The 49,340-nt window shown below is 64.6% G+C and carries 59 protein-coding genes, 1 pseudogene and 1 riboswitch; of the genes and pseudogenes, 24 read left to right on the top strand and 36 right to left on the bottom strand.

Annotated features, from left to right (window positions below; translation table 11 throughout):
- Positions 1 to 549 precede the first annotated feature (549 nt).
- The gene (locus IVA79_RS35645; RefSeq protein WP_027560729.1) at positions 550 to 1,392 is read right to left on the bottom strand and encodes a MoxR family ATPase; all 843 of its coding nucleotides are present in this window, start codon (positions 1,390 to 1,392) and stop codon (positions 550 to 552) included.
- A 96-nt stretch (positions 1,393 to 1,488) separates the two neighbouring features.
- Positions 1,489 to 1,734: a GlsB/YeaQ/YmgE family stress response membrane protein gene (locus tag IVA79_RS35640; protein ID WP_008559660.1), complete on the bottom strand. Its 246-nt coding sequence runs from the start codon at positions 1,732 to 1,734 to the stop codon at positions 1,489 to 1,491.
- Positions 1,735 to 1,857: 123 nt separating this feature from the next.
- Here IVA79_RS35640 and IVA79_RS35635 point away from each other — a divergent pair, with 123 nt between their 5' ends.
- From IVA79_RS35635 to sseA, 3 genes are all read left to right on the top strand, one after another.
- Complete coding sequence (locus IVA79_RS35635) at positions 1,858 to 3,033, top strand: VWA domain-containing protein (RefSeq protein WP_247561868.1); 1,176 nt, start codon at positions 1,858 to 1,860, stop codon at positions 3,031 to 3,033.
- Between the two features lie 218 nt (positions 3,034 to 3,251).
- A complete protein-coding gene (locus IVA79_RS35630; protein WP_247561867.1) occupies positions 3,252 to 3,665 on the top strand; it encodes a rhodanese-like domain-containing protein in 414 nt (137 codons plus the stop codon).
- A gap of 191 nt (positions 3,666 to 3,856) precedes the next feature.
- A complete protein-coding gene (gene sseA, locus IVA79_RS35625; protein WP_247561866.1) occupies positions 3,857 to 4,711 on the top strand; it encodes a 3-mercaptopyruvate sulfurtransferase in 855 nt (284 codons plus the stop codon).
- Between the two features lies 1 nt (position 4,712).
- Here the strand turns inward: sseA and IVA79_RS35620 are convergent, their stop codons facing one another.
- Positions 4,713 to 5,471, bottom strand: coding sequence for a hypothetical protein (locus IVA79_RS35620; protein WP_247561865.1), 759 nt, complete (start codon positions 5,469 to 5,471; stop codon positions 4,713 to 4,715).
- Between the two features lie 367 nt (positions 5,472 to 5,838).
- Between IVA79_RS35620 and IVA79_RS35615 the strand changes: the two genes are divergently transcribed.
- Positions 5,839 to 7,032 carry a L,D-transpeptidase gene (locus tag IVA79_RS35615; RefSeq protein WP_247561873.1) on the top strand — a complete coding sequence of 398 codons (1,194 nt, stop codon included), beginning with the start codon at positions 5,839 to 5,841 and terminating at the stop codon, positions 7,030 to 7,032.
- A 57-nt stretch (positions 7,033 to 7,089) separates the two neighbouring features.
- Here the strand turns inward: IVA79_RS35615 and IVA79_RS35610 are convergent, their stop codons facing one another.
- Together IVA79_RS35610 and IVA79_RS35605 are read right to left on the bottom strand one after the other, a co-directional pair.
- Positions 7,090 to 8,052: a D-2-hydroxyacid dehydrogenase family protein gene (locus IVA79_RS35610; protein ID WP_247561863.1), complete on the bottom strand. Its 963-nt coding sequence runs from the start codon at positions 8,050 to 8,052 to the stop codon at positions 7,090 to 7,092.
- A gap of 129 nt (positions 8,053 to 8,181) precedes the next feature.
- Positions 8,182 to 8,397 carry a hypothetical protein gene (locus IVA79_RS35605; protein WP_247561857.1) on the bottom strand — a complete coding sequence of 72 codons (216 nt, stop codon included), beginning with the start codon at positions 8,395 to 8,397 and terminating at the stop codon, positions 8,182 to 8,184.
- A 234-nt stretch (positions 8,398 to 8,631) separates the two neighbouring features.
- Between IVA79_RS35605 and ettA the strand changes: the two genes are divergently transcribed.
- From ettA to IVA79_RS35590, 3 genes are all read left to right on the top strand, one after another.
- A complete protein-coding gene (ettA, locus tag IVA79_RS35600; RefSeq protein ID WP_247561855.1) occupies positions 8,632 to 10,281 on the top strand; it encodes an energy-dependent translational throttle protein EttA in 1,650 nt (549 codons plus the stop codon).
- 75 nt (positions 10,282 to 10,356) lie between these two features.
- A complete protein-coding gene (locus IVA79_RS35595) occupies positions 10,357 to 10,557 on the top strand; it encodes a hypothetical protein (protein WP_247561853.1) in 201 nt (66 codons plus the stop codon).
- Positions 10,558 to 10,589: 32 nt separating this feature from the next.
- A complete protein-coding gene (locus IVA79_RS35590) occupies positions 10,590 to 11,798 on the top strand; it encodes a lytic murein transglycosylase (protein ID WP_247561852.1) in 1,209 nt (402 codons plus the stop codon).
- Positions 11,799 to 11,878: 80 nt separating this feature from the next.
- Here the strand turns inward: IVA79_RS35590 and IVA79_RS35585 are convergent, their stop codons facing one another.
- Positions 11,879 to 12,163 carry a hypothetical protein gene (locus tag IVA79_RS35585; RefSeq protein ID WP_235544215.1) on the bottom strand — a complete coding sequence of 95 codons (285 nt, stop codon included), beginning with the start codon at positions 12,161 to 12,163 and terminating at the stop codon, positions 11,879 to 11,881.
- A 225-nt stretch (positions 12,164 to 12,388) separates the two neighbouring features.
- Positions 12,389 to 12,712, bottom strand: a complete 324-nt coding sequence (locus tag IVA79_RS35580) for a hypothetical protein (RefSeq protein WP_247561851.1) — start codon at positions 12,710 to 12,712, stop codon at positions 12,389 to 12,391.
- A 134-nt stretch (positions 12,713 to 12,846) separates the two neighbouring features.
- On the opposite strand from IVA79_RS35580, the gene IVA79_RS35575 reads away from it, so the two are divergent.
- The 3 genes from IVA79_RS35575 to bfr all read left to right on the top strand — a co-directional run bounded on the left by IVA79_RS35575 (position 12,847) and on the right by bfr (position 14,206).
- Entirely contained in the window at positions 12,847 to 13,152 is a 306-nt protein-coding gene (locus IVA79_RS35575) for a hypothetical protein (protein ID WP_247561849.1), read from the top strand.
- Between the two features lie 160 nt (positions 13,153 to 13,312).
- The gene (locus tag IVA79_RS35570; RefSeq protein ID WP_247561848.1) at positions 13,313 to 13,585 is read left to right on the top strand and encodes a (2Fe-2S)-binding protein; all 273 of its coding nucleotides are present in this window, start codon (positions 13,313 to 13,315) and stop codon (positions 13,583 to 13,585) included.
- Between the two features lie 132 nt (positions 13,586 to 13,717).
- Positions 13,718 to 14,206: a bacterioferritin gene (bfr, locus tag IVA79_RS35565; RefSeq protein ID WP_008556076.1), complete on the top strand. Its 489-nt coding sequence runs from the start codon at positions 13,718 to 13,720 to the stop codon at positions 14,204 to 14,206.
- 134 nt (positions 14,207 to 14,340) lie between these two features.
- Here the strand turns inward: bfr and IVA79_RS35560 are convergent, their stop codons facing one another.
- From IVA79_RS35560 to IVA79_RS35550, 3 genes are all read right to left on the bottom strand, one after another.
- Positions 14,341 to 14,943 (bottom strand): MSMEG_1061 family FMN-dependent PPOX-type flavoprotein, encoded by a 603-nt coding sequence (locus IVA79_RS35560; protein ID WP_247561847.1) that lies wholly within the window; start codon positions 14,941 to 14,943, stop codon positions 14,341 to 14,343.
- Between the two features lie 77 nt (positions 14,944 to 15,020).
- Positions 15,021 to 15,374: a hypothetical protein gene (locus tag IVA79_RS35555; RefSeq protein ID WP_247561846.1), complete on the bottom strand. Its 354-nt coding sequence runs from the start codon at positions 15,372 to 15,374 to the stop codon at positions 15,021 to 15,023.
- Positions 15,375 to 15,542: 168 nt separating this feature from the next.
- On the bottom strand, positions 15,543 to 16,604 hold the full coding sequence (locus IVA79_RS35550; protein WP_247561845.1) for an alpha/beta fold hydrolase: 1,062 nt from the start codon (positions 16,602 to 16,604) through the stop codon (positions 15,543 to 15,545).
- 128 nt (positions 16,605 to 16,732) lie between these two features.
- Here IVA79_RS35550 and IVA79_RS35545 point away from each other — a divergent pair, with 128 nt between their 5' ends.
- Positions 16,733 to 16,999: a DUF2277 domain-containing protein gene (locus tag IVA79_RS35545; RefSeq protein WP_247561843.1), complete on the top strand. Its 267-nt coding sequence runs from the start codon at positions 16,733 to 16,735 to the stop codon at positions 16,997 to 16,999.
- Positions 17,000 to 17,095: 96 nt separating this feature from the next.
- Entirely contained in the window at positions 17,096 to 17,311 is a 216-nt protein-coding gene (locus IVA79_RS35540) for a hypothetical protein (protein ID WP_247561841.1), read from the top strand.
- A gap of 8 nt (positions 17,312 to 17,319) precedes the next feature.
- On the opposite strand, the gene IVA79_RS35535 is transcribed toward IVA79_RS35540, so the two are convergent.
- From IVA79_RS35535 to IVA79_RS35525, 3 genes are all read right to left on the bottom strand, one after another.
- Entirely contained in the window at positions 17,320 to 17,838 is a 519-nt protein-coding gene (locus IVA79_RS35535; protein ID WP_247561839.1) for a collagen-like protein, read from the bottom strand.
- Between the two features lie 112 nt (positions 17,839 to 17,950).
- Positions 17,951 to 18,199, bottom strand: coding sequence for a helix-turn-helix domain-containing protein (locus IVA79_RS35530; RefSeq protein ID WP_247561838.1), 249 nt, complete (start codon positions 18,197 to 18,199; stop codon positions 17,951 to 17,953).
- 185 nt (positions 18,200 to 18,384) lie between these two features.
- Positions 18,385 to 19,152 carry an SDR family oxidoreductase gene (locus IVA79_RS35525; protein WP_247561836.1) on the bottom strand — a complete coding sequence of 256 codons (768 nt, stop codon included), beginning with the start codon at positions 19,150 to 19,152 and terminating at the stop codon, positions 18,385 to 18,387.
- A gap of 111 nt (positions 19,153 to 19,263) precedes the next feature.
- Here IVA79_RS35525 and IVA79_RS35520 point away from each other — a divergent pair, with 111 nt between their 5' ends.
- Both IVA79_RS35520 and IVA79_RS35515 read left to right on the top strand, forming a co-directional pair.
- Positions 19,264 to 19,749 (top strand): J domain-containing protein, encoded by a 486-nt coding sequence (locus tag IVA79_RS35520; protein WP_247561834.1) that lies wholly within the window; start codon positions 19,264 to 19,266, stop codon positions 19,747 to 19,749.
- A 61-nt stretch (positions 19,750 to 19,810) separates the two neighbouring features.
- A complete protein-coding gene (locus IVA79_RS35515; protein WP_247561833.1) occupies positions 19,811 to 20,353 on the top strand; it encodes a transposase in 543 nt (180 codons plus the stop codon).
- A gap of 121 nt (positions 20,354 to 20,474) precedes the next feature.
- Here the strand turns inward: IVA79_RS35515 and IVA79_RS35510 are convergent, their stop codons facing one another.
- The 3 genes from IVA79_RS35510 to IVA79_RS35500 all read right to left on the bottom strand — a co-directional run bounded on the left by IVA79_RS35510 (position 20,475) and on the right by IVA79_RS35500 (position 21,756).
- Positions 20,475 to 20,726 carry a hypothetical protein gene (locus IVA79_RS35510; RefSeq protein WP_247561832.1) on the bottom strand — a complete coding sequence of 84 codons (252 nt, stop codon included), beginning with the start codon at positions 20,724 to 20,726 and terminating at the stop codon, positions 20,475 to 20,477.
- Positions 20,727 to 20,964: 238 nt separating this feature from the next.
- Positions 20,965 to 21,225: a hypothetical protein gene (locus IVA79_RS35505; RefSeq protein WP_247561825.1), complete on the bottom strand. Its 261-nt coding sequence runs from the start codon at positions 21,223 to 21,225 to the stop codon at positions 20,965 to 20,967.
- A gap of 147 nt (positions 21,226 to 21,372) precedes the next feature.
- Positions 21,373 to 21,756 carry a RidA family protein gene (locus IVA79_RS35500; RefSeq protein ID WP_247561824.1) on the bottom strand — a complete coding sequence of 128 codons (384 nt, stop codon included), beginning with the start codon at positions 21,754 to 21,756 and terminating at the stop codon, positions 21,373 to 21,375.
- Between the two features lie 249 nt (positions 21,757 to 22,005).
- On the opposite strand from IVA79_RS35500, the gene IVA79_RS35495 reads away from it, so the two are divergent.
- Entirely contained in the window at positions 22,006 to 22,440 is a 435-nt protein-coding gene (locus IVA79_RS35495; RefSeq protein ID WP_247561823.1) for a hypothetical protein, read from the top strand.
- Between the two features lie 130 nt (positions 22,441 to 22,570).
- Here the strand turns inward: IVA79_RS35495 and IVA79_RS35490 are convergent.
- From IVA79_RS35490 to IVA79_RS35450, 9 genes and pseudogenes are all read right to left on the bottom strand, one after another.
- A pseudogene (locus IVA79_RS35490) lies at positions 22,571 to 23,217 on the bottom strand (glutathione S-transferase family protein).
- A 356-nt stretch (positions 23,218 to 23,573) separates the two neighbouring features.
- The gene (locus tag IVA79_RS35485) at positions 23,574 to 24,086 is read right to left on the bottom strand and encodes a mismatch-specific DNA-glycosylase (protein ID WP_247561822.1); all 513 of its coding nucleotides are present in this window, start codon (positions 24,084 to 24,086) and stop codon (positions 23,574 to 23,576) included.
- Positions 24,087 to 24,183: 97 nt separating this feature from the next.
- The gene (locus tag IVA79_RS35480; RefSeq protein ID WP_247561820.1) at positions 24,184 to 24,753 is read right to left on the bottom strand and encodes a hypothetical protein; all 570 of its coding nucleotides are present in this window, start codon (positions 24,751 to 24,753) and stop codon (positions 24,184 to 24,186) included.
- Between the two features lie 26 nt (positions 24,754 to 24,779).
- Positions 24,780 to 26,678, bottom strand: coding sequence for a phosphomethylpyrimidine synthase ThiC (thiC, locus tag IVA79_RS35475; protein WP_247561819.1), 1,899 nt, complete (start codon positions 26,676 to 26,678; stop codon positions 24,780 to 24,782).
- A 161-nt stretch (positions 26,679 to 26,839) separates the two neighbouring features.
- Positions 26,840 to 27,448, bottom strand: coding sequence for a thiamine phosphate synthase (locus IVA79_RS35470; protein ID WP_247561818.1), 609 nt, complete (start codon positions 27,446 to 27,448; stop codon positions 26,840 to 26,842).
- Entirely contained in the window at positions 27,435 to 28,217 is a 783-nt protein-coding gene (locus IVA79_RS35465) for a thiazole synthase (protein WP_247561815.1), read from the bottom strand. The genes IVA79_RS35470 and IVA79_RS35465 overlap by 14 nt, the downstream gene beginning before the upstream one ends.
- Before the next feature lie 163 nt (positions 28,218 to 28,380).
- Positions 28,381 to 28,578 (bottom strand): sulfur carrier protein ThiS, encoded by a 198-nt coding sequence (thiS, locus tag IVA79_RS35460; RefSeq protein WP_247561814.1) that lies wholly within the window; start codon positions 28,576 to 28,578, stop codon positions 28,381 to 28,383.
- Complete coding sequence (locus IVA79_RS35455; protein WP_247561813.1) at positions 28,569 to 29,591, bottom strand: FAD-dependent oxidoreductase; 1,023 nt, start codon at positions 29,589 to 29,591, stop codon at positions 28,569 to 28,571. Before IVA79_RS35455 ends, thiS begins: the two co-directional genes overlap by 10 nt.
- A riboswitch (TPP riboswitch) is annotated at positions 29,579 to 29,707 on the bottom strand. It overlaps the preceding gene by 13 nt.
- A 64-nt stretch (positions 29,708 to 29,771) precedes the next feature.
- Complete coding sequence (locus IVA79_RS35450; protein ID WP_247561811.1) at positions 29,772 to 30,350, bottom strand: lytic transglycosylase domain-containing protein; 579 nt, start codon at positions 30,348 to 30,350, stop codon at positions 29,772 to 29,774.
- 251 nt (positions 30,351 to 30,601) lie between these two features.
- Between IVA79_RS35450 and IVA79_RS35445 the strand changes: the two genes are divergently transcribed.
- Both IVA79_RS35445 and IVA79_RS35440 read left to right on the top strand, forming a co-directional pair.
- On the top strand, positions 30,602 to 30,820 hold the full coding sequence (locus tag IVA79_RS35445) for a hypothetical protein (protein ID WP_247561810.1): 219 nt from the start codon (positions 30,602 to 30,604) through the stop codon (positions 30,818 to 30,820).
- Between the two features lie 181 nt (positions 30,821 to 31,001).
- Positions 31,002 to 31,523: a PRC-barrel domain-containing protein gene (locus IVA79_RS35440; protein WP_247561809.1), complete on the top strand. Its 522-nt coding sequence runs from the start codon at positions 31,002 to 31,004 to the stop codon at positions 31,521 to 31,523.
- A gap of 108 nt (positions 31,524 to 31,631) precedes the next feature.
- Here IVA79_RS35440 and IVA79_RS35435 read toward each other — a convergent pair whose 3' ends face one another.
- The 7 genes from IVA79_RS35435 to IVA79_RS35405 form a co-directional block, all read right to left on the bottom strand.
- A complete protein-coding gene (locus tag IVA79_RS35435) occupies positions 31,632 to 32,459 on the bottom strand; it encodes an ABC transporter permease (protein WP_247561808.1) in 828 nt (275 codons plus the stop codon).
- Positions 32,456 to 33,718, bottom strand: coding sequence for an ABC transporter permease (locus IVA79_RS35430; RefSeq protein WP_247561807.1), 1,263 nt, complete (start codon positions 33,716 to 33,718; stop codon positions 32,456 to 32,458). The genes IVA79_RS35435 and IVA79_RS35430 overlap by 4 nt, the downstream gene beginning before the upstream one ends.
- A gap of 22 nt (positions 33,719 to 33,740) precedes the next feature.
- The gene (locus tag IVA79_RS35425; protein WP_247561806.1) at positions 33,741 to 34,799 is read right to left on the bottom strand and encodes an ABC transporter substrate-binding protein; all 1,059 of its coding nucleotides are present in this window, start codon (positions 34,797 to 34,799) and stop codon (positions 33,741 to 33,743) included.
- Between the two features lie 66 nt (positions 34,800 to 34,865).
- Positions 34,866 to 35,975, bottom strand: coding sequence for an ABC transporter ATP-binding protein (locus IVA79_RS35420; protein WP_247561805.1), 1,110 nt, complete (start codon positions 35,973 to 35,975; stop codon positions 34,866 to 34,868).
- A 127-nt stretch (positions 35,976 to 36,102) separates the two neighbouring features.
- Positions 36,103 to 37,665, bottom strand: coding sequence for a DUF4403 family protein (locus IVA79_RS35415; RefSeq protein WP_247561804.1), 1,563 nt, complete (start codon positions 37,663 to 37,665; stop codon positions 36,103 to 36,105).
- A 286-nt stretch (positions 37,666 to 37,951) separates the two neighbouring features.
- Entirely contained in the window at positions 37,952 to 38,590 is a 639-nt protein-coding gene (locus tag IVA79_RS35410; RefSeq protein ID WP_247561802.1) for a glutaminyl-peptide cyclotransferase, read from the bottom strand.
- Between the two features lie 28 nt (positions 38,591 to 38,618).
- Positions 38,619 to 39,839, bottom strand: a complete 1,221-nt coding sequence (locus tag IVA79_RS35405; protein WP_247561801.1) for a helix-turn-helix domain-containing protein — start codon at positions 39,837 to 39,839, stop codon at positions 38,619 to 38,621.
- A gap of 144 nt (positions 39,840 to 39,983) precedes the next feature.
- On the opposite strand from IVA79_RS35405, the gene IVA79_RS35400 reads away from it, so the two are divergent.
- Together IVA79_RS35400 and IVA79_RS35395 are read left to right on the top strand one after the other, a co-directional pair.
- Positions 39,984 to 40,778, top strand: coding sequence for a DUF899 domain-containing protein (locus tag IVA79_RS35400; protein WP_247561799.1), 795 nt, complete (start codon positions 39,984 to 39,986; stop codon positions 40,776 to 40,778).
- A complete protein-coding gene (locus IVA79_RS35395; RefSeq protein WP_247561798.1) occupies positions 40,771 to 41,115 on the top strand; it encodes a hypothetical protein in 345 nt (114 codons plus the stop codon). The genes IVA79_RS35400 and IVA79_RS35395 overlap by 8 nt, the downstream gene beginning before the upstream one ends.
- Positions 41,116 to 41,157: 42 nt before the next feature.
- Here IVA79_RS35395 and IVA79_RS35390 read toward each other — a convergent pair whose 3' ends face one another.
- The 3 genes from IVA79_RS35390 to IVA79_RS35380 all read right to left on the bottom strand — a co-directional run bounded on the left by IVA79_RS35390 (position 41,158) and on the right by IVA79_RS35380 (position 42,968).
- Positions 41,158 to 41,496, bottom strand: a complete 339-nt coding sequence (locus tag IVA79_RS35390; RefSeq protein ID WP_247561796.1) for a GIY-YIG nuclease family protein — start codon at positions 41,494 to 41,496, stop codon at positions 41,158 to 41,160.
- Positions 41,497 to 41,716: 220 nt separating this feature from the next.
- Positions 41,717 to 42,133, bottom strand: coding sequence for a c-type cytochrome (locus IVA79_RS35385; protein ID WP_247561795.1), 417 nt, complete (start codon positions 42,131 to 42,133; stop codon positions 41,717 to 41,719).
- Positions 42,134 to 42,242: 109 nt separating this feature from the next.
- Positions 42,243 to 42,968 carry a L,D-transpeptidase gene (locus IVA79_RS35380; RefSeq protein WP_247561793.1) on the bottom strand — a complete coding sequence of 242 codons (726 nt, stop codon included), beginning with the start codon at positions 42,966 to 42,968 and terminating at the stop codon, positions 42,243 to 42,245.
- A gap of 274 nt (positions 42,969 to 43,242) precedes the next feature.
- On the opposite strand from IVA79_RS35380, the gene IVA79_RS35375 reads away from it, so the two are divergent.
- The 3 genes from IVA79_RS35375 (at position 43,243) to IVA79_RS35365 (ending at position 45,800) form a co-directional block, all read left to right on the top strand.
- A complete protein-coding gene (locus tag IVA79_RS35375) occupies positions 43,243 to 44,295 on the top strand; it encodes a glycosyltransferase family 1 protein (RefSeq protein WP_247561792.1) in 1,053 nt (350 codons plus the stop codon).
- A gap of 35 nt (positions 44,296 to 44,330) precedes the next feature.
- Positions 44,331 to 45,020, top strand: a complete 690-nt coding sequence (locus tag IVA79_RS35370; RefSeq protein ID WP_247561791.1) for a methyltransferase domain-containing protein — start codon at positions 44,331 to 44,333, stop codon at positions 45,018 to 45,020.
- A 120-nt stretch (positions 45,021 to 45,140) separates the two neighbouring features.
- Complete coding sequence (locus IVA79_RS35365) at positions 45,141 to 45,800, top strand: hypothetical protein (protein ID WP_247561790.1); 660 nt, start codon at positions 45,141 to 45,143, stop codon at positions 45,798 to 45,800.
- A gap of 146 nt (positions 45,801 to 45,946) precedes the next feature.
- Here IVA79_RS35365 and IVA79_RS35360 read toward each other — a convergent pair whose 3' ends face one another.
- A complete protein-coding gene (locus IVA79_RS35360) occupies positions 45,947 to 47,611 on the bottom strand; it encodes an aminotransferase class III-fold pyridoxal phosphate-dependent enzyme (protein WP_247561789.1) in 1,665 nt (554 codons plus the stop codon).
- Between the two features lie 35 nt (positions 47,612 to 47,646).
- On the opposite strand from IVA79_RS35360, the gene asd reads away from it, so the two are divergent.
- Positions 47,647 to 48,510 (top strand): archaetidylserine decarboxylase, encoded by an 864-nt coding sequence (gene asd, locus IVA79_RS35355; RefSeq protein ID WP_247561788.1) that lies wholly within the window; start codon positions 47,647 to 47,649, stop codon positions 48,508 to 48,510.
- Positions 48,511 to 48,576: 66 nt separating this feature from the next.
- Positions 48,577 to 49,140 carry an NUDIX hydrolase gene (locus IVA79_RS35350; protein ID WP_247561786.1) on the top strand — a complete coding sequence of 188 codons (564 nt, stop codon included), beginning with the start codon at positions 48,577 to 48,579 and terminating at the stop codon, positions 49,138 to 49,140.
- The last annotated feature ends 200 nt before the right edge of the window (positions 49,141 to 49,340 follow it).

Raw genomic sequence — 49,340 nt, 5'->3', positions numbered from 1 at the left:
AAGGAAAGTTCGGCTCCCGGGAGAGCACGGCATAAGCCGTCCGACCATCGCGCAGGGAAGGCCGAGTGATCGGCACCACCTGTATGCTGCTGTGCGGTTTTCCTGCGCGTGCATTTCGCGCAGCAGACCGCGGGTGCGAGGTCAGCACCCGGCCTTCCCTGCGCCCTCTTTGATTTGGGGGGTGGAATGACCAGGCAAAGCTCGGGCGAATCAAGCCGCGAGGCTGCGAAGCGTGTCTGCGCTCAGGATGTCAGTTGGAAGGCCGCGGCTACGCCGCCTGCGCCGTCATTGCGAGGAGCCCTTGCGACGAAGCAATCCAGGCTGTCACCGCGGAGGAATTCTGCATTGCTTCCGCCTTCGCCAAAAGGCTTCGGCGGACAAGTCGCTACGCTCGCAATGACGAGATCGGGGAGGGTGCTTGCGACATACTCGATATCGTAGGGTGGGCAAAGCGAAGCGTGCCCACCATCTTGCGCGTCGTTACCGAACGGTGGGCACGGCGCTTTGCGCCTTTGCCCACCCTACGGCACCGTGCGTTAAACGAACAGCCTACACTTCCCGTCGGCTCAAGAACGCCAGCCGCTCGAACAGATGCACGTCCTGCTCGTTCTTGAGCAGCGCGCCGTGCAGCGGCGGGATCAGCTTGCGCGGGTCGCGCTCGCGCAGCTGCTCGACGCTCATGTCCTCGTTGAGCAGCAGCTTGAGCCAGTCGAGCAGTTCGGACGTCGATGGCTTCTTCTTCAGGCCGGGCACCTCGCGCACCTCGAAGAAGATGCGCAAGGCTTCCTCGACCAGGCGCTTCTTGATGCCGGGGAAGTGGACGTCGACGATGCGGGCCATCGTGTCGGCGTCGGGAAACTTGATGTAGTGGAAGAAGCAGCGGCGCAGGAAGGCGTCCGGCAGCTCCTTCTCGTTGTTGGAGGTGATCATCATGATCGGGCGCTGCTTGGCCTTGATCGTCTCGCCGGTCTCGTAGACATGGAATTCCATGCGGTCGAGCTCGAGCAGCAAATCGTTCGGAAATTCGATGTCGGCCTTGTCGATCTCGTCGATCAGCAGCACCGGGCGCTGCTCGGCGGTGAAGGCTTCCCACAGCTTGCCGCGCTTGATGTAGTTCTTGATGTCCGACACGCGGGCATCGCCGAGCTGGCTGTCGCGCAGGCGCGACACCGCGTCGTATTCGTAGAGGCCCTGCTGCGCCTTGGTGGTGGACTTGATGTGCCAGGTCAAAAGCGGCGCGTTCAGCGCTTTGGCCACTTCCTCGGCCAGCACCGTCTTGCCGGTGCCGGGCTCGCCCTTGATGAGCAGCGGGCGCTCGAGCACGATCGAGGCATTGACGGCGACCTTGAGATCGTCGGTCGCAACATAGTCCTTGGTGCCGGTAAATTTCATCGCGTGTCCTTGAGGTCATCGTCGGCGAGAGGCGCTCGCCCCGTGGCGACAAGCGAACGGCCGCGCGCGGCGGCCGTTCCTGGTTCGGTCAGGCTTTCAGACCCGTTTTATCAGCGAAAGGATCACCAGCACAATCACCGCGCCGATGGTGGCGTCGACGATGGCGCCGATCGTGCCCGTTGCCAGCTGGATGTGGAGCTGCGGCAGAACCCAGCTCGCAACCAGCGCGCCGATGATGCCGACGACGATGTTGCCGACCAGCCCAAATCCCGCCCCGTGGACAATCTTGCCCGCAAGCCAGCCTGCAATCGCGCCGATGATCAGCGCTGCGAGAATTCCCATTGCAAACGTCCCCCAAACAACCCCGTGAGGACGCCAATTCTAGAGCAAAAAGCACCCGGGTCCAGCGCAGAGCGGTTGGCTCCGCCCCTTGACGTTCGTCCCCCGACGGGCAATCTGTCACCCATGTTCCTGCAATTCTTCACCTCTCTGCGCGACGCGCAGGTCCCCGTGACGCTGCGCGAATACCTCACGCTGATGGAGGCGCTCGACGCCGACCTCGCGGATTACACGGTCGAGAACTTCTATTACCTGTCGCGCGCCTCGCTGGTGAAGGACGAGCGCAACCTCGACAAGTTCGACCGCGTCTTCGGCAACGTGTTCAAGGGGCTGGAAAACCTGCTCGACGCCATGGAGAAGGCGGAGATCCCCGAGGAGTGGCTGAAGAAGCTCGCCGAGAAGTACCTGACGGACGAAGAGAAGAAGCAGATCGAGGCCATGGGCTGGGACAAGCTCATGGAGACCCTGAAGAAGCGCCTCGAGGAGCAGAAGGGCCGCCACCAAGGCGGCAACAAGTGGATCGGCACCGCCGGCACCTCGCCATTCGGCGCCCACGGCTACAATCCCGAGGGCATCCGCATCGGCCAGGAGAAGAACCGCAACAACCGCGCCGTGAAGGTGTGGGACAAGCGCGAGTTCAAGGACCTCGACGGCAATGTCGAGCTCGGCATCCGCAACATCAAGGTGGCGCTGCGCCGCCTGCGCAAATTCGCGCGCACCGGCGCGCCTGACGAGCTCGACCTCGACACCACCATCCGCGAGACCGCCAATCACGGCTATCTCGACGTGCACATGCGCCCCGAGCGGCGCAATGCGGTGAAGCTGCTGGTGTTCTTCGACATCGGCGGCTCGATGGACGCGCATATCGAGCAGGTCGAGGAGCTGTTCTCTGCGGCGAAGAGCGAGTTCAAGCACATGGAGTATTTCTACTTCCACAACTGTCTCTATGAAGGCGTGTGGAAGCAGAATAAGCGCCGCTTCACCGATCGCACGCCGACCTGGGACGTGCTGCACAAATACCCGCACGACTACAAGGTCGTGTTCGTCGGCGACGCCTCGATGTCGCCTTACGAGATCATGGTGCCCGGCGGCTCGGTCGAGCACGTCAACGAGGAGCCCGGCTCGGTCTGGCTCGACCGCATCATCCGCACCTATCCGCATGCGGTGTGGTTGAATCCGGTCGCCCAGAAGCATTGGGACTATTCGGAATCGACCACCATCATCAAACGCATCTTCGCCAACCGGATGTACCCGATCACGATCGAGGGGTTGGAAGGTGCGATGAAGGAATTGACGCACTGACCACTACGGGGCCGCGCTCTATCGGCAACGGAAGTGTGCTCCCTCTCCCGCTTGCGGGGGAGGGTTGGGGAGGGGGTCTCTCCACCCGCGACGCTCCCCAAGAGGAGAGAGCCCTCACCCGCGTCGCTCCGCTCCGCGACCTCTCCCGCAAGCGGGAGAGGTGATCTCCGCCTCCGGCAGTTCGCCCGGAACGACGACGAAAGAGAAGGGAAGACCCAATGCCCCAAAACATCACCCGCGGCATCAAGGCGCTGATCGACGAGGCCAATGCCGAGATCGAGACGCTCAACGCCAAGGACGCGATCGAGATCTCCAAGAACGGCGACGTCGTCATCGTCGACATCCGCGACCCCCGCGAGATCGAGCGCGACGGCCGCATCCCCGGCGCCTTCGCCTGCACCCGCGGTATGCTCGAATTCTGGATCGACCCGCAGAGCCCGTATGCCAAGCCGATCTTCCAGGAGGACAAGAAGTTCGTCTTCCACTGCGCCGGCGGCCTGCGCTCCGCGCTTGCGGCCAAGACCGCGCAGGACATGGGCCTCAAGCCCGTCGCCCACATCGCCGGCGGCTACGCCGCCTGGCGCGACGCCGGCGGGCCCGTCGAGAAGTGGGAGCCGAAGAAGAAGGGGTGAGGGTGCTCTACGACCACTCCGATCTCCGCTGTCATTGCCCGCGAAAGCGGGGAATCCGGTACGTCGCGGCCTCTCGGCTCAATCACAACCGCCTCTGGAATACTGGATCGCGATGACAGCAGAGCTTGACGCGGGCTGCTTCAATCTCATTCGCACTGTGCGTGCCCCGGAATGACTGCAAGGAAAAGCCAATGACCGCCACCGACCCCCTCGTCTCCACCGAATGGCTCGCCGCCCATATCAACGATCCGAACATCAGGGTGATCGACGCCAGCTTCAAGCTGCCGGGCGTGCTGCCGCTGCCGAAGGATGATTATCTCGCCGCGCATCTGCCGCGCGCTGTGTTCTTCGACGTCGACGCGGTGTCTGACCATTCCAACCCGCTGCCGCACATGTATCCGAGCGCCGAACAGTTCGGCCGCGACGTCGGCAATCTCGGAATCTCCAACGCCGATACCGTCGTGCTCTACGATGCCGGCGGCTGGGTCGCCGCGCCGCGCGCGTGGTGGATGTTCCTGGCCTTCGGCCACGGCAATGTGCGCATTCTCAACGGCGGCTTGAAGAAGTGGCGCGCCGAAGGGCGCACCGTCGAGAGCGGAGAGGTGAAGCCAAAGCCGGCAAGCTTCAAGGCGAGCTATGATGCAAAGCGCGTACGCAGCATGCAGCAGCTGATCGCCAACGTCGAAAGCCGGAAGGAGCAGGTGATCGACGCGCGCGCCGCCGAGCGCTTCGAGGGCCGCGCGCCCGAGCCGCGGCCCGGCATCCGCTCCGGTCACATCCCCGGCGCCCGCAACGTGCCCTACAATCTGCTGTTCGATGCCGCCACCGGCGAGATGAAGCCGCTCGACGATCTCCGCGCCGCCTTCACCGGCGCCGGCGTCAAGCTCGATGCGCCGATCGTGACGAGCTGCGGCTCGGGCGTGTCGGCCGGCGTGCTGACGCTCGCGCTCTATCGCTTAGGGATTACCGACACCGCGCTCTATGACGGATCATGGTCGGAGTGGGGCCAGGAGAAAGGCCCGGCCATCGCGACCGGGCCGGCGTAGGCTACTGGCGCGATCTCGTGGTCGTGGTTGCGAACGTCTGCGGTTGCCCGAACGGATCGAGCTGTTGCTGCAACTGCTGAGGCGGCGGACGCCGCACCACGCGAGGTCGCTTCTTCGCCTTCGCCTTGCGCTTGGCCGCCTTGTCGTCCGCCTTGCCATCCGCCTTGGCCTTCGCCGGCGGATCCTTCACGGCCGTCTTCGCCGGCTCGTTCAGTGCGGCCAGCTTGGCCGCGGCGACGTCGAGCGCCGAGGAGGCCAGGGCCGCACTGTCCGTTGGTGCCGGCTCGCCGGCGGCTGCGGCAGGCTGAAGGTCAGGTCTGGCTTCGGGAATCGAGGCCGTGGTGTCGGCGGGGGTGAGCGTGTCGGCGGGCGCCGGCGCAGCGGCTTCCGTGGTCGTCTCGGCCTTGGCCGGTTCGTCGGTCGCGGGTGCAGCGGCCTGCGTCGGTCCGTCAGCCTCGCTCGTCAGCGCGGCGACCTGCTCGGGCTCGGTTGCCGGAAGTCCGATGGTCGGCACCCGGTCGCGCAAGGACGGCTCGGGCTCGGCCGTCACGTCCGGCTCCACGCGGAGGACTGCGAGCACCGGCGGGGCAGGCTCGGACGCCGGCGCGAACCTCGGCTCCTGCGGGCCGTTCCGCCAGGAGGGGTTGTTGGCATATTGCTCATGGCTCGCCCGCAGCAGCGCGGCGGTGCCCAGGCCGAACACCAGGATGGACGTTGACAGCAGGATCGCGGCAAACAGGAAGCGAAAGCCGGGAAGCATCGGACCGGTTACGAATTTCCGCCCCGGCGGCGACTAGCCAGGGCCTATGAGCCATCTGAACGCGGTGACGGTACTGGTTGCCGCGTTCGCCACGGGAGTTGAGAAGCTCAAATTGGCAGCGAATCAGGCTGATTCGAACATACCGCAACGATTCCGACCCATTCCGTAAAAAACGGGGCGCAAGACTCCGGCAAATCACCGCATGCGTTGATTTCCGACCCGTGATGCAACGGGGCAACGGTAGTCTTGCGGATCACAAATCGGCCAATCCGGCGCAAATAAGCTGATATGTCTTGAATGTGCCGCTATCTTCCGTCATCTGGCCGTTAACGGTCCGATCGGGCTTGGGGACTATACAAGAGCGATGATGATCAAACACTTTCTGACGATATGCGCTGCCGCGACAGTCGCTGCGGCGGGAACCTCACTCGCTCAGGCTCAGAGCTATCCGGTCCAGCAGGCGCCGAGCTATGGCGCCCCGGCTGAATATCGGCCCGGCGACCGCACACCGAATTTCGACGCGCTGGACGAAGACGACGACGCGATGCCGCAGGCCTCGCTGCCGCCGCCCGGCCCGGCCGACGATCCGCGCTACGGCCGCCCGATGGGCGCCCCCCCGGTCTATTCGGCCGCGCCGCCGCAGGGTCCGGTGATGTCGCCGGATGATCCACGTTATGGCCGCCCGGCTGGCGCGCCGGTCTATTCCGCCGCGCCGTCGCAGGGCCCGGTGATGTCGCCCGAGGATCCCCGCTACGGCCGCCCCGCCGGTCCGCCGCCGGTGATCTATGCCAATCGTCCAGGTCAGGGCCAGGCACCGGCCGATGACGGCCTCCGTCCGCCGGAAGCCGTCGGTGGTCCCGCCGCCACCGGAACGGTCCAGGCCGGGCAGCCGCCCGTCGGCGCCGATGGCCGGCCGATGACGATGGCCGCGCTGCCACCCGAGGAGCAGCCCGATGCTGCGCCGGTGCAGCTGCCGCAGAATCTGCGCCGCCAGGAAGTCGCGTTCCAGACCAAGGAGCCGGCCGGCACCCTCGTGGTCGATACGCCGAACACCTACCTCTATTACGTGCTCGGCAATGGCCGCGCGATCCGCTACGGCGTCCGCGTCGGCCGCGACGGTTTCACCTGGACCGGGGTGCAGAAGATCACCCGCAAGGCCGAATGGCCGGATTGGCATCCGCCGACCGAGATGATCGAGCGCCAGCCCTATCTGCCGCGCTTCATGGCCGGCGGCCCCGGCAATCCGCTCGGTGCCCGCGCGATGTATCTCGGCTCGACCGTCTACCGCATCCACGGCACCAACCAGCCCTCGACCATCGGCAAGTTCGTGTCGTCAGGCTGTATCGGCATGCTGAACGAGGACGTCTCCGACCTGTTCGATCGCGTCAAGGTCGGCACCCGCGTGGTGGTGATGCCGGGTGGCCCGTCGCCGGGAACTGCGACCGCTTCCGCTGCGCCCGCGCCCGCTGGTCCGGCTCCGATGTCTGCCCAGGCCGGTCCGGTCCCGGGCACGCAGCCGACCGTGGTGCCGCCGCTGCCTGCGCCGGTCACCGTGCGCTAATAGCGCCAAGAGATCTGACAGAGCGAAGGGCGTGCCATCGGCGCGCCCTTCATCGTTTCAGGCCAGCTTGCGCGGCAGCTCGCCGCCCTTGGTCCATGCGTCGATCGCCTCGACCATCTGGCCGTAATGGATGCCGAGACCGTCCCTGGTGGCGTAGCCGAGATGCGGCGTCAGTACGAGATTGTCGAGCTTGCGGAAGGGATGGTCGACCGGTAGCGGCTCGACCGCGAACACATCCAGGCCGGCGCCCGCGATTCTGCGCTGCTGCAACGCCTCGAACAGCGCCTGCTCGTCCACGATCGGCCCGCGCGCGGTGTTGACGAGGAACGCCGTCGGCTTCATCCGCGCGAGATCAGCGCGGCCGACGAGGCCACGCGAGCGCTCGCTCAGCACCACGTGGATGGTGACGATGTCGGACTTGGCGAACAGCTCCTCCTTGGTGGCGTAGCCGACGCCGGCTGCCGCACATTTCTCCGGCGTCAGGTTCGGGCTCCAGGCGATCACGCTCATGCCGAACGCCTTCGCAATCCCGGCCATCTTGCTGCCGAGCTTGCCGAGCCCGACGATGCCGAGCGTCATGCCCTCGATCTCGACGCCGGCAAAGCTCTGCCAGGGCTCGCCGGCATGCATGCGCGCATTCTCGCGGCCGATGCCGCGGGTCAGCTCCAGGATCAGGCCCATGGTCAGCGGTGCGGTGGGATCGCGGGAATATTGCGTGCCGCCGATGGCGATGCCGCGCGCCTTCGCGGCTTCCATGTCGATTGCGGCGTTGCGCATGCCCGACGTGAGCAGCAGCTTCAGCTTCGGCAAGCTCTCGAACAGGCTCTTCGGGAATGCGGTGCGCTCGCGCATCGCGCAGATGATCTCGAAATCGGCCAGCGCGCTGACTGCTGCCTGTTCGGAGGCGAAGGGATGGCCGAACACGGTGACGTCGAGGCGGTCGGACAGTTTCTGCCAGTCGGCGACGTCGAGCGCGAGGTTGAAATAATCGTCGAGAATTGCACAGCGCAGCCGGCTCATCAGCGTTATCCATGGCGAGAGGTGAGGGCGCGAGGCGAGCGCCGTCGTCGGAACCAGGCCATGGTTGCGCGCAATCAGGACGCGCGCAAGCCGCTTGCGTCTTCAAAAATCCGGCAGCTGAGCGGTCGCTTAGAGGTCGCGGGGCTTCAGGCGCAACGGCGCATCCATGCCGTGCTTGGCGCGCCAGGCGGGGCCGGGGCCGCGCATGTAGTGCAGTTCGGGCCGGTAGGGATTGAAGGCGGTGGCGAAGAAACGCTTCCAGAATCCCTTGATCTCCGAGGCGAAGCCGGAGACGTGGCCGGCTTCTGCCGGAACAGGAAGAGAATGGGTCTCGATCAGAGCCATGATGCGGCCTCGCTGTGCTCCCGTTCATTCTGAGCGGGTGGCGCTGTTTCCGCGCGAAACCGAGCTTTCTGCCTGATTTATTAAAAGATGGTTTCAATTGTCCGGATCGGTGTCCGGATGGTGTCCGTTCCGTATTCATCCGTGGTGAACGGACGGAAAACGTTGCCCTTTGGGGGCGGGATCGCTACATCGCAGGCGAAGCAAATTTCCTCAAATCGAAGGTTTTCGGGACCGATGGCGCGCCAGTTCATCTATTTCATGCAGGGCCTGACCAAGAGCTACCCGACCCGGAAGGTGCTCGATAACATCCACCTGTCGTTCTATCCGGACGCCAAGATCGGCGTGCTCGGCGTCAACGGCTCGGGCAAGTCGACGCTGCTCAAGATCATGGCCGGCCTCGACAAGGAATATACCGGCGAGGCCTGGGTCGCCGAGGGCGCGCGTGTCGGCTATCTCGAACAGGAGCCGCACCTCGATCCGAAGCTCTCCGTGCGCGAGAACGTGATGCAGGGCGTCGCCAAGCAGAAGGCGATCCTCGACCGCTACAACGAGCTCGCGGTCAACTATTCGGAGGAGACCGCCGACGAGATGACCAAGCTGCAGGACGAGATCGAGGCCCAGGGCCTGTGGGATCTCGACAGCAAGGTCGACCAAGCCATGGACGCGCTGCGCTGTCCGCCCGACGATGCCGATGTCACGAAACTCTCGGGCGGTGAGCGCCGCCGCGTCGCGCTGTGCCGCCTCTTGCTCGACCAGCCCGAGCTGCTGCTGCTGGACGAGCCGACCAACCATCTCGACGCCGAATCCGTGTCGTGGCTGGAAGGCCATTTGCGCAACTATCCCGGCGCGATCCTGATCGTCACCCACGACCGCTACTTCCTCGACAACGTCACCGGCTGGATCCTCGAGCTCGATCGCGGCCGCGGCATCCCCTACGAGGGCAATTACTCGTCCTGGCTGGTGCAGAAGCAGAAGCGGCTGGAGCAGGAGGGACGCGAGGACGCCGCGCACCAGAAGACGCTGGCCCGCGAGCAGGAATGGGTCGCCTCCTCGCCCAAGGCGCGTCAGGCCAAGTCGAAAGCGCGCTACCAGCGCTATGAGGAGCTGCTCAAGCAGGCGAGCGAGAAGCAGACCCAGACCGCGCAGATCATCATCCCCGTCGCCGAGCGGCTCGGCGCCAACGTGGTCGATTTCGAGGGTCTCAGCAAAGGCTTCGGCGATCGTCTGCTGATCGACGATCTCACCTTCAAGCTGCCGCCCGGCGGCATTGTCGGCGTGATCGGTGCCAACGGCGCCGGCAAGACCACGCTGTTCAAGATGATCACCAAGCAGGAAACACCGGACAAGGGGACGATCACGGTCGGCGAGACCGTGCATCTCGGCTATGTCGACCAGTCGCGCGACGCGCTCGACGGCAAGAAGACCGTGTGGGAGGAAATCTCCGGCGGCAACGAGCTGATCCTGCTCGGCAAGAAGGAAGTGAATTCGCGCGGCTACTGCTCGTCATTCAACTTCAAGGGCGCAGACCAGCAGAAGAAGGTCGGCGCGCTCTCGGGCGGTGAACGCAATCGCGTGCATCTGGCAAAGATGCTGAAGTCCGGCGCCAACGTGCTGCTGCTCGACGAGCCGACCAACGACCTCGACGTCGACACGCTGCGCGCGCTCGAAGAGGCGCTGGAGGACTTTGCCGGCTGCGCCGTCATCATCAGCCATGATCGCTGGTTCCTCGACCGTATCGCGACCCACATCCTGTCCTTCGAAGGCGACAGCCACGTCGAATGGTTCGAGGGCAACTTCCAGGATTACGAGAAGGACAAGATGCGCCGGCTCGGCCAGGACAGCATCATTCCGCACCGCGTGAAGTACAAGAAGCTGACGCGGTGATGGCGAGCACGCCTGCGGCTCGCAGGGGCGTTAGCCGGCATTTTCATCAGGTCAGGTCTGTGATAAAGTGGATCAATGGTTGAGCCTGACAACATGGTCCTCGAGCTCCTGCGCCACATCCGCGGCGCCGTCGATGACGTGCGGGACGATATCCGTGAAATGAAGCAGCGTATCGGCAATCTGGAAAGCCAATACGCCAACATGTCGAACCGGCTCGACCGTATGGATGTTCGCATCGAGAGAATAGAGCGACGTCTCGATCTGGCTGACGCGTGAACGGACTGAACCGATCGAGTTTGCGGGCCGTAATGTCCGCTCTGTTCCTCACGTTGCTCGTGCCCACTCCGGTTTATTCGGCCGATGCGGCCTTCACGCAGTTCATCGCCTCGCTCTGGCCGGAGGCACAGGCTGAAGGCGTCTCGCGCAAGACGTTCGACGAGCAGACGCGTGGGCTCGAGCCTGATTACAAGCTGCCCGACCTGATCCTGCCCGGACGGCCCGCAACCGGCGCGCCGTCGCAGGCCGAGTTCGTGCAGGTGCCGGCCGATTACGTCAAGGAAGCCTCGATCTCGCGGCTGGCGGGCGAGGGACAGCGGCTGCTGGAGAAATATCGCGCCGCGCTGAGCGAGATCGAGAAGAAGTCCGGCGTGCCGGCAACCGTGATGCTCGCGATCTGGGGCCGTGAGACAGACTATGGCCGCTACACGCTGCCTTACGATCTCGTCCGTGTGCTGGCGACGCAGGCCTATGTCGGGCGACGCAAGGACCAGTACCGCAACGAGTTCATCCTCGCCCTCAAGATCCTGGGCGAGGGCGTCGTGATGCGCAAGGACATGCGCTCGTCCTGGGCGGGCGCCACCGGGCTGACGCAGTTCCTGCCGTCGGAATATTACAAGCACGGCGTCGACTTCGACGGCGACGACCGCATCGACATCTGGCATTCCGTACCCGATGCGCTGGCTTCCGCCGCGCAGCAGCTCGTCAACAAGGGCTGGCAGAGCGGCGTGCGCTGGGCCTACGAGGTGCAGGCGCCGGCCAAGGTCGATTGCACGACGGGCGTACCGGAGGTGACGAAGCCGATCGGCCAGTGGCTGCGCGAGGGGTTTGTGCCGGTGCGCGGCCAACGCCTGAACGCCACGGAGCAGGCGCAGCCTGCTTCGCTGCTTCAGCCGGAAGGCATCTACGGCCCGTCGTTCCTGACCACGAAGAACTACTTCGTCATCAAGGAATACAATTTCTCCGACCTCTATGTGCTGTTCGTCGGCCATCTCAGCGACCGCATGACGAGCCCGCTTCCGTTCGCAACGCCCTGGACGGCCTCCAAGCAATTGCGCACCAGGGATGTCGAGACCATGCAGCGCGGTCTCACCCGCGTCGGGCTCTACAAGGACAAGATCGACGGCAAGGCCGGCATGCTGACGCGAGCGGCGCTCGGCGCCTATCAGAAATCGGCCGGCCTCAAGGTTGATTGCTGGCCCAGCGAAGAGGTGCTGCGCTCGATCCAGGCGGCGCGATAGCGCAGGGGCAAAAGAAAAAGCCCGGCCGATGGTCTCGGCCGGGCTTCGATCGCGGCGCTGACGAGCGCCGTGCGATCAGATCAGTAGCAGACGCGGACCGGGCGAACGACCCAGCCGTAGCCGTCCCAATAGCGCTGGCGCTGCCAGTAGCAGGGCGGGGGCGGCGGGCCGGGCTCGGCCACGTAAACCGGACCGCCGTAGGCGGGGCGGCTCGACGCGATGGCGCCGCCGACGATCGCGCCGCCGATCAGGCCGGCCGCGATACCGGCGCCGACGCCGTCACCGGCTTTGGCGGACGGGGTGGCGGTCACCAGCGAACCGGCGACCGTCGCAACCGTGAGGGCGGCAACAAGAGTCTTCTTCATGCTCAGGGCTCTCCTGGGAGATGGGTTCCTCTTGTTAGAGGCGCCCGGGTTTCAAAGGTTCACGCACACGCTGGTGGAATTGGCCGTGCAGCTAGGAAGCGCGCAATTGGTCAATCCACGGTAAACGCACACGGAGCTGTGACGAGAAAAAGCGGTCTTTTTCGGGCCCCGAGATGAACGGCGCGTCCGTAATGAACCGGTCCAGGCGAACCAGCCGCGACGCCTTCAGCCGCAGACCCTGACACGGCGGACGCGCCAGCCGTAGCCGTCCCAGAAGCGTTGCTTCTGCCAGACGCAGCCGCCACCGTAATAGCCGTCGGAGACATACCCCGGACCCGGCGCGTAGTAGCGGGGCGGGTAATAGCCGGGTTCGTAATAGCCCGGGCCGGGTCCGTAGTAATACGGAGAGGCCAGTGCGCCGCCGACAATGGCGCCGCCGATGATCCCGGCCGCAACGCCGGCAGCGACTCCGCGCTGGGCATGGGCCGGCGTCCCGGCCGTCAGGGCCAGGGTGACGACGGCAGCGATTGCCAGGAGGGACTTTTTCATGCGGGCTGACCTTTCACACAAACACGCGGGAACTGTTTGGGAGCAGAGTTCCATATTTCGCTTGAATGATCAATGAACGGCACCTTTGCCGGACGCGACCAATTAATATGGAGCGCGGCTCTGCCAGGGAGGCGATGATGGGCAACGCGATGGTCAATGCACTGATTGCTGCCGGAATCGTTTTCGCGATCGGCTACGGCTTGATCACACATCTCCAGAACCGCGGCCGGCGCACCCGCGCTACAGCCGGCAGCGATGGCGGGAGTGGCGGCGACAGCTATTCCGGGACGAGCGACGGCTTCTCGCTGGGGAGCTGGTTTTCCAGCGGAGGTTCGGGGAGCTCAAGCGACGGCGGCAGCTGTTCCAGCAGTGATAGCGGCAGTAGCGGCGGGGATTGCGGAGGCGGCGGCGGCGACGGTAGCGGAGGCGGCGGCGACTAATCCGCTCTCATCTTGATCCAGCGCAACGCTCGATTTTAGAGCCGTTCTAGGCTGTCATTGGGCCAGTTTGGAATAGCTTCAAATACCGCTTTTTCCTTTTGCATCCGGCCGGCCCGTTAAATATCGATGATGGTGCATCACCGAAGGGCCTGCCGCTTCCATGATCGTTTGTTCCTGTAACGTGCTGAGCGATGACGACATCCGCGCCGCCCTCGCCGAGTCCGACGACGCCGTGCGCCATGCCAAGCAGGTCTATGGATGTCTCGGCTGTAGCGCCGAATGTGGCCGATGCGCGCGGACGATCAAGACCATCATCGACGAAGCCCTTGGCCCCTGCGCCCAGTCCTGCTGTGCCGGCTGCCCGCACAGCCACACCGTGGCCGCCAATGACGAGACGGCCGAGCCCGCTCAGTTCGCCCTCGCGGCCTGCTGAAATCTCCATACGATCGGCTGAGCTTTTCCCCGGCTGCGTCTCCGTAGCTGGTTGCCCTCGCGCGCAAACTGATTTAGAAGCGTTCTAAACTCGGTTTAGGGCCGATTTGGACTGCAAGAGCTGGAGTGAACCATGCAGGGCGACGCAAAAGTCATCGACTATCTCAACAAGGCGCTGCGTCACGAGCTGACTGCGATCAACCAGTACTGGCTGCACTACCGCTTCCTCGACAATTGGGGCCTCCTCGACATGGCCAAGGTCTGGCGCAAGGAGTCCATCGAGGAGATGGAGCATGCCGACAAGCTCACCGCGCGCATCCTGTTCTTCGACGGCTTCCCGAACATGCAGGTGCTCGATCCCCTGCGCATCGGCCAGAACGTCAAGGAGATCATCGAGTGCGATCTCGCCGCCGAGATGAGCGCGCGGGCGCTCTACCAGGAAGCGGCGACCTACTGCCATGGCGCCAAGGACTACGTCACGCGCGACCTGTTCGAGAAGCTGATGAGCGATGAGGAGCACCACATCGACTTCCTCGAAACCCAGCTCGATCTGATCGGCCGCATTGGCCTCGAGCTCTACACCCAGAAGCATGTCGGCGGGCTTGAGGGCGAGGGGCACTAAGCTCCGGCCCGGCTCCCTCCATTCGTTATGGCCGGGCTTGACCCGGCCATCCCCGCGTAGCTGCACGACAAAGACGTGGATGTCCGGGACAAGCCCGGGCATGACGGTCTGATCGAGCGGCGAACGCTCCGAGCCTACAGCTGCGTCTTGTAGAGCTCTTCCACGGTCGCCTGGCTTGCCGGTTCGCCAAGGCCTGTCTGGTCGTGAATGACCTCGACGATGCTCGGCATCACCGAGCGCTGCACCTTGTCCGATGACCACAGCTTCGAGCGCATCAGCGCCTTGCCGCAGTGGAAATAGACTTCGCTGACCGCGACGTTCAGCACCGCACGCGGCGGCTTGCCGAATTCCACCATGGAAGCGAGCAGATCCGGATCGGCCGACAGCGTGCCGCGTCCGCCGACGCGCAGCGTCTCGTCGATCCCCGGCACGAAGAACAAGAGATGCACGAAGCCCGAGCCTTCGACGACGTTGCGGAAACTGTCGATCCGGTTGTTGCCGGAGCGGTCAGGCATCAATAGCTGGTTGGGATTGGCGACGTGAACGAAGCCGATGCCGCCGCCGCGTGGCGAGGCATCGACGCTGCCGTCCGCGCCCGATGTCGCGAGCACGCAGAACGGCGACATCTCGATGAACTTCTTCGCATGCGCATCGATCGCCGGGCGCGCTTTCGCGATCACACGCGGGCTCGGCTTGGCATAGATGGTGGCGAGGTCTTCGGCGCAAAGATCGGTCAACGGCGTGCCTCCGCATCAGCTTGGCGGCAAGCTACCCGATCGTGCCGCCGCCAGCCAATGGAATCGATCAAGACGCGTCACACCGCATCGGCCGGCACGAAGCAGCTGATGATGATGGCGCCGCGGTGGTGAACGTACCAGACCACGGCCCGGCCGACCGGATTGCCCTGGCCGCGGATGATCGCGCGTTCGGGAACCTCCATCCATTGCCCCTCGATCGGCACCCAATAGGCGCCGCTGCGCACGTCGTAATCGGTGCGATGGCCGTCGGAGATGTCGCAGCAGGGCACGCCGTTCGGCGCGATCACGCTCTTGAACCAGGCGCGGATGTCGGGCGGGACGTGATCGTATTGCCCGTTGTCGAACGCGAATGCGGCGCTCGTCAGCGCCGTCATCGCGGCCAGCCAAACGCACAGTGCGAGCCTGTGCATGCGTCCTCCTCGTCGCGTGTCGTGCCTGTGGCGCGCGATTGTCCCGCGCGTCGATTCGTATCGTTGATGCGATTAAGCCCGAGCTGTCAGCGCATTGCATGCTCAAATAATATGCGGCGCCGGAGCGCCGCACATGATGCGTTGCGATATGACGGCGCGCACGGCGATCTACATCGCGCGCTGAGGCGTAGTCTCCAGTAACTGCCGCACCTGCTCGCTGTAGAATTTCGCATTGCCGGTGGTGCCGTGGCCGCGAGTCTCGGTGCTCGCGGGGATCAGGAACAGGCGGCCGTTCCTGACCCGCTTCATCGCAGCGTCGGTAATACCGGTCTCGGGCGGGTTGCGCTCGTCGTCGGCGGAATTGATCAGCAGCAGCGAGGCTTCGATCGCCTCCAGCTTCTCGCCGGCATTGTAGTCGTGCGAGGATTCCCACTGATAGACGAAGTCGTTGGTATCCGCCGTGATCGGCGTCGCCAGCCGGTCGTCGACGATCTTGTCGGCCTTCGCCGCGGTCGGCGCCTGCGATTGATAGGCCAGCGTGCCGCCGATGCTCGCGATGCCGTAGGCGGTGATGGCATATTTCATCATGCGCGGCTGGCTGGTGTAGTTGCCGCCGTTGTAGTCGGGGTCGTTGCGGATGGTGTCGAGCATGATCCGCCGCAGCATCCAGTTGCGCGACGCCATTTCGGTCGGCTGCGAGGCCATCGGGATCAGCGCATCCATCGCCTTCGGATATTTCTCACCCCACAGCCAGGTGTGCATGCCGCCCATCGAATTGCCGATGACGAGCCGCAGATGCTTGACGCCGAGGCCTTCCGTCACCAGGCGATGCTGCGCCTCGACCATGTCGTCGTAATTGTATTTCGGGAAGCTCGTCTTCATCCCGTCGGAGGGCTTCGACGATTTGCCGTGGCCGATATTGTCGGGAATGATGATGTAATATTTGGAGGCGTCGAGCGGCTGCCCCGCGCCGAACAGCTCACCACCGAAGGCAGGCCCCAGCATGCTGGCGCCCGAGCCGCCGGTGCCATGCAGCACCAGCACCGGTTGGCCGGTGGGCTCACCGATTGTGGTGTAGTGCAGCTTCAGCTCCGGCATGGTCTCACCGGTGTGGAACTTGAAATCCCTGGCGATCCAGTCGCCTTGTTTGGGGGCAGGATAGTCGGCAGCCGTGGCCGACATCGAAACGGACAACAGGACGGTCGACAGCGCCGCGCAAAGCACCTTCATGTTTCTCTCCCCATTGCGGCTCATGGTCGGCGGCCGCGTTGCGGCGGAACTTAGCAGAAGTGCGGAGAAAGGATGTAGGATTTCAGCTCCGCCGACCGTCTTCAAGGAAACATCCGGAGAGAGCCTGCATGTGCCGCAACATCAAGACGCTGTTCAACTTCGAGCCGCCGGCAACGGAGGATGAGATCCACGCCAGCGCACTCCAGTTCGTGCGAAAATTGTCCGGTTTCAACAAGCCGTCGCAGGGCAACGAGGCGGCGTTCGACCGTGCGGTGGCGGAGGTCTCGGAGGCCGCGCGAAAGCTCCTGACTTCGCTGCACACCCATGCGCCGGCGCGCGACCGCGAGATCGAGGCGGAAAAGGCGAGGGAGCGTTCGCGGCTGCGCTTCGGTTAGCGATCGTCGAAGACCATTGCGTGATCTGGCTCACGGAAAAAGGCCTCTTGGCGCGCAATGATGTTCGCCGGGGTTTTGACAGCCCGGAGCAAGATCATGAGCCGCCCCCTTCTTCCTTTGAAAGCAGGCGCCGTTACCCTGACGGTGCTGTGGACCGCCTGGATGATGTGGTGGAGCGGCTCGTTCTCGAGCGTGAACATGATCATCCTCGCTCTCTGCGGCGCGGCGGTCGGCTATCTCTGGTACCGCGCCATGCGCTGGCAGTTCGAGCGCATGGGCATGCTACCGCGACGCGAGGATCGGCCGAAATAGACTGTTGGCTAGTGCTTCTGGCCGCGCTTCTTCTTTTTCTTTTTCTTGTGCTCGTCGCCTTCGCCGTCGTTGCTTTCGCCGTCGATGATGGCCTCATCGGGCTCCTGCACGGCGGCCTCCAGCGCTTCGCGCTCGGCGGCTTCGCGCTCGCGTTGGCGGCGGCGCTCGGCCCACGCGTCGAACAATTGATCGAGCCATGGCAGCACCTGCTCGATCGATGGCAGCTGACCGGGCGGCCCGGCCTCGCCGCGCGCACCTTGCGGTCCTGCTGGCCCCTGTGGTCCGACAGGCCCCTGCGCGCCAATCGCCCCGCGCGGGCCGGCCTCGCCCTGTTTGCCTTGCGGACCGGGCTTGCCTTGCGGTCCGGCCTTTCCGATCGGTCCCGGCTTGCCCTGCGGCCCCGGCTTGCCGCGCGCGCCGTCCGGCCCACGCCGGCCCGGGTGACCCTGCGGCCCCGGCCGTCCGGGCTCGCCCTGCCGCCCGCGCGGTCCCTGAGCTCCCTGCCGTCGTCCCTGATCGTCTGCCACGCCACTGCTCCCTCTCACGGAAGCAAGCTACTTAGCGGCGTTTGACGACAGCAGCAATTCCGCCCGCGTTTCGCGTCGGGTCGGTCAACATCAATCGACACGGAGCCGCGCGCTAATCCTGATAGGCAGGCACTTCGATGCCGGAGGCGGCATAGATCCTGATCTTGTTGCGCAGCGTGCGCACCGACAGGCCGAGCACGCGCGAGGCGCGCGTGCGGTTGCCGTCGCAGCGCGCCAGCGTCTGCAGCACGAGCTCGCGCTCGACCTCGTCGACAGTCGCGCCGATCAGCAGCGGAACGATCTGGTCGGGAGAAAGAAATTGTGCGCCCGACTCGGACGCGGCGACATGAACAGTGGTCATCAATACACTCCCCGATCAACGCCCGCTTCCATCGTTGGAAGCGGATCGAGAACAAACGACCCCCAAGCCGTAGATCTACGGTGATCGGGTTTGGTTAATGAAGGATTAACCGCGGGGCCGCGCACCAGATAACCCCAGGAATGCCGCGAAGCTGCCGCGATTGGTGCGCGCTGAGTGATGTGTCCTCACACCGTCCGATAGCCGCCGTCCACCATCACGATGGTTCCCGTGACAAAGGCCGACAGATCGGACGCGAGGAAGATCGCGGGTCCCACGATGTCCTCGGGCTTGCCGGTGCGCGCCAGTGGGGTGTGATCGACGAAGGCCTGCACCAGCGCCGGATTGGTGGCGCGCACCTTGGCGTTGATGTTGGTCTCGATGAAGCCCGGCCCGATCGCGTTGACGCGCACGCCTTCCTTGCCGAGCTCGACCGCGAGCGCCTTGGTGAAGCCGAGCACGCCGTGCTTCGAGGTGGTGTAGGCCGCCGAGCTCGGCGTGCGCAGATGCACGAAGGACTGGATCGAGCCGATATTGACGATGCGGCCTTTGCTCGCGCGCAAGGGGCCAAGGAAGGCCTGCGTCATGTTGAAGACGCCGTTGAGGTTGAGCGAGATGATGTCGTTCCAGTCCTTCGCCACCGTCTCGGTCTCCGCGGTGAAGGCGTTGCGGCGGGTGATGCCGGCATTGTTCACGAGGATCGAGACCTGCCCGACCTTGTCCGCGACGCGGCCGGCCAGCGCGAAGCAATCCTCGCGACGGGTCACGTCGAGCGCAAAACTCTCGGCCTTGCCGCCCGCTTTGCGGATCTCCTCGGCGGCGTCCGCGACGGTGTCGGAATTGACGTCGAGCAGCACGACTTGCGCGCCCTCGCGGGCATAGCCGGCGGCGATCGCGCGGCCGATGCCGGAACCCGCGCCGGTGACGACGGCGATGTGGTTTGCAAGCAGTGCCATGACATATTCCTCCCGATTTCTTTTCGAAGTTTCACGAAACGCTAACTCGAAATTAAGGGGTCGGAAACGGCAGCCTTGGCATACTGATCTTGATTGCTAAACGTTGCGCGCATGATGGAACGGCTCGACTCTTGGAAACTCGCCCTTGAACGGCTGCGGTCGGGGCCGTCAGCCGACTTCGCCGAGGCGGGCCGGCTCGTGGCCGAGATCGCGCGGATGAGCACGGATACCATGTTGCGCCAGGCCGCCGAGCAGGCGCTTCCGGTGCTGCGGCAGGCCGCGGGCAATGACGATCACGGCGTGACGCAGGCGGCCCAGCGCCGTCTCGGTGTGGTGCTCGAGGTGGTCCACGATCTGACCGCGCCGCGCTTCGGCCGCCGCAATGCTGCGCCGAAGAAGCTGTCCAGCGAGGATCGCGCCCGCAAGATGCTCGGCCTGCCGCTCGCGGTGCAGCTCACCTGCGAGGACATCAACCGGGCCTATCGCCGCGCCGCTAAGGGCATGCATCCCGACCACGGCGGCAGCGCGCAAGCCTTCATCGACCTCGCCGCCGCACGCGACGTCCTGATCCATCCCGGCGCGCACAAGGACGCGTGAGGCTTCATGTGCTATCTTGTAGCCCGGATGAGCGAAGCGACATCCGGGACAGGTTTAGCCCATGGTTCTGTACCGCAGAAACTTTCTTCCCGGCGGCACTTACTTTTTTACCGTGACGCTTTTCGATCGACGATCGAGCCTTCTTATTGAAAATATCGACGCCTTGCGCCGCGCCTTCCGAACGGCTCGCAAGGAGCGTCCGTTTGAGATCGGCGCCGTCGTGATCCTTCCGGATCATCTGCATGTCGTCATGTTACTTCCGCTGGATGACGCTGACTTCGCGGGACGCTGGCGAAGGATCAAGGGGCATTTCAGCAGTGCTTTGCTTCATGCCGGTGTCGACATAGCCCGCCACTCCAACGGAGAACTGGCGCTATGGCAGCGGCGCTATTGGGAGCACACGATCCGCGACGAAGACGACTTCGCTCGTCATGTCGACTACATTCACTTCAACCCTGTCAAGCATGGTTACGTTCGGCGTGTTGGCGATTGGCCGCATTCGTCGTTTCACCGCTACGTGCGGGCGGGATTGCTGCCGGAGGATTGGGCCGGTGAGGTCGGCGAAGGCGGGGATACTTTCGGTGAGCGTGCGGAGGAAGGTTGATCGGAGGATAGGTCGGTCCCGGATATCGCTTCGCTCATCCGGGCTACGAGATCCGGGCAAAAGAACGACCGGGCAAGGACGCTTGCGTCCTTGCCCGGCTCTTCGTCCGCCGATCGAAATCTTACCAGGTGCAGCTGCCGCTCTTCAGCGCGGCGTCCTTCGCGGCGAGCGCGTCGATGAAGGTCGGCACGCTCGGGCTGGCGCGGTGATAGCCGGCCGGCCACGGCGTGGTCGGGATGCTCTCGTCCCAGATCTGGCAGAAGCCGGTATCCTGCCAGCGGATCAGGTGATAGCTGGCCTGTGCAGGGCTCGCAGCGACGAACGCAGTGACGGCAAGACCGGCGGCAGCGCACAGCACGGAAATACGACGCATGATCAGCTCCTCAAATGAATGATGTGATGCGCCTCCCGGCAATGCGGGGAGGGCTGGTGCCGGACGCTCCACGGAATGCGCGCCGGACAAGATGTGAGTAGTTCCGCGCGCCGCTCAGGTTCAACGAACGGGCGCGGGATATGGCTGATTTCGGCTGAGAAACGCGAAGGTCCCGCAAAAACGAAAAGGCGGGCCGCCTGCGCGACCCGCCCTTGAAATCCGTCTTGTCGCGTCAAGCCTAGAGCGTGCAGCGGCGCTCGGTGCGCAGCTTGATCTGGAGGTCGGAGGCGGCCTGGAAGGTCGGGAGCGGCTTGCTGACGACCTTGTAGGTCGACACCCCGAACTGGAACGGCTTGTACTGCAGGTCCTCGTTCCAGACCTGGCAGATGCCGGTGTTGTCCCAGCGGATCACGTAATAGCCGACCTTGGCCGAGGCCGGCACGGCAAAGATGGAAGAAGCGATGCCGGCAACGGCACAGAGCGCGAGAACGCGACGCATGGAATATCTCCTTGTGGGGACGTGGACCTGAAAATTCGTGCGGTAAAAGCAGGTTCTTGGCAAGCCGGGGAGTGGCCGTTCACGGACATGTCAGCTGCTTCTCAAGCATTTGGTTTGGCCGCGTGCCCGACAAGTCACAGGCGCGGCTCATTTCGAAAGCGAGGCCACCGCCTCGATCTCGATCAGCATCTTCGGATCGGGCAGGGCCTGCACCACGCAAGTGGTGCGCGCCGGGTAGGGCGGCGGGCCGAAGGCGCCGGCATAGAGCGCGTTCATGGCGGCGACATCCGAGGCACGGGTCAGCAGCACGTTGACCTTGACGAGATCGCCTGTGCTGGCGCCGGCCTCGCCGAGCACGCGCTTGATGTTGACGACGACGTTGGCGAACTGCGCCTCGAAACCATCGGGCAGCGCGCCGCTCGCATCGAAGCCGGGAATGCCTGAGACGAACAGGAGATCGCCGACGCGCGTCGCAAACGACAGCGGCGGCGCTTTGACATGGGGCGGAGGCGCGAAATGCTGGATCGGCATGGGATCACCTCGACAGATGGTCGCTGATGCCAGGAGCGTAGCGGCAGGCGAGGGGCGCTCAAACCGAAAAATGCGAAAACAACCCCATGCACAGTAGAAATTCGATTCGGTAAGAGCGAAATTGCGCTCGCTTCGTCGGGCAAAACAGGGACAGAATGGCGCCACCATCATGTTGCCGCCCCGATCCATCAGGTAGATTCGCCCCCGTCTGATTCGATTCCCCCTGAAAAATAGCCCCCGGAGACCCCCATGAAGCTCGCTTCCACCTTCCGCGCCGCGCTGGTCGCCATTGCCGCCCTGGCCGGGCTCTCGACTTCGGCGCAGGCCGACAGCGGTTTCGTGACGCTGACGATCTACAAGGCGGGCTGGATCATCGGCGGCTCGGGCGGGAGCGGAGTGCTCAACTTCCGCGGCCGCACCTATGGGCTCGCGACCGGCGGTCTCGACTACGGCCTCGTGTTCGGGGGATCCAAGACCGTGCTGCGCGGCCGCGTCTCCAACATCAACCGTCCCTCGGACGTCGCCGGGGTCTACGGTGCCGCAGGTGCCGGCCTTGCCGTCGGCGCCGGCGCCCGCGCCATCGTGCTGACCAACCAGAAGGGCGCGGTGCTGGAGCTGACGGGCACGCAGGTCGGTTTGATGGCGAACGCCGATCTGAGCGGGCTTGCGATCACGATGCGGTAAAGCGAGCTGCCGTAGGGTGGGCAAAGGCGCAAAGCGCCGTGCCCACCAGTCCTTTCCGTATTCAAGAAAGACGTGGGCACGATTCCGCCTTCGCTCTTCGAGCTTCGGCGGACAAGTCGCTTTGCCCACCCTACGAACGCGACGCCGCGTTGAACACCGCAAGCTGCGCATCGAATGCACGCCGGAACGCCGGCCGCGCTTCGCCGCGGGCGACATAGGCGACGATCGCAGGATATTCGTCGAGCAGGCCTGACGTGTTCAGCCGCCGCAGCACCGTCACCATCATGAGATCGCCGGCGCTGAAGGCGCCGTCGAGCCAGTCGGCATCATCGATGTGGCGCGACAATTCGCCGAGCCTGGTGCGGACGCGATCCTGCAGCATCGGCAGCCGCTCCGCGTACCAGCTCTTGTCGCGCTCGAACAGCATCGCCATCGTGAGCTCGACGATCGGCGGCTCCACCGTGCTCAGCGCAGCGAACATCCACGCGATCGCGCGCGCCCGCGCATTGGCATCGTCAGGCAGCAAGCCATCGTGCCGCTCGGCGATATGCAGCACGATCGCCCCGGATTCGAACAGCGCGAGATCGCCGTCTTCAAGGGTCGGGATCTGCCCGAACGGATGCAGCGCAATGTGCGCGGGCGCCTTCATCGCCGCGAACGAGAGGAGGCGAACGTCGTAGGGCTGGCCGACTTCCTCGAACGCCCAGCGGACCCGCATGTCGCGCGCCTGCCCGCGGCCGCGGTCGGGGGTTCGAAAGCGGTGATGGTGGGAGGCATGTGGGCTTCCGGTTGATTGCACGTTGTACCCTGAGGACGAACGACAGATGCGGATTCCGACACGCAGCCGATCCTTTGTAGGGTGGGTTAGCCGCTCACGAGCGCGGTCCTTCAACACGGAACGGCACAAGGCGTAACCCACCACGTCAGCGCCCGCTGCGACAGAAGCGGTGGGTTACGCCGCACGGCCCGCGCTTCGCGCAGCCGCGCAGCTAACCCACCCTACCAAGCGCGGCCGATCCACGCCGCCAGTGTCGTAGGGTGGGCAAAGGCGCGCTCTTCGCGCGCCGTGCCCACCGTTCTACCGGATTGCGTGGAGAGATGGTGGGCACGGCGCAAGAGCGCCTTTGCCCACCTTACGCAGCAATCCACGCCGCAAGCTCCCGCCACGGCTCCAGCGTCCAACTCCCCGACGCCGCGCCAGATGGCGACGGCAGCACAAAAATCTCCGGCAATCTCGTTTCGCGCACCTGTCGCCCCAGCGCAATCCCGCTCGAGGGCCTGCCATAAAACAGGCTCGCCGCCTTCTTGCTCGTGAACGCAATCGTCCGCGGCCGATACTCTTCAATCTTGGCCCTGAACCCGGGCACGTCGATCGTCTCCGCCGCGATCTGGTGATCCATCCCCGCGCCCGTCTTGCAGAGATCGGTGAAGCCGATTCCGAGCGCGATCAACTCCGCGAACTCGTTTGGCTGATAGCGCCGCGGCGTGATCCCGGCCTCATGGATCGCGCGCCAGAAGCGGTTGCCGGGATGGGCGTAGTAGTGCCCGAGCTCGGCTGAACGCGTCGAGGCGGCGGTGCCGACGAAGACGAGGCGGAGGTTGGGGCGGAGCTGGTCGAGGAGGCGATGGGAAGCGGGGGCGGGCACGCCAATTATCCACGGCGGTAGCCCGCATGAGCGGAGCGATATGTGGGACGGCAGACCTCGGACGCCGCTGCGCTCATCTGGGCTATGCTTGCTATCACTAAGATTTGGGCATTGGTCTCGCGACAACCTCACGCGCTCTGCTCATGTCGGCTTGGTAAATAGCGTTGAGGCATTGCCCGTTTGAGAGGTCGAGCTGAAAAGGAACCCAGGCGTCCTGGATAGGACTCCATGCCTCGCCAGATAGTTCCAGCCCGCTTCTCTTGAGACCACGAAAGCCGTCCCAGGAGATTCGTGGACTGTGCCATTTGGTATTGTCCGCAGCGATCGCGCAGAAATCAACTATGCTGCGAAACACAACGGACTTCTCTTCTTCGAGAACAAAGATCTCCTCGATTTGAGCCCCAATACGGTCGCGCAAGGTGCGTGTCTCGGGATCGACGACAACGGCTTCGCCCATCGCGATAACGATTACGTCGCTTCCATTCGGATGATGCAGAACCGAACTGAATTTGGTCAATCCACCAAGAAAATTACCAATCCACGGTTCCGAATTCGATGGATAGAAGCGAACAACTTGGCCCTCGCGCCATTCGCGAGGGCCGTTCTCGGTGAACGATACGGCTGGGGGGCCGTACGGCGGTAATCCAGGTAGGACTTCAAACCGCATAGTGAGCACGCCGAGTTAGAATGACGTCACAGCACCCGATTACTCTCCTTCACCTTCTCCGCATCCAGATACAAGCTCTCGCCCATCTCCTTGAACTTCGCGCTCATCCTGGCCATGCCGTCTTCGGCGGTGCCGGCTATCGACATGCCGACGCTGTTCGGATCGTTCAGCGTCGCAGCATAATCCCGCACGTCCTGCGTGATCTTCATCGAGCAGAATTTTGGACCGCACATCGAGCAGAAATGTGCGACCTTGTGGGCTTCCTTCGGCAGGGTCTCGTCGTGGAAGTTTTTCGCGGTGTCGGGGTCGAGGCCGAGGTTGAACTGGTCGCTCCAGCGGAAGTCGAATCTCGCGCGGGAGAGGGCGTCGTCGCGCAGCTGGGCGGCCGGGTGGCCCTTGGCGAGATCGCTGGCGTGGGCGGCGATCTTGTAGGTGATGACGCCGGTCTTGACGTCGTTGCGATCGGGCAGGCCGAGATGCTCCTTCGGCGTGACATAGCAGAGCATGGCGCAGCCGAACCAGCCGATCATGGCGGCGCCGATGCCTGAGGTGATGTGGTCATAGCCCGGCGCGATGTCGGTGGTCAGCGGTCCAAGCGTGTAGAACGGCGCCTCGCCGCACTCCTTGAGCTGCTTGTCCATGTTGATCTTGATCTTGTGCATCGGCACGTGGCCGGGGCCTTCGATCATGACCTGGCAGCCCTTGTCCCACGCAATCTTCGTCAGCTCGCCAAGCGTCTCCAGCTCCGCGAATTGCGCGCGGTCGTTGGCATCCGCGATCGAGCCCGGGCGCAGACCGTCGCCGAGCGAGAACGAGACGTCATACTTGCGCATGAGGTCGCAGATCTCGTCGAAATGCGTATAGAGAAAACTCTCCTTGTGATGCGCCAGGCACCACTTCGCCATGATCGAGCCGCCGCGGCTGACGATGCCGGTGACGCGGTTGGCGGTCAGGTGGATGTACTGCAACCGCACGCCGGCGTGGATAGTGAAATAGTCGACGCCCTGCTCGCATTGCTCGATCAGGGTGTCCTTGTAGAGTTCCCAGGTCAGCTGCACGGGGTCGCCGTTGCACTTCTCCAGCGCCTGATAAATGGGAACGGTGCCGATCGGCACCGGCGAGTTGCGCAAAATCCATTCGCGCGTGGTGTGGATGTTGCGGCCCGTCGAGAGGTCCATCACGGTGTCGGCGCCCCAGCGGATCGCCCACACCATCTTCTCGACCTCTTCCTCGACCGACGAGGTCACTGCCGAGTTGCCGATATTGGCATTGATCTTGGTGAGGAAGTTGCGGCCGATGATCATCGGCTCGAGTTCACTGTGGTTGATGTTGGAGGGGATGATGGCGCGGCCGCGCGCGATCTCGTCGCGGACGAACTCCGGGGTGATGAAGGCGGGGACCGAGGCGCCAAAGCTCTCGCCGTCGGCGAGAGCTGCTTCCGCGCGCTCGAGCTGCTGCTTGCGGCCGAGATTTTCGCGCGCGGCGACGTAGATCATCTCCTTGGTGATGATGCCGGCGCGGGCGAATTCGAGCTGGGTGATCTTGTGGCCGTCGAGCCCGCGCAGCGGCTTGTGATAGGCGCTGAACGCGCGCGCGGCCTTGTCGGTGGAGATGTTGCCATTGTCCTCCGGCTTGATCTGGCGGCCGTCATATTCTTCGACGCCGCCGCGCTCCAGCACCCATTGCTTGCGGTTGCGGGGCAGGCCGGCGTTGACGTCGATGGTCACGCTTGGATCGGTGTAGGGGCCCGAGGTGTCATAGACCGGCAGGTTGGGCTCGCCGGCGCCTTCGGACAGGATGATCTCGCGGAACGGCACGCGCAGATCGGGCGCGGCGTCGGGGGTCGCGAAGATTTTTCGCGAGGAGGGCAGCGGGCCGGTGGTGACGGCGGGGACGGTCTTCTCGGGGTTGGAGCGGATGTTCATGGGATCCTCCGGTTAATTCCGTTGTGCAATCTCAATCTCGTCATCCTGAGGTGCGCGCATTTGCGCGCCTCGAAGGATGAAAGAGCCGGGCCGTCGCCCTTCGAGGGCCGCTGAAGAAGCGGCCACCTCAGGGTGACGGATCAAATAGGGGCGGACGCGCATCATGTCGCCTCCATCGTTAAGTCGAGCCATTGCCGCACCCGCGCATCGGGGTCGGGGTTTTGCGTGACGTCGCTGACGACGGCGATGGAATCCGCGCCCGCGGCAAAGATCTCCGCGGCGTGCTCGAACTTGATGCCGCCGATCGCGACCAGCGGGATGTTGCTGATGCGCTTCTTCCATTCGGTGATTTTTGGAATGCCCTGCGGCTCGAAGCGCATCGACTTCAAGGTGGTGAAGAAGATCGGGCCGAGCGCGACGTAATCGGGCTGCGCTTCGAGTGCGGTCGCAAGCTCGTCGTCGTCATGGGTGGAGATGCCGAGCGACAGCCCGGCCTCGCGGATCGCTTTCAGATCCGCCTCTGCCAGATCCTCCTGGCCGAGATGCAGATATTTGGCGCCGGCGACGACGGCGGCGCGCCAGTAGTCGTTCACCACCAGCTTGGCCTGCGTGCCCTCAGTGATCGCCAGCGCGTCGGTGACGATCTGCAGCGCGTCGGCATCGTTGAGGTCCTTGGCGCGCAGCTGGATGGTGCCGACGCCGAGCTTGGTGAGCCGCTCGACCCATTTGAGGCTGTCGACGACGGGATAGAAACGATCAGGATACGGCATGCCAGAACGGGGTCCCAACGACAGGGGTGGAAGGGGAGGCGAAGTCGCGGGCGTTCATCAGCCCGGCCTCGTAAGCGGTACGGCCGGCCTCACAGCCGAGGCGGAAGGCATTCGCCATCGCGACGGGATCGGCGGCTTTGGCGATGGCGGTGTTGAGCAGCACGGCGTCATAGCCGAGCTCGAGCGCCTGCGCCGCGTGGCTGGGCGCGCCAAGGCCGGCGTCGACCACCAGCGTGATGTCGGGCAGCCGGTCGCGCAGCAGTTTGAGCGCATCGCGATTGGTGATGCCCTTGGCGCTGCCGATCGGCGCTGCCCACGGCATCACCACCTTGCAGCCGGCATCGACCAGGCGGTTCGCGACCGAGAGATCCTCGGTGCAATAGGGGAACACTTCAAAACCGTCCTTGATCAGGATGGTGGCGGCCTCGACCAGGCCGACGACGTCGGGCTGCAGCGTGTCGTTGTCGGCGATGACTTCGAGCTTGATCCAGGGCGTGCCGAACAATTCGCGGGCGAGCTTTGCCGTGGTCACGGCTTCGCGCACCGTGCGGCAGCCGGCGGTGTTCGGCAGCACTGTGACGACGAGCTCGCGGATCAGGTTCCAGAACGCGTCGCCGGTTTTGCCGCCGGCGGATTCGCGCCGCAGCGACACCGTGACGATGTTCGAGCCGGAGGCGCGGATCGCCGACTGCATGATCGCAGGCGAAGGATAGAGCGCGCTGCCGATCAGCAGGCGGGAAGCGAAGGTTTTGCCGTAGAAGGTCACCATGGTTTCAATTTCCTCACAGGCGACTTGCACAGACCGTCATCCTGAGGTGCGCGCACTTGCGCGCCTCGAAGGATGACAGCGCCGCTTGCGGCCATCCTTCGAGGCGAGCCGAAGGCGGCTCGCACCTCAGGATGACGGCGGAGTTTGTGGCAGCATTTCATCCTCACCCTCCCTGCCGCGGCGTGATGATCTCGATCTCGTCGCCGGCCTTCAGGCTCGTCTCGGCCCAGCGGCTTTTCGGCACGACGTCGTAGTTCAGCGCGATGGCGAAATGGGTGCCCTCGTAGTCGAGCTCCGAGAGCAGCGCGTCGACGCTTCCCGAGGCCACCTCGCGCTGCTCGCCGTTCACGATCACAAGCATTGCATCACCTCATTGTCGATCTGGCCGCGCTCGACATAGTTGAGCGTCAGCTCGGCAAGCGCCGGCGCGAGCAGGAAGCCATGGCGGTAGAGGCCGTTGACGGTGATCCTGCGGCCGCGAATGCCGATGCGCGGCAGATTGTCGGGAAAAGCGGGCCGCAGCCCGGAGCCGAATTCGACGATGCGAGCTTCGCCGAACGCCGGGTGCACGGCATAGGCCGCGCCCAGCAGCTCCAGCGCGGAGCGGACGCTGACGCCGGTGTCCTCGGCCTCGATCGAGGTCGCGCCCAGCATGAACAGATTGTCCGCGCGGGGGATCACGTAAAGCGGCCAGCGCGGATGCATCAGCCGTACCGGGCGCGCAAGCTGCACCTCGGCCGTCTCGATCAGGATCATCTCGCCCTTGACGCCGCGAAGCTCCGGCTGTTGGTCGCGGGCGCCCAGGCCGCGGCAGTCGATCACGATGCTCTCAGGATCCTTTGCGAGATCGGTGGCCGTGACGTCGCTGCTGAATTTGATGGTGCCGCCGGCGGCGCGGATGCGCTCATGCAGCTTGGGCAGCACGCGGCGCGGCTCGACATGGCCCTCGGCCGGGAAGAACAACGCGTCGCGGAAGCGGCCCTCCAGCGACGGTTCGAGCTCGGCGAGGCCCGCGGCATCGAGCCGGCGATGATCCTCGGTCATGCGCGCGAAGCGCTCGAAGTCGTTGCGTTCGCGCGGATGGGCGACGACCAGCGAGCCGTTGAACGGCGTGTCGGGCAGCTCGCGCCGCCAAATGTCGAGCGAGCGCAGTCCCAGGCGGCTGATGATGGGTTCGGCGACCTCCGCCTCGCAATAGGGTGCGAGCATGCCGCCGGCCCAATGGCTGGTGGCGTCCGTCATCGCCTCGTCACCGCGCTCGTGCAAGGTCACGGCGTGGCCGGCCTGCGCGAACAGGAGCGCCTGCCAGGCGCCCGCAATGCCTGCGCCGATGATGGATACCGGTGAATCCGGTCGCTTGGTGGTCTGCAACATCCCTGTCCCTTCGCCGGCATGACCCGGATCAGGTTCAAAGGGTCACCGCGGTCCTGGGCAGGATTGCCCATTTAGCGGTATCTCAGCTCCTCCTCGGAGCACCCCTCGGAACGGGTCTAATGTATGCCAGCGGGACGAGGCGGTCAACGCGTTAGCTGGGAACCGCAGCCGGGCCCCGGACTACTTCAGCGCCTGCGCCCGCGCGTTGCGGACGCGCTGGGCCAGCTTCCTGTGCGGCGTGGTGCCGAACATCGGCTGCGGGTTGCCGTTCGGCTCCAGCCAATGCTGACCCATACCGGTCTGACCCATACCGGGCTGACCCATATTGGTCTCGCCCATACTGGCGACCTGCACGGCTTCCTGCCGCTGGCGCTTTGCAGCGTAGTAATAGCCGCCTGCGAAATAACGCACGGCGCGGGCGTGGTCGCCGTTGGCGGCGCGATAGGCGCCGGCGAGGTATTTCACGGCGTAAGCGAGGTTGGTGTTGGGATCGCGTAAGCCCGCGGCATCGCCGGTGTAGCCGACCCCGCGGGCGGTCGCGAGCTTGATCTGCATCAGCCCGATGGTGCCGCCACGGCCGACGAGGTGCGGCTGATAGCGGCTCTCGCGCATGATCACGCGGTGCACCAGCGCTTCCGGCACGCCGTTGGCGCGGGCATGGGCCGCGACCATCTCGGCATATTCGGCTTCGCCCGCAAGTGCGGCCTGCGGCAATGTCAGTCCGGCCGCGAGCAGCGCGGCAATGCGTAAAATCTTCATCAGATATCCCAAAGTGGCCTGCGCCCGGCTGCCGTTAGGCAGCCCGAACACGGCGATGATGTGACCAAACGCCGCCATCGCCCGATATTGCGGTGCCGAGCCGCTATTACGACTCAAAGCCCGCAAGCCCGCGCAAGAGAGCTCGAAGCAGAAGCTTCGGGGCAGACGACCCCGCGCGCGACAGCACGCCTGTCTATTCGCGCCGGTGCGCGAAAGCGAGTATGAAGACGCTGCAAATCGGGAGAGGTGCCATGATGAAATCGACCATGGCCAAGGCGCATGTCGACCGCGTTCCCAGAAACAATCCCTGTGCCCAGTGCGGCACGCCGATCCCGCAACCGGACTGGATCGAGCCGGGCGAGGGCCGCCGGGTCTCCTATCTCTGGACCTGCCACGCCTGCAACTACCGCTTCGAGGCGGTAGCGATCTTCGCGCATGAGGCCGTCGAGCACCCGCCGCTCGCGGCGTAAGGGGGCTCACACCGGCGAGCCGCAGGCCTGCTGTGCGCCGCAAAATGTTCCGGGATGACACAGGAACAGATTTCGGGATTTTCGCGCTCGCGCAATGCGCGACGAATTTGTCGCGCGCAAGGAACTGCGTGTGATCAGCGCTGTTTTCTCAACACGAGTTTCTTGTGAAGGAGAGGACAACATGCTGACGAAATCGATCGCTGCCGGCCTCGCCGGCACCGCGCTGCTTGCCACCGTTGCGTTCGCGCAAACACCGCCCGCCACCACCGACAAGGCGCCGGCCGCGGCGGTCACCACGACCACCACGTCCGCGTCCGATCAGTGGCGCATTTCGAAAATGTCGGGCGTGAAGGTCTATAACGAAGCCAACGAGAACATCGGCTCGATCAACGACCTCTTGATGGACAAGAACGGTAACATCAAGATTGCAGTGATCGGCGTCGGCGGCTTCCTCGGCATGGGCGAGCATCTCGTCGCCGTGCCCTATGAGAAGTTGAAGTTCGTCAACGAGGCCGTGGCCTATACCGGCCCCGCCACGAACCCGGGCGCCAAGCCCCCCGCGAGCACGACGACGGGCGCGGCGACCGGTACCGACAAGACCGCGACGACGACCTCGTCCTCGAAGTGGTATCCGAACCACGCCGTGTTCAATGCGAGCAAGGACGAGCTGAAGAACATGCCGGAGTTCAAATATACGGAGTAATGCAGCTCTGATGACCTAAACGAAGCGCGCCTGGTTTTCACCGGGCGCGCTGTCGTGCCGTTTTCCTGACCTCGCCCGCTTGCAGGGAGAGGAAGAAGGAAGAGCCGCTCAGCCCCCGCCCTTGAGCCGTTCGTTGCGTCGGCGCAGGGCTTCCATGGTGGCGAGGAGGATGACCGAGACCGTCGTCAGGATCACCGCCGCGGCCGTGATGGTCGGGCTGATGTTCTCGCGGATGCCGCTGAACATCTCGCGCGGCAGGGTGCGCTGCTCGGGACCTGCCATGAACAGCACGATCACCACCTCGTCGAAGCTGGTCGCGAAGGCGAACAGCGCGCCCGATGCGAGACCGGGCAGGATCAGCGGCAGGATCACGCGGCGGAACGCATACAGCGGCGAGGCGCCGAGCGAGGCGGCGGCGCGCGCCAGATTGGTGTCGAAGCTCTGCAGCGTTGCGCCGACCGTGATCACCACAAAGGGCGTCGCCAGCGCGGTATGGGCCAGGATCAAGCCGAGATAGCTGCCGGTCAGTCCGATCGGCGCGAAGTAGAAATACAGACCGACCGCGGTGATGACGCCGGGCACGACGACCGGCGACAGCACGAAAGCCAGCACAAGCGGCTTGAACCGGCTCTTCCACTGCGCCAGCCCTAGCGCGGCCAGCGTGCCGAGCACCATGGATAGCGCCGTCGAGGCGACGCCGATGATCAGGCTGTTCTTCAGCGAATTCATCCAGCGCGGCGAACTGATGAAATCGTCATACCAGCGCCAGGACAGACCGGGCAGCGGATAGGTGAGATACGAGCCCGAGCTGAAGGACAGCGGCATGATCGCCAGGATCGGCGCGATCAGGAAGATGAACACCAGCGCGGAGACGACGATGGTCGTAGCCCACGCGATGCGCTGGCTGGGCGTGCGCAAGGAGGAGTTGCCACTCAATTCTTCATGCCTCCCGTGACCTGCTGGCCCTGCACCAGCTTGCCATAGACCAGCGCGAGCAGGAGGGTGGCCAGCAGCAGCACTGCGCCCAGTGCCGAAGCAAGGCCCCAATTGGCCGTCTCGGTCGTGTAGAGCGCGATGAAGTAGCTGATCATCTGATCGGCGGCGCCGCCGACCAGAGCCGGTGTGATGTAATAGCCGAGTGCCAGGATGAAGACGAGCAGGCTTCCTGCGCCGACGCCGGGCAGCGTTTGAGGCAGGTAGATCCGCAGGAAGGCGGTGAGGGGCGGTGCACCGAGCGATGCCGCGGCCCGCATGTAAGCGGGCGAGATCGCCTTCATGCTGCTGTACAGCGGCAGGATCATGAAGGGCAGGAGAACGTGGGTCATGGCCACGCAGACGCCGAAGCGGTTGTAGATCAGGCGCAAGGGCTCGTCGATGATGCCAAGCCAGTGCAGGCTGTCGTTCACGACGCCTTTGCTCTGCAACAGCACGATCCAGGCGCAGGTGCGGACCAGCAGCGAGGTCCAGAACGGCAGCAGGACGAAGATCATCAGGAGGTTCGACCGGCCCGGCGGCAGCGTCGCCAAGAGGTAGGCGACAGGGAAGCCGAGGATCAGGCAGAGCAAGGTGACGCTGAGGCTGATGACGAAGGTGCGGGCGAAAAGGCCGCGGTAGATCGCCTGATCCGGCGCGGCCGCGACGATCGCCCCGTCCGCGTTTCGCGTCAGGTCGAGCGCCGCCAGCAGGTAGAAGCCCGTGACGGGGCCGCCGGCGTCCTTGATCGTCGTCCATGTCGCGCGTTCGCGCCAGGCCGGATTGATCTTGCCCAGTGTCTCCTTGGCGGTGCCGGGCTCTGGAGCCACCTTCAGATTACGAGCCGTGCTGGTCAGGATGGTGCGAAAACCGTTCAGCGCGTAGTTCAGCCGCTTGGCTGCGATGGCAATGGTGCCGGCGGCGCGTGCCGCCAGCACGTCGCTTGCCAGCGCAGCAAAGGCCTTTTCATCCGGCAGGTCCTTGCCGTCCCAGTCGGCGAGAGCGGCAACGGTTTGAGGCAGAACCTGACGCACCTCCCGGTCGTCGACCGAGCGCCACAGCATGCCGGCGATGGGCCCAGCAAAGGTGAAGAGCAGGAAGACGAGAAGCGGCGCGACCAGCGCCAATGCCTTGACCTGGCGTGCCCGCTCGGCGCGCCTCAATCGGCGCTTGAGCGGCACCTCGGTCGACGCATCGGCGCCGGTTAACAGCGCATTCGTCATGGATCGAGTCCTGCGAGACGCGCTATTTCGCCGCCCATTTGTTGAAGCGCTCGGTCAGGCGGTCGATGTTCTCGAGCCAGAAACCAACGTTGATCTCGACCGCGTTCTTGATGTTGTCAGGTGCCGTCGGCAGGTCCTTCAGAACGGCGGGGGCGAGCCGGCCGGCCGCGTCCTTGTTCGAGGTGCCGTAGGCAATGTTCTCCGATAGTTTCGACTGGTTCTCCGCCTTGCCGACGAAGTCCAGGAACTTGTAAGCGGCATCCTTGTTCGGGCTGCCCTTCAGGATGACCCAGCTGTCGAGCGTGAACAGCGCCCCGTCCCACACCATGCCGAAGTTCTTCTTCTCGTTCTTGTTCGCGGTGTCGATGCGGCCATTGTAGACCGAGGTCATCGCCACCTCGCCGGAGGCGAGCAATTGCGGCGGCTGGGCGCCGGCCTTCCACCAAACGATGTCGCCCTTGATGGTGTCGAGCTTCTTGAATGCGCGCTCGATGCCCTCGTCGGTCGCAAGCACCTTGTAGACGTCCTTCGGCGCGACGCCGTCGGCCATAAGCGCGATCTCCAGCGTGGTCTTCGGGCCCTGACGCAGGGCGCGCTTGCCCGGGATCTTCTTGGTGTCGAAGAAGTCGGCCCAGCCGCTCGGGGCCTCCTTCAGCTTGTCCTTGTCGTAGCCGAGAACAAAGTCATAGAGGATGGCGCCGACGCCGCAAGGGTTGACCGACGGCGGGATATAGGCGGCCTCGCCGCCGATCTTGGAATAGTCCAGCTTCTCGAACAGGCCTTCCTCGCAGCCGACCGCGAGCTCGTCGCTCTCGACCTGGACGACGTCCCAGGTGGCGGCGCCGCCCTGCACCTTGGCGCGCAACACGCCGACGCCGCCGTCCCAGGATTCGTCGTTCATGGCAACGCCTGATGCCTTCTTGAACGGCTCGAAGTAGACCTTCTTCTGGGCGTCCTGGTAGGCACCGCCCCACGACACGACGGTGAGGTCGCGCGCCTCTGCGACGCTCGCCAGCGCAGCGCTGGCACCGAGCGCCGCGGCGAAACCCAGAGCAATCTTGCCAATCTTGCGCTTCAGCATGGTCTTGGTTCCTTCTTCATGTCAGTTGCGTTGAGGTTGATTGTTCTCAGGTCCGCTTGCGTTGGATCAGACGGGATCGAGGGCCAGGCAGTCCTCGGGGCGGAAGGTGATGAAGACGCTTTCACCAGGTGTGAGCTCGTGGTGCGCTCCCGGCTGAAGCTTGACCATGAACTCGCCGTTGCCGGCGACATCGAGCACGGCCAGCGCATGGTCGCCGAGATAGATCGCGTTCCGCACTTTCGCCGGCAGGCGGTTGGGTCCGTCGCTGGCGGTGCCGCCCGGGACAATGGCGATCCGCTCCGGTCGTACCGACAGCGAGGTCGATGCGCCCGCGCCCGAGACATTGACCGCCCGTGCGGTCACAGTGCCGCCGCCAGCCAGCGCGACGCGGCAATAGTCCTTGTCGACCGTCTCGACGGTTCCGGCCAGCACGTTGTTCTCGCCGATGAAATGCGCGACGAAGCTGTTGACGGGATGCTCATACAGCGCGTCGGGCCTGTCGATCTGCTGCACGACGCCGTCGTTGAACACGGCGATGCGGTCCGACATGGTGAGCGCTTCACTCTGATCGTGGGTGACGTAGACCACGGTGATGCCCATCTTCTCGTGCAGTTGCTTGATCTCCAGCTGCATCTGCTCGCGCAGGCGCTTGTCCAGCGCGCCCAGGGGCTCGTCCATCAGCACGAGCTGCGGATTGAAGACCAGCGCGCGAGCCAGCGCCACGCGCTGCTGCTGACCGCCAGACAATTGTCCGGGCCGCCGGTGCGCCAGGCCTTCCATCTTGATCATGCGCAGCGCCGACTTGACGCGCTCCTGCGCCTCCGCCTTGCTCGTCTTGCGAACGGATAGCGGGAAGGCGATATTCTCCGCGATCGTCAGGTGCGGAAACAAGGCATAGTTCTGGAACACCATGCCGATGTCGCGCTTATGCGGCGGCATGTTCTTGATCGGGCGGCCACCGAGATAGATCTCGCCATGGGTTGGAACCTCGAAGCCCGCCAGCATCATCAGCGTGGTCGTCTTGCCCGAGCCCGACGGGCCGAGCAGGGTGACGAACTCGCCCTTTCTGATGTCGAGATCGAGGTTCTTCACCACGAGGTGCTCGCCATCGTAGGTCTTCTGAATGCCGGAAAAGCGCACCAATGCCGGCGCGGGCGTAACCATGCCGGCTTCCATGTTGTCCTCGGCTTGCCGCTACAATGCTGTCAACACCTCGTTCGAGGTTGCGGGCAACAGCTTAGCACCCTCCGATGAGAATGCCAGCGGGGCAAGCGATGAAGACGCGGGCGGACCCGCGCTACATTTAAGGCAGCTTCGTCACCGACACATTCAGCGAGCCGCCGGCTTCCGCGACCACGCGCAGCGTCTTGGAATCGAAGGCGATGTCGGCCAGCGTCAGGCTGTCGATCTTGGCGTCGACCTTGAGGCCGTCCTCGCTCTTCTGGTAATCGGCGATTGCGGCGGCGATCTTCTCGCGGGCGTTGGCGGCGATCGGCTTCAGGTCGAGCGTCGCCTTCTGCACCAAGGCTTGCTGCATCTGCGGCACCACCGCGCGCGCCGCGGCGCCGAGCAGGCCAAAGGCGGCTTCCGATTCCACCGCGAGCTGGATATCGGTGAGCCGCAGCGTCTGCTGCGCCTGGTCGAGCACCGGCCGGCCCCAGATATGCACCGTCGCCTCGGCGCCGAGGCCGAGCCAGCTCTTCTTCTCCTTGGCGCGCACCAAAAGCGAGATCAGCAGCCGGTCGCCCGACGGGATCACGTTGGCACTCTTCACGGTGACGTCGACCGGGCCGGAACCGTCCTCGGGATAGGTGCGGTCGACCATCTGCGCTGTGATCAGCTTGTTGATCTCGGTGAAGGGCACGTCGATGGGAACGCCGATGTTCACGCCGGTCCCGGTTGGCGGCACGATCGAGATCTTGTCGGGGAACGGGCAGTCCGGCTTGGTCGGCGTCGAGGTGACGCGCGTTTCTGCCTCCAGGCCCATCAGCAGCGTCACAGCCTGCGCATCGACGCGCGGTTGCGCGGCGATGGCGCGGATCGGCTTCATCTCCAGCCAGAGCGGCGGAAGCCCGGTCGAGGCGCCCGAGCCCTGCAGCGGGATCGAGCGGCAGGCCTTGGCCCATTGCAGCTTCGCATTCTCGCGCAGGCTCGGATCGTTGCGGATGCGTTCGGAGACGGCATTGATCTGCTCGCCGACATTCTTGTCGATCAGCGGCTTCACCTGCGCCGGTACGTTGACCTTGGCGCCGGCGACGTTGAGGTTGGTATCGCCGAGATTGACCTGGGCGCCGAGATTGGGCTCGAGATGCCAGTTGGCCGCGAGCTTCGGACGCGAGGTGACGACCACGTTGCCCTTGATCTCCGCGCTGGCGTTCAGATTCTTGATGTTGACGGCGCCGATCCGTTTCGCGGCGTCACCGCCGAGCACGTTGCCGAGCGCGTCGCCGAGCGCGCCTGTGGCTTTCGCCGACAGCGAGCCCGTCACGTTCAGCTTGCCGCTGAGCGGCGTCGAGATCGTCAGCACGTCCTTGTCGCCGCTGGCCGCCATCGGCCCGCGCACCGCGGTCCAGCCGATGTCGGCGTTCTCCAGGATCTGCGAGATCGGATTGTCGGCCTTCCCGGCGAAATTGCGCGGCGCGGCCTTCTCGGCCTGCTCGCGGATTGCCGAGATCGCGATGGCGACCGGTGCGATCACGATCGAGCTCTTCGCGACCGGCGGCAGCGGCGGCAGTTGCGCCACCGGCGGCGCCGATGTGGTTGCGCGCGGCGACAGCCAGTCCATTGCCTTCAAGCTGATGAAGAACGACGCTGCGAGCACCGCGACGCCGATCAGGATGGTTTTCAAGTTCCACGTTAGCCGCATCAATCCCCCAGGCCGCCCCGGCGGGGATTTTACAGGGCGGGCGAGGAGGGCGCTAGAGCGCACCGATGGGGTGGAATTACGGCGAATGGATTAACGGCAGCGTGGGATCTGGCTGCGATTGCGACTGCGGCCATCCTTCGAGACGCCCGCCGTTGGCGGGCCCTCAGGATGAGGACCGTGTGTGCGGCGCTGGTTTCAACGAGCACCGATGTTGCTTAGCCTCATCCTGAGGAGACCGCGAAGCGGTCGTCTCGAAGGACGAGGCGCGCGCTCAGCTCACCGTGAACTAGCCGCGCCGGGGACGGCGGACCGCTCTCACATTGCCGCGATTGCCGCCGCCGCAGAAGAAGCGGTCGTCGCCGTCGGACTCCAGCCCTGACACGATCGTCCCGGCGGGCATGTCGAGCTGCTCGAGCACCTTGCCGGTCTCAGGGTCGATCCGCCTGATGTCGCTCTCTTCGTTCTCCCAGGTGCCATGCCAGAGCTCGCCGTCAACCCAGGTCACCCCGGTCACGAAGCGCTTGCTCTCGATGGTGCGGAGAACCTTACCGGTTTCCGGATCGACCTGGTGGATCTTGCGCTCGCGATATTGCCCGACCCACAGCGAGCCCTCGGCCCAGGCAAGGCCGGAATCGCCACCGCCGCCCGGCGCCGGAATGGTGGTGAGCACCTTGCCCGAGGCCGCGTCGATTTTCTGGATGCGATCCTCGGCGATCTGGAACAGGTGCCGGCCGTCGAACGCCGTGCCCGCATGGGCGGCGACATCGATGGAGCGCGCGACCTTGCCGCTGGCCGGATCGATCGCATTGAGCTTGTCGCCGGATGCGAACCAGACGTGGCTGCCGTCATAGGTGACGCCATGCACGGCCTCGACGCCTGCAAAAGGCCCGTACTCCCTGACGATCTCGGCTTCTGAACGTTTCATGTGCTTGATCCCTGTGATGTCACCCATCCTACGTCTTCAGCAGCGGCGAGGGGAGTAACAAGCCTGTCGGGAAACCGGGGACCGGTGGCGTCATCCAGCGGCGCGCCCGCCCATGCCCGAAGGATTGGACCTTGTTCGATCGCGCCAGCTCGTCGAGGGCCCGCTGCACCGTGCGCGCACTCGTTCCCAGCGCCAGCGCGAGCGCCGAGCTCGACCAGGGCTCGCCATCAGAGAGGAGGGCGAGGATCGTGGCGTGCTTTTCCTCGACGGGCCGCGCCAGCACCAGGACGTCGCGCGTCTTCCGCGGCGCAAGCACGAAACCCTGCCTGGTCGCGCTGATGTCGGCCAGCGGCTTGAGCTGGATGCGGAGCCGCCCGATCTCGACGCGCAATCGCGCGCGGTGCGACTCATCGACGTGCCTTGCTTGAAACGCACCGGCAATCAGCCTCTCTCGCGAGACGTCCGCCGGCCATGCCTGCGCCAGAAGGCGCGCCAGCGCGAACAGCACCGGCCGTGTTCCGAGCGAGACGACAACGCCTTGCCTGCGCACGATATGATGGAAGGTGTCCACGACGAGCGCCGTCGAGCTCGCCAGCCTTTCGACCTCTCCAAGCAGCAAAGGGTGTTCCTCGCCACGCGCGATCAGGCGCGCTGCCGGCGTGTCGAGGATCAGGGTTGCGCTGTCGACCTCGGCTCTTAGCGCCGGGATTCTTGCTTGCCGCGCTGCACGGGCTGCGCGGTCGAGCGCCGCGCGCGCGTCTTTCGTTCTGAGCCGCCTGATCGCGATGCCGGCGACCACGAGCTCGCGCACGACTTCAGACGCGGGCGGAAGCGGCGTGGGACGGAGTTCGGCCAGCGTGCGCTCGGCCTCATCAGGGCGCCCGACCAGAAGGAATCGGCGCGCCTCGATATGGCCTGCATGGGCGGCATTGGCGAGATCGCCGTGCCTTTCAAGCATCGCGCGGGCCGCTGCGAGCGTCTTCACCGGCCAGTTCAAATCGCGTGAGACGAGCGCGATCTCGGCTTCGGCCACCACGCATCTGGCGCGCGCCATCGCCTCGCGTGGACCGAAAGCGCGCGCGGCGCTGCGCAACAGCGCCTTGGCCTTGGCGAGATCGCCGAGCTGTGCCATCGCGATGCCGCGCAGCGCCAGCGACGGCGCATCGTTGCGCAGCGCAACACGGTTCAGCGCGCCGAGCGGATCGCCCGCTGCGAGCGCCCGCGCTGCGGCCGTGATCAGCGACTCCATGTCAATCCCGCCACACTTGTTACTCCCACCGCGCAACCGCTTGGTGCCAGAAGTCGTTGACGGCCGACACCATGCGGCGAGGGGCGAGCGGTTCCGCGTCTGCAACACGCGGAATGGCCGCCCGGACAGGATGTTTGGAGAACCATGATGACGTCAGCAGACAAAGCAGGGACGAACGGACAGACCGCCATGCAGACACCGCCAGTGGTGTCGCCGCAGGACTGGGAGGCGGCCCGTCAACAACTGCTCGTGAAGGAGAAGGCGCATACCCGTGCCCGCGATGCCCTGGCGGCCGAGCGCCGGCGCATGCCCTGGATGGAAGTGACCAAAACCTATGCGTTCGAAGGGCCCGGCGGCAAGCTCAGTCTGGCTGACCTGTTCCAGGGCCGGCGGCAGCTGATCGTCTACCGCGCCTTCTTCGAGCCCGGCGTGTTCGGCTGGCCCGATCACGCCTGCCGGGGTTGCTCCATGGTGGCCGACCAGGTCGCCCATGTCGCGCACCTGAACGCCCGCGACACCACGCTCGTGTTCGCATCGCGCGCGCCGCAGGCCGACATCATCAGGCTGAAGCAGCGGATGGGCTGGACCATGCCATGGGTCACCGTCACCGACAGTTTCGACGCCGATTTCGGCGTCGACGAATGGCACGGCACGAACGTGTTCTACCGCGACGGGACGCGCATCTTCCGCACTTATTTCGTCAAGAGCCGCGGCGACGAGCAGATGGGCGGCACCTGGAACTACCTCGACATCACGCCGCTCGGCCGGCAGGAGGTGTGGGAGGACTCGCCGAAGGGCTATCCGCAGACGCCGACCTACAAATGGTGGAATTGGCACGACAGCTACACGGAAGGTGGCGCGCCCGACAAGAAATGGGTCGAGATCTCCGATGCCGGCGAGAAGGCGTTCCGCCAGGAGGCCGCGGAAGGACGTGACTAGTCCCGTCAGCGCAACGGCCGGCGCCGGCCGCGATGGCGTGGTGGCCGCGCGCCACCTCGCCAGATGGCTGGCCCTGGCGGCGACGCCGACCTTTGCGATCATGGCCGTGCTGACGGCCGTGATCGGCGGTGGGCCGGCTGACATGCTGTGCGCCGCCGGGCAAGGCTCCGTGCTCGGCGGGATGGTGCCGATGTATCTCTTGATGAGCGCGTTTCATTCGGCGGCATGGCTGCGGTTGATCGCGGAGCGAAGAGGCGGAAGCGGCCGGCAAAAGCGCGCCGCCGGTGCGAACGCCTCGTCCTTCGAGACGCGCGCAAGGGCGCGCTCCTCAGGATGAGGCTAACTGGCAGCGGCCCCGCGGCGACATGCTGCCGCACACTCAGCCCTCATCCTGAGGGCCCGCCGCAGGCGGGCGTCTCGAAGGATGATGTGATGCGCGCTTTGCCAGGTCATGCAGCTCGGCAAAATCGCCGCGCATGAAGGCTTCCTTCTTGGCGCGGCTCCATTTCTTGAGTTTGCGCTCGCATTCGATTGCGTCGGTGATGCGATCGAACCATTGCGAGAAGATCAGCATCACAGGGCGACGCGACTTTGTGTAGCCTTCGTGGGTGCCGGCGTTGTGTTGCGCGATCCTGATCTCGAGCTCGGTGCGTGTCGTGCCGATGTAATAGCTGCCGTCGGCGCATCTGAGAATGTAGAGCCACGCGCCTTCGGTCATCGTGAACGCCTCGCCCTTCGAGACGCGCGCAAGGGCGCGCTCCTCAGGATGAGGCTAACTGGCAGTCGCGCCTTGGCGCAAGAGGCGAGTGGTCGTTGATCCCGCTGACAAACGCTTCAGGGATCGATCGAGCTACACACTCCGCCCTCATCCTGAGGAGCCCGCCCAAGGCGGGCGTCTCGAAGGATGCGCCGCGATTGCTGGAGCCAAACCGCGAGAGTCACTGCGACGCCGCCTGCAAGTAAGCGACGATCTTGCCCGCTTCCTCCGCCGAAACGCCGCCATAGGGCTGCATCTTGTGGCCGGACACGACCTCGTCAGGCTTGACCATGAAGCGGGTGAGCTTGTCCTGGTCCCAGACGAAGCCGGCGTCTTTCATCGACGGCGAGTAGTTGTAGTTCGGCAGCGAGCCAGCCTTGCGCCCGACGATCTTGTTGAGGTTGGGACCGAGGCGGTTGTCGCCTTCCTTCACGGAATGGCAGGTGCGGCAGGAATTGTTGAAGGCCTGGTGCGCGGCCTCGTCGCCCGCAGGCTGCTGCGCGAGCGAAGTCGGCGCGGGCACGAGCAGCGTCAGTGCGCCGGCGATGGCGATCGTGTGCAGCCACTGACGCGGCAAGGGTTGCAGGCGTGGTTGCATTTGCGCCTCCATTGGAGATCGCGCCGCAGCAAGCGCGTCGATACGTCGAGGGCAAACGAAAGCGGCCCCGGTGGGTTCCGGGGCCGTTCGCGTCACAATGTCCCTCGCGTTAGCGCGTCGTGGTTCCGAGCTCGGCGCGGCGCTCCGTCATCGGCAGCACGATCACCTTGGTGCCGACGTTGACGCGGGAATAGAGGTCGGTGACGTCCTCATTGGTCATGCGGATGCAGCCGGAAGAGACACGCTTGCCGATGGTGTCGGGCGCGTTGGTGCCGTGGATGCGGTAGATGGTGCCGCCGAGATACATGGCGCGTGCCCCTAACGGATTGCCAGGGCCGCCGGCCATGTGGCGCGGCAGATAGGGCTGGCGGGCGATCATTTCCGGCGGCGGAGTCCAGGCGGGCCACTCAGCCTTGCGGCTGACCGATTGAATGCCGGACCAGGTGAAGCCGTCGCGGCCGACGCCGATGCCGTAGCGCAGCGCCTGGCCGCCTCCGAGCACGTAATAGAGATAGGTGTTGGGCGTATCGATGATGATAGTGCCCGGCGCCTCGCGCGTCGCGTAGGAAACAGTCTGGCGGCGGAAGCGGGCCGGCATCTCGACCGCGTCCTGATCCTCGGACGGCTCGGTCTGATAGGTCGGCGCCTGATAGGGCTGGTAGGGCTGATAGGGCTGGAATGGCTGCGGCGCAGCCATCGGCGGCAGCGGCTGGAAGAACGGGAAGATCTGCACCGGCGCGGCGTTGGCTGCACCTGCGAAGGCGAATGCGGAGATTGCCACTGCACTGAACGCAACGGCGCGCGAATAGGTCTTGAACGTATCCAGATTGAACATTTGATCGCCCCTGTTTGCTCGGTGTCGTTGATCACCGCGGCACCGTTTCGGTGCTCCGTTGCGTAGATCACTAACGGCGAAACGTTTCGGGACATTTGCGCGGAAAACCGAAAACGGTTTCGTCGCGGCAAGGATTGTTTCATGACAGTTTCGTGGCTGCGCCGGCCTGTTAACGTACAAAACGGCCCGCCGACACTTCTATGACGTCACACGCCTGAAATATCCTTCGTTGATGGTCGATGCCTGAGAATCATCAAACTCTCGGGATTTTCCCATGCGGGTATTAATCGCGACTGACGCCTGGCATCCGCAGGTCAACGGTGTGGTGCGGACGCTGACCTCGCTGGCGAATGCGGCCAAGGCCCTCGATGTCGAGATCGACTTCCTGACGCCGGACGGCTTTCCGTCCTGGCCGCTGCCGACCTATCCGGGCCTGCGCGTCGCGCTGCCGAGCAGCAAAGAGATCGCGCGGCGGATCGAGAGGTGCGCGCCGGAAGCCCTGCATATCGCAACCGAAGGGCCGATCGGCTGGGCCGCACGGGCCTATTGCCGGCGCAATCGGCTTGCCTTCACCACCTCCTACACCACGCGGTTTCCGGAATATGTTTCGGTCCGGACCGGCATCCCCGCCAGCGTCGGCTATGCCGTGCTGCGCCACTTCCACGATGCCGCAGCAATGACCATGGTGGCGACGCCCTCGCTGCGGCAGGAGCTGTCCGGGCGCGGCTTCAAGCGGCTTGGCTTCTGGACCCGCGGCGTCAATACCGAGCTGTTCCACCCCGACGCTCCGGCCAAGCTCGATCTGCCGGGTCCGATCTTCATGACCATGGGCCGCGTGGCGGTGGAGAAGAATCTCGAAGCATTCCTCTCGCTCGACCTGCCCGGCACCAAGGTCGTCGTCGGCGACGGTCCGCAGAAGGCGGCGCTCGAAAAGAAATATCCCGAGGCCGTCTTCCTCGGCGAGAAGAAGGGCGCGGACCTCACCGCGCATCTCGCAGCAGCCGACGTGTTCGTGTTTCCGAGCCTGACAGATACGTTCGGCGTGGTGCAGCTCGAGGCGCTCGCCTGCGGCACGCCGGTTGCGGCGTTTCCGGTCACGGGTCCGAAGGACGTCATCGCCGATCATCCGATCGGCGCGATCGACCACGATTTGCGCACTGCGTGCCTGCGCGCGCTCACCATGTCGCGCGAGACCTGCCGCAATTTTGCACTGGAGCGCTCCTGGGAGAACAGTGCGCGCCAATTCGTCGGCAACCTCACCTCACTTCAGCCCAGCCGCGCCTTGCGCGCCTCGCCTCGCATGGCGCGGCGGCCGGTGCGCGGTTGACCTCTACGTTTTGAACCACAGCGAGAACCTCACCGATGGCTAAGATCATGAACCTTGACGGCACCCAGCAGCTCGACCTCACCCGTGGCGTGGTCGAGCAGGCCTATGACCGCTGGGCGCCGGTCTACGACCTCGTGTTCGGCGGCGTGTTCGCCAAGGGCAGGCAGGCCGCGATCGCGGCCACCAACAAGATCGGCGGCCGCGTGCTCGAGGTCGGTGTCGGCACCGGCATCTCGCTGCCGCTCTATGCCCCGAACCTGCGCATCTTCGGCACCGACATCTCGGAAGCGATGCTGGACAAGGCGCGCCAGCGCGTCGCCGAGGGCGGGCTGAAGAACGTCGAGGGCCTCGCGGTGATGGACGCCGAGAAGCTCGAATTCTCCGACAATTCCTTCGACGTGGTGATGGCGCAATATGTCGTCACCGCGGTGCCGAACCCCGAAAAGGCGCTCGACGAATTCGCTCGCGTGCTGCGCCCGGGCGGCGAGCTGATCATCCTCACCCGCGTCAGCGCGGATGCCGGCATGCGCCGCTTCATCGAGCAGAAGCTGCAGCCGGTGGTGCGTCCGCTCGGCTTCCGCACCGCCGAGTTCGCCTGGTCGCGCTATACGAAGTGGCTGGCCGGTGCCCACGGCATCGAGCTCGCCGAGCGCCGTTTGATTCCGCCGCTCGGTCATTTCTCGCTGGTGCGCTTCCGCAAGGTCGACGTCGCCAAGGCGGCGTGAGCTTGCGCGTCTGTGTGCGTCATCGCGCCGCTGCACATCGTCACATGACAAAATGATGATGTCACACGGCCTACATCGAATCCCTTTAATCCCGTACCCGAAAGCATTTTGGGGAAGAACATGATCAAGAATTACCTCGAACAGCTGCGAATCCAGCGCTGGGACGACCATCGCTACTATCACCACAGCCGCATCAATCAGAGCCTGCACTTCGTCAGCGCGCTGAGCTTCCTCTTCGCCTATGTCTGGCTGTTCATCGACCCCGTGGTCTCCGCGCTGGTCGGCTGGCTGGTCTCGATGACCTCGCGCCAGGCCGGACACTTCTTCTTCGAGCCGCATACTTACGACCACATCAACCAGGCGACGCACGAGTACAAGGAAGAGATCAAGGTCGGCTACAACCTTCAGCGCAAGGTGGTGCTGATGTCGATCTGGGCGCTCTCGCCGCTGGTGCTGTTCGTCGATCCCTCGCTGTTCGGCCTGTTCACGCCCTGGGCGAGCGCGATCGACTTCATGCGTCAGGTTGCCAAGATCTGGCTCGTGGTTGGCGGCGGCGGTCTTCTGTTTCGCACCGTGCACCTGTTCTTCATCCGCGACGTCGAGACCGGCCTCGTCTGGATGATCAAGATCCTGACCGATCCCTTCCACGATCTGATGCTCTATCGCAGCGCTCCGCTGGCGCTGATGCGCGGCGAGCTGATGGACCCTGGCCTGCATCTCAATCCGGAGCATACGCTGGGCCTGATCGGCGAGCCCACGCTCGAAGAGCAGCACGCCTGAGCGCGCTACTCTCACAAGATACTCCGATGTCTGATGGTTACGTCGTGCCCGGGCTCGTCCCGGGCACCCACGTCTTGGAGCCATCGTGTGGTGACGCATGGGTGGCCGGGACAAGCCCGGCCATGACGGAGTTGGAGAAATCGGCCTCAACGCCCAAGTCGCTTGGCCAGCATCTCTTTCAGAATCTGCCGCTTGATCTGCTTGTTGGTGAGCACACCGTCGTGCCACCAGAAGCCATCGGCCTTCATCTTTTCGGCGGCGCGGACGAAGCGTTCGGCGACCTCGGTGAAATCGGCGTCGGTGTAGTTGAGGCTGAAGATCAACCGGCCGGTGCCGACCCAGCTCAGCGCCAGGCCCTCGGCGCGCAGGTAATATTGCAGCATCCAGTTGTAGCGGGATGGAGTGGTGTATTTCACCGTCCAGATCGACGAGAAATTGGCGAACCGCACCGGCAGGTCGGCGTCGGTCATCATCCGGTTGAGTTTTTGGACGCGGCCGTTCCAGGTCTCCTCCAGCCCGTCATAGACCGCGCGAAAGTTTGGACTGGAGAGGCGGCTCAAGAACTCGTCCATCGCCGTCATGACGTAGGGATGCGAGTTGAAGGTGCCGCGGGCGAAGCAGATGTCGGCGGGGCGGTCGTCGCGGAAGCGGCGCATCAATTCGCGTCTGCCGCAGACCACGCCGACCGGCAGGCCGCCGGCGAGGCTCTTGCCGTAGGTCACCATGTCGGCCTTGACGCCGAAATAGTCCTGGGCGCCACCGGCGGCGAGGCGGAAGCCGACGAACACTTCGTCGAAGATCAGCACGATGCCGCGCTCGGTGCAGACCTCGCGCAGCCTCGTGAGCCACTCGGTGTAAGCCGGCCGGTCGAAATGGCCGCCGCGGGAGGAATCGACCAGCGAGGAATCGCCGGGCGCGTTGGCGTTCGGATGCAGGCCCTGCAGCGGATTGACCAGCACGCAGGCGATGTCCTTGCGCGTACGCAGCACATGCAGCGTCTTCTCCGACATCTCGGCAAGGGTGTAGGTCTCGTGCGCAGGGATAGGATTGCCGACGCCGGGCTGCACGTCGCCCCACCAGCCGTGATAGGCGCCGGCGAAACGAACCAGGTGCGTCCGCTTGGTGTGGTAGCGCGCGAGCCGCACCGCCTGCATCACCGCTTCGGTGCCCGACATGTGGAACGAGACCTCGTCGAGGCCCGAGATCTGGCGGAGCCGCTGCACGTTCTCGAGAATGACGGGATGATAGGGGCCGAGCACCGGGCCGAGCGCATGCGCGCGCTTCTCTGCGCCCTCGATGCACTCCTTGTAGAAGTCGTTGCCGAAGATGTTGACGCCGTAGGATCCCGTGAGATCGTAGGAGGTGTTGCCGTCGACATCGGTGACGGTGACGCCGCGCGAGGATTCCATGAAAGTCGAGGTGCCCAGATGCTCGCGGACGAGGCGCGAGAACTGGAACGGCACGCGGTAGCTCTCGGTGAAGTGCAGGTCGGAGATCGTCTCCGCCGCTTCCTTCGTCATCGCGCGGCCCTTGGGGTAGCGCTCGGCGTAAAGCCTGGCGAGGCGGAAGAAGGCCTCCTTGCGCTGGGTCACGATGTTCGCGGGCGCGCCGTCACAGCCGAAGTATTTGTCACCCTCGAACGCGTAGAACGGGAGCAGCTTTGCCACCCGGCGCGACATTTTGGAGTGCCCGGCGAGCGAACGGTGCTTGGCGCGGGACAATTCGACCCGTGCCTTGATCTTCGGAAGGACGGCGGCAGCGGACGCTGCGGCGGCCACGGACATCGAGAGAATCGGGAGTGTCGTTTCCATGTCAACAAGCGCTAATACTGTGAGCTAACAGATTCATGACAGTCAAAGCCCTCATCGCCTCTTTCACCCAGCAGGAAGACCTCAACTTCCTGTTGACCAACCGCATTCCCCGCGCCGCGCTGACCCGCTTCATGGGCTGGTTCTCCAAGATCGAGAATCCGTTGGTGCGGGACTTCTCGATCGCGCTGTGGAAGCTGTTCTCCGACCTCGATCTGTCCGAGGCGCGCAAGAGCCATTTCAACAGCCTGCACGACTGCTTCACCCGGGAGCTGAAGCCGGGGCTGCGTCCCTTCGATTCGGATCCTTCCGTCGTCGCCAGTCCCTCCGACGGCATCGTCGGAGCTCACGGGAAGATCGCCGACACCGAGCTGTTCCAGGTCAAGGGCGCGCCTTACTCGCTGCTCGATCTGCTCGGCGATTCAGCTTTGGTCGACCAGCACCGCAACGGAAGCTTCGTCACGCTGCGGCTGACCTCCAGCATGTATCACCGCTTCCATGCGCCCTATGACGCGCATATCGAGCGGGTCACGCTGATCCACGGCGACGTCTGGAACGTCAACCCGATCGCGCTCAAGCGGGTCGAACGTCTGTTTTGCAAGAATGAGCGCGCGGTGATCCGCACGCGTCTTTCGACCGGCGAAGCCGTGACGCTGGTGCCCGTCGCGGCCATCCTGGTCGCGAGCATCCGCCTGCACTTCCTCGATATGGTGCTGAACGCGCAGACGCGCGGCCCGGTCAACTTCCCTTGCGACGTCAGCGTCACCAAGGGCGAGGAGCTGGGCTGGTTCGAGCACGGCTCGACCATCATCATTCTCGCGCCCGGTGATTTCACCTTCTGTGACGGCATTGCCGAGGGCACGCGCATTCGCGCCGGTCAAGCCCTGTTGAGGAAAAAGTAGCCTTCAATCCGCCGCGCCCGCTGCCTATATCGCCCGTGGGGACGATTCTAGATTACGGATTTGGCGATGGCGCGGGCGCCGGTGATGGCGGCGGGGGGTATTGTGCTGCGGCGTGGTTCGACGCCGCTGATTGCGGTCGTGCGCCAGCGCAAGCGCAACGAATGGGTTCTGCCCAAAGGCAAGCTCGACGATGGCGAGACGCCGAAGGAGGCCGCGCATCGCGAGGTGCTGGAGGAGACCGGCCATGACGTCGCCATCCACGAATTTCTCGGCACGCTCGTGTATCAATCCGGCGGGCGCTCGAAGGTCGTGCATTTCTGGCGCATGGAGGCCGAAAGCGGTCCCGTCCGCAAGCTGATGAACGACATCAAGGCGATCGACTGGTTGACGCTGGACGAAGCGATCGCGCGGCTGTCGCGTGAATACGAACGCGCATTCCTGACGCAGATTGGCCCGATCGCGCTCGCGGCTGCGGGACTGGCGCCTGCGTCGGTGCCGGAGCCAAGGCCTGCGACTGACGACCTCGATGCAGCCTTGCGGACGCTAACGCCGGCCGAAGCCGCCTCCGTCGACGAGTTGCGGCACGGCCTGTTGCAAAAGGTGAAGGCCTGGCTACGCGGCGAGGCGTGAGCGCGCCGCGCGCTGGTCAAATCGGCATCTGCAAGTTGGTGTAGTCGCGGTAACGCCAGCTCCCTCCACGTCATTGCGAGCGCAGCGAAGCAATCCAGAATTGATCTTCCCCCAAAAAAGTGGACATGGATCAAGCCGATTTTAGCTCCATCTCGACCGGGCTGATATAGCCGATGGCCGAGTGTCTGCGGGTTTGATTG

This window comes from Bradyrhizobium sp. 138 (assembly GCF_023074075.1).
GTDB lineage: Bacteria > Pseudomonadota > Alphaproteobacteria > Rhizobiales > Xanthobacteraceae > Bradyrhizobium.
Note: the sequence above shows the minus strand (reverse complement) of the source record. Positions and strands in the feature narration are given on the sequence as shown.

Bases quoted from the DNA above. Each gene is read 5' to 3' on its own strand.
- IVA79_RS35645 (WP_027560729.1), bottom strand. From the start codon at position 1,392: ATGAAATTTACCGGCACCAAGGACTATGTTGCGACCGACGATCTCAAG.
- IVA79_RS35640 (WP_008559660.1), bottom strand. From the start codon at position 1,734: ATGGGAATTCTCGCAGCGCTGATCATCGGCGCGATTGCAGGCTGGCTT.
- IVA79_RS35635 (WP_247561868.1), top strand. From the start codon at position 1,858: ATGTTCCTGCAATTCTTCACCTCTCTGCGCGACGCGCAGGTCCCCGTG.
- IVA79_RS35630 (WP_247561867.1), top strand. From the start codon at position 3,252: ATGCCCCAAAACATCACCCGCGGCATCAAGGCGCTGATCGACGAGGCC.
- sseA (WP_247561866.1), top strand. From the start codon at position 3,857: ATGACCGCCACCGACCCCCTCGTCTCCACCGAATGGCTCGCCGCCCAT.
- IVA79_RS35620 (WP_247561865.1), bottom strand. From the start codon at position 5,471: ATGCTTCCCGGCTTTCGCTTCCTGTTTGCCGCGATCCTGCTGTCAACG.
- IVA79_RS35615 (WP_247561873.1), top strand. From the start codon at position 5,839: ATGATCAAACACTTTCTGACGATATGCGCTGCCGCGACAGTCGCTGCG.
- IVA79_RS35610 (WP_247561863.1), bottom strand. From the start codon at position 8,052: ATGAGCCGGCTGCGCTGTGCAATTCTCGACGATTATTTCAACCTCGCG.
- IVA79_RS35605 (WP_247561857.1), bottom strand. From the start codon at position 8,397: ATGGCTCTGATCGAGACCCATTCTCTTCCTGTTCCGGCAGAAGCCGGC.
- ettA (WP_247561855.1), top strand. From the start codon at position 8,632: ATGGCGCGCCAGTTCATCTATTTCATGCAGGGCCTGACCAAGAGCTAC.
- IVA79_RS35595 (WP_247561853.1), top strand. From the start codon at position 10,357: ATGGTTGAGCCTGACAACATGGTCCTCGAGCTCCTGCGCCACATCCGC.
- IVA79_RS35590 (WP_247561852.1), top strand. From the start codon at position 10,590: ATGTCCGCTCTGTTCCTCACGTTGCTCGTGCCCACTCCGGTTTATTCG.
- IVA79_RS35585 (WP_235544215.1), bottom strand. From the start codon at position 12,163: ATGAAGAAGACTCTTGTTGCCGCCCTCACGGTTGCGACGGTCGCCGGT.
- IVA79_RS35580 (WP_247561851.1), bottom strand. From the start codon at position 12,712: ATGAAAAAGTCCCTCCTGGCAATCGCTGCCGTCGTCACCCTGGCCCTG.
- IVA79_RS35575 (WP_247561849.1), top strand. From the start codon at position 12,847: ATGATGGGCAACGCGATGGTCAATGCACTGATTGCTGCCGGAATCGTT.
- IVA79_RS35570 (WP_247561848.1), top strand. From the start codon at position 13,313: ATGATCGTTTGTTCCTGTAACGTGCTGAGCGATGACGACATCCGCGCC.
- bfr (WP_008556076.1), top strand. From the start codon at position 13,718: ATGCAGGGCGACGCAAAAGTCATCGACTATCTCAACAAGGCGCTGCGT.
- IVA79_RS35555 (WP_247561846.1), bottom strand. From the start codon at position 15,374: ATGCACAGGCTCGCACTGTGCGTTTGGCTGGCCGCGATGACGGCGCTG.
- IVA79_RS35550 (WP_247561845.1), bottom strand. From the start codon at position 16,604: ATGAAGGTGCTTTGCGCGGCGCTGTCGACCGTCCTGTTGTCCGTTTCG.
- IVA79_RS35545 (WP_247561843.1), top strand. From the start codon at position 16,733: ATGTGCCGCAACATCAAGACGCTGTTCAACTTCGAGCCGCCGGCAACG.
- IVA79_RS35540 (WP_247561841.1), top strand. From the start codon at position 17,096: ATGAGCCGCCCCCTTCTTCCTTTGAAAGCAGGCGCCGTTACCCTGACG.
- IVA79_RS35530 (WP_247561838.1), bottom strand. From the start codon at position 18,199: ATGACCACTGTTCATGTCGCCGCGTCCGAGTCGGGCGCACAATTTCTT.
- IVA79_RS35525 (WP_247561836.1), bottom strand. From the start codon at position 19,152: ATGGCACTGCTTGCAAACCACATCGCCGTCGTCACCGGCGCGGGTTCC.
- IVA79_RS35520 (WP_247561834.1), top strand. From the start codon at position 19,264: ATGATGGAACGGCTCGACTCTTGGAAACTCGCCCTTGAACGGCTGCGG.
- IVA79_RS35515 (WP_247561833.1), top strand. From the start codon at position 19,811: ATGGTTCTGTACCGCAGAAACTTTCTTCCCGGCGGCACTTACTTTTTT.
- IVA79_RS35510 (WP_247561832.1), bottom strand. From the start codon at position 20,726: ATGCGTCGTATTTCCGTGCTGTGCGCTGCCGCCGGTCTTGCCGTCACT.
- IVA79_RS35505 (WP_247561825.1), bottom strand. From the start codon at position 21,225: ATGCGTCGCGTTCTCGCGCTCTGTGCCGTTGCCGGCATCGCTTCTTCC.
- IVA79_RS35500 (WP_247561824.1), bottom strand. From the start codon at position 21,756: ATGCCGATCCAGCATTTCGCGCCTCCGCCCCATGTCAAAGCGCCGCCG.
- IVA79_RS35495 (WP_247561823.1), top strand. From the start codon at position 22,006: ATGAAGCTCGCTTCCACCTTCCGCGCCGCGCTGGTCGCCATTGCCGCC.
- IVA79_RS35480 (WP_247561820.1), bottom strand. From the start codon at position 24,753: ATGCGGTTTGAAGTCCTACCTGGATTACCGCCGTACGGCCCCCCAGCC.
- thiC (WP_247561819.1), bottom strand. From the start codon at position 26,678: ATGAACATCCGCTCCAACCCCGAGAAGACCGTCCCCGCCGTCACCACC.
- IVA79_RS35470 (WP_247561818.1), bottom strand. From the start codon at position 27,448: ATGCCGTATCCTGATCGTTTCTATCCCGTCGTCGACAGCCTCAAATGG.
- IVA79_RS35465 (WP_247561815.1), bottom strand. From the start codon at position 28,217: ATGGTGACCTTCTACGGCAAAACCTTCGCTTCCCGCCTGCTGATCGGC.
- thiS (WP_247561814.1), bottom strand. From the start codon at position 28,578: ATGCTTGTGATCGTGAACGGCGAGCAGCGCGAGGTGGCCTCGGGAAGC.
- IVA79_RS35455 (WP_247561813.1), bottom strand. From the start codon at position 29,591: ATGTTGCAGACCACCAAGCGACCGGATTCACCGGTATCCATCATCGGC.
- IVA79_RS35450 (WP_247561811.1), bottom strand. From the start codon at position 30,350: ATGAAGATTTTACGCATTGCCGCGCTGCTCGCGGCCGGACTGACATTG.
- IVA79_RS35445 (WP_247561810.1), top strand. From the start codon at position 30,602: ATGATGAAATCGACCATGGCCAAGGCGCATGTCGACCGCGTTCCCAGA.
- IVA79_RS35440 (WP_247561809.1), top strand. From the start codon at position 31,002: ATGCTGACGAAATCGATCGCTGCCGGCCTCGCCGGCACCGCGCTGCTT.
- IVA79_RS35430 (WP_247561807.1), bottom strand. From the start codon at position 33,718: ATGACGAATGCGCTGTTAACCGGCGCCGATGCGTCGACCGAGGTGCCG.
- IVA79_RS35425 (WP_247561806.1), bottom strand. From the start codon at position 34,799: ATGCTGAAGCGCAAGATTGGCAAGATTGCTCTGGGTTTCGCCGCGGCG.
- IVA79_RS35420 (WP_247561805.1), bottom strand. From the start codon at position 35,975: ATGGAAGCCGGCATGGTTACGCCCGCGCCGGCATTGGTGCGCTTTTCC.
- IVA79_RS35415 (WP_247561804.1), bottom strand. From the start codon at position 37,665: ATGCGGCTAACGTGGAACTTGAAAACCATCCTGATCGGCGTCGCGGTG.
- IVA79_RS35410 (WP_247561802.1), bottom strand. From the start codon at position 38,590: ATGAAACGTTCAGAAGCCGAGATCGTCAGGGAGTACGGGCCTTTTGCA.
- IVA79_RS35405 (WP_247561801.1), bottom strand. From the start codon at position 39,839: ATGGAGTCGCTGATCACGGCCGCAGCGCGGGCGCTCGCAGCGGGCGAT.
- IVA79_RS35400 (WP_247561799.1), top strand. From the start codon at position 39,984: ATGATGACGTCAGCAGACAAAGCAGGGACGAACGGACAGACCGCCATG.
- IVA79_RS35390 (WP_247561796.1), bottom strand. From the start codon at position 41,496: ATGACCGAAGGCGCGTGGCTCTACATTCTCAGATGCGCCGACGGCAGC.
- IVA79_RS35385 (WP_247561795.1), bottom strand. From the start codon at position 42,133: ATGCAACCACGCCTGCAACCCTTGCCGCGTCAGTGGCTGCACACGATC.
- IVA79_RS35380 (WP_247561793.1), bottom strand. From the start codon at position 42,968: ATGTTCAATCTGGATACGTTCAAGACCTATTCGCGCGCCGTTGCGTTC.
- IVA79_RS35375 (WP_247561792.1), top strand. From the start codon at position 43,243: ATGCGGGTATTAATCGCGACTGACGCCTGGCATCCGCAGGTCAACGGT.
- IVA79_RS35370 (WP_247561791.1), top strand. From the start codon at position 44,331: ATGGCTAAGATCATGAACCTTGACGGCACCCAGCAGCTCGACCTCACC.
- IVA79_RS35365 (WP_247561790.1), top strand. From the start codon at position 45,141: ATGATCAAGAATTACCTCGAACAGCTGCGAATCCAGCGCTGGGACGAC.
- IVA79_RS35360 (WP_247561789.1), bottom strand. From the start codon at position 47,611: ATGGAAACGACACTCCCGATTCTCTCGATGTCCGTGGCCGCCGCAGCG.
- asd (WP_247561788.1), top strand. From the start codon at position 47,647: ATGACAGTCAAAGCCCTCATCGCCTCTTTCACCCAGCAGGAAGACCTC.
- IVA79_RS35350 (WP_247561786.1), top strand. From the start codon at position 48,577: ATGGCGCGGGCGCCGGTGATGGCGGCGGGGGGTATTGTGCTGCGGCGT.